Genomic DNA, 55,463 nt, shown 5'->3' with positions numbered 1-55,463 from the left:
GGCGTCTACCGGCCCGACCTGCTGGAGCTGGCGTTCGGCCGGGAGCCGCGGGTGCCGACCGTGCTCGCACCGACCGGCATCGCCGGCCGGCTGCCAAGCGGCGCCGCGCTCGGCCCGGGCACCGGCGACAACGCGGCGGCCGCGCTCGGGGTCGGAGCCCGGCCCGGCGACGTGATCGTCTCGATCGGCACCTCCGGCACCGTGTTCAGCGTGGCCGACCTGCCCGCGGCCGACGCCAGCGGCATCGTCGCGGGCTTCGCCGACGCGACGGGCCGGTTCCTGCCGCTGGTCTGCACGCTCAACGCCGCTCGGGTGCTCGACGCGGCGGCCGCGCTGCTCGGCGTCAGCCACAGCCGGCTTGCCGAGCTGGCGGCCGAGGCACCCTCCGGCTCCGACGGCCTGGTGATGGTCCCCTACCTGGAGGGGGAGCGGACCCCCAACCGCCCACTGTCGACCGGCGCGGTGCACGGCCTGACCCTGCGCAATTCGACCCCGGCACACTTCGCCCGGGCCGCGGTCGAGGGCATGCTCTGCGCGCTCGCCGACGGCCTCGACGCGCTGATCGCCGAGGGCGCCGCGGTCAACCGGGTGATCCTGATCGGTGGCGGGGCACGCAGCGAGGCGGTCCGGCGGATCGCGCCGGAGATCTTCGGCTGCGGCGTCGTGGTCCCCGAGCCCGGCGAATATGTCGCCGACGGCGCCGCCCGCCAGGCCGCGTGGGTCGTCTCCGACCAGCCGGCGCCGCCCGCGTGGGCGACCGGCCGCGTCGAGACCTACGACGCCCGTCCGGTGCCGGCCATCCGCGACCAATACGCCGCCGTCCGCGAACTGGTGCACGACCGACCGGCGTGAAACTCGTGTGACTGGCCCGACCGCGTTACCGTCGGACAGCGATGGAGCAGCAGGACGGCGCCGACACGCCACATGAGATCCGCGAGCGCGCCGGAGCGCTCGCGGAATACCTGCTCGCCGTGCGCGCGCTGCTCGACAAACCGGTCCGCACGATCCCGCCGGGCGACGCCTACTGGCACGACGACCTGCCCATCCACCCGGCCGTCGAGCTCGGCCCGCGGCAACCCGGCGCCGGCTGGCTGCGGGTCGGCCGCCCGGGCGCGCCGGAACCGCCGTCGATCCCGACCCCGCTGCTGCGCCACCTCGTCTGGGACCTGACGGCAGAAAACCCGCCAACCCTTCAAAATCAGGATGAGATACGCGCGGCCGAGTTCAGCCGGTGGATGGAGGAGGAGTGGCGACCGTGGGCGACCGCCCACCGCCGCACCGCCGCCGTCCGGGCGCTGCACGACCGCCTCTACGACCTGCGCTACCGGGTCGACGTCGACTCCGCGCGGGTCGAACTCGTCTGGGGCCACGCGATCCTCGACGCGCCGGTCGGCGGTGAGCCGGTCCGCTACCCGCTGCTGGCGACCCCGGTCGCGATCGACTACGACCCGGAGACCAGCACCGTCACCGTCCACCCGCAGGGCCCGGCCCGGCTACAGGTCGACGCGCTCGGCGGGCTCGACAACCGCCGGGTCGGCGACCTGCTCGACCTGGCCGGCCCGGGCGGCCTCGTCGACGTCGACCCCTGGGACGCCGCCGAGCGCCAGGAGTTCGCCGGCCGCGCGCTGCGCCGTCTCGGCTACGAACCGCTTCTGCGGTTCGGCCTCGACCCGGTCGCCGACCCGCACGTGCACGACACCGGCGTGCTCTTCCTGCGCCCGCGGCAGCGGATGGTGCGCCGGTTCCTGGAGGCCGAACGCGACCGGCTGGCCGCGCCCGGCGACAGCGGGGTCGGCGCCCTGGCCGGCATCCTCGCGCACGAACCGAGCGCACTGCGGATGCCCGACGACGACCCCGACGCCTGGGTACGCACCGCCGAGCGGCTGCTGATGCCGATGGCGACCAACGACGCCCAGGAGTCGATCGCCGCCCGCCTGGCCGCACACCGCACGGTCGCGGTGCAGGGCCCACCCGGCACCGGCAAGACGCACACGATCCGCAACCTGATCTGTCACCTGGTCGCACACGGCAAGCGCGTGTTGGTGCTGGCCCAGAAGGAAGACCCGCTGCGGGTGCTCCGCGACGGCCTGCCCGCCGAGATCCAACCGCTCTGCCTGGCCGTGCTCGGCCGCTCGGCCGACCAACTCGTGCAACTCCAGATCGCCGCCCGCGAGCTGTCCGACCGGGCCGCCACCCTCGACCGCACGGCCGCGGCCGACGAGGTCGACCGGATCACCGCCGACATCGACGCCGCACACGACCGCTTCGCCCGGGCCCGCGACGAGTTGCTCGCAGTGGCCGAACGCGAGGCGACGACCTACCCGGTAGGCGGGGTGGCCTCCTCGCCGGCCGAGGTCGGCGAGTGGCTGCGCCGCACCGAGGCCGACGGCATCGTGCCCGACCCGGTGCCGCCGGGCACGCCGGCGCCGCTGACCGCGGGCGAGTTCGGGCTGCTCGGCGACCTGGCGCGGGCGATCCCAGCGGCCGACCGGGCCAGCGCCCTCGCCACCCTGCCGGCCGAGGGCGAGCTGCCGACCGGCGAGGCGGTCGCCGCACAGCGGGCCACGCTGGCCGACGCGGCCAAGGTGGCCGAGCAGGCCCGCGACCGCGGTGTCGACGCCGACGGCGCGCGCCGGCTCGGCCCCGAAGCGGTCGACGAGCTGGCCGGCGCGCTGCGCACAGCGGCCGACGCGCTGGCCCGCCGGGCCGGAAGCTGGACCGACCGGCTGGGCTCGCTCATCCGCGAGCCGAGCTGGCAGGCGGTCTGGGACGAGCAGGTGGCGGCCAGCCAGCGGATGCTCGGCGAACTGGGTCGGCGCACGGCGGCCCTGTCCGGCCACCGGGTGGAGATCGCCGAGGAACACGCCGCCCAGCCCCGCCGGCTGCTCACCCAGCTCGGCCAGATCCGCGAGCGGTTCGCCGCCGGCAAGCCGGTCCGCCGGCTGACCCACGGTGACCTGGCCAAGGTGGTCGCCGACTGCCGCGTCGACGGCGAGCAGCCCCGCACGGCCGCCGACATCGACCTGCTGGTGGCGACCGTGGAGCGGCTCCAGCTCCGGGCCCAGCTCGCCGCACGCTGGGCGGAATGGGCCGACCGCCTGGGCGCGCCGCTACCCACCGGCGCCGCGCCACCGCGCACTGACGAGCCGTCGGGCGCCGACCCGGCCAGGCGGGTGTCGCCCGGCGCCGGCGGCGCTTCCGGTGAGCCTGAGATCTGGGCCGGCCGCTTGCTTGCCGAGGCGCTCGATGCGCTCGACTGGGAGAGCCGGCGCTGGCCTTCCCTCCGGGAGAACCTCGCCGTGCTGGTCCCGGCCTGCCCCCGTGTGGTCGACGCGGCCGCTCTGGCCGACCTCGCCGACCTGACCGAGGCGACGCTGGCGGTGTTCACCGTCGACCGGATCGAGGCCGAGCAGCGGGCGATGGGTGCCTGGCTGGCCCGGGTCACCGCCGGGCCGGGTGCGCCGCCGGTGTTGCGCGGGCTGGCCGCCGCCTGGTCCACCGACGACGCGGTCGGGTGGAACGCCGCCCTCGCCGAGATCCGTCGGTTGTGGAGCATCAAGCCCGACGCGACCCGGTTCGCCGCGCTGCATGCCCGGCTCGCCGCGGTCGCGCCGCAGTGGGCCGCGGGCTACGACCGGGGTGTGGCGCCGGCCGGCGGCGATGCGGCGCTGCGGGCCTGGGCCTGGCGGCAGGCGCAGACCTGGTTCGACGAGGTGGCCGGCACCCACGGGGTCGGCGACGACGAGCTGGGCCGGAGGCTGGAGCGGGCCCGAGACCAGGAGCGGCGGCTCACCGGCGAGCTCGTCGTGGGGTCGGCGTGGCTGGAGGTCGCGCGTACCCTCGACGACCGCCGCAAGGCCGCCCTCGCCGACTGGACGGCCGCGCTGCGCAAGATCGGCAAGGGCACCGGCAAGACCGCGGCGCACTGGCAGGCGGCCGCGCAACGGGCGATGGCTGAGGCGGCGACTGCCGTACCCGTGTGGATCATGTCGGTTGACCGTGCTCTTGAGCAGTTTCCCGGAGCCGGCCCGATCTTCGACGTCGTGGTGATCGACGAGGCGTCCCAGGCCGACATCTTCGCGCTGCCGGTGCTCGGGCTGGCGCACCGCGCCGTCGTGGTCGGCGATGACCAGCAGATCGGCCCGCAGCTCGTCGGCCTGCCCGCCGAGCGGGTCAACGGGCTGATCGCCACCCACCTGGCGCCGGCCGGTGTGCCCTCGGCGGTGCATTTCGACACCGAGAGCAGCCTCTACGACCACGCCGTGCGCCGCTCGCCGCAACGGATCCTGCTCACCGAACACTTCCGCAGCGTGCCGGCGATCATCGGTTTCTCCAGCGACACCTACTACGACGGCAAGATCCAGCCGCTGCGCGCCGACCGGCCGGCCGGGCTTGGCGTCGCCGTGACCGCCGTGCACGTGCCCGACGGGCGCCGGGTCAGCGTCCCCGAGTATGGCGAGGTCAACGTCGCGGAGGCCGAGGCGCTGGTGGCGCGGGTGACCGCGATCGTGGCCGACCCGGCCTACCGCGGAAAGACGATCGGCGTGGTCAGCCTGCTGTCGACCAGCGGGCAGGCCGACTATCTGCAACACCGGCTCCGGGAAGAGTTGGGCACCGACGAGCTCGAACGGCGCGCGCTGCGGGTCGGCGACGCCTACACGTTCCAGGGCGACGAGCGCGACGTGGTGCTGCTGTCCACGGTGGTGGCCAGCGCCGACGGCACGATCGGCGCGTTCACCAAGCGCGACTATCACCGCCGGGTCAACGTCGCCGCGTCCCGGGCCCGCGACCAGCTCTTCGTCTTCCACTCGGTGAGCGCCGGCGAGCTCAACCCGGACGACGCCCGGGCGCTGCTGCTCAGGTATGCGACCCGCCCGGCCGGCGCGGTGGCCGACACCCCTTACGACCCGGCGCTGGAGAGCGGGTTCACCCGCGAGGTCTGGCGGCGGCTGACGGCGGCTGGGCTGCGGCCGGTGCCGCGGTTCCGGCTCGGCAACTATCGGATCGACTTCGTGGTCAACGCGCCCGACGGCCGGCGGCTGGCGATCGCCTGCGACGACCGCTACCGGGGGGCGGCCGCCTTCGCGGCGGAGCTACGCCGCCAGGCGGTGCTGGAGCGGGTCGGCAACTGCGTCTTCGTCAGGTTGCGGGCCAGCCTCTTCCACCGCGACCCGGACCAGGCCATGGAGCCGGTCTGGACCCGCGCCGAGGAACTCGGCCTGGCACCAGTCCGGCCGGTTTAGGCCGCGTCCTACCGGTCCTCGCGAGCCGGGCCGCGCCTGCGGCGACCATTGCTTGCCTGGCGCGAAGCCGCGGGCCACGGGCTGGGCCGCGGGCCGGGCCCGGGCCACGGGCCGGGCTGCGGGCCACAGGCTGGGCGGGCCGGGCTGCGGGCCACCGGCTGGGCTGCGGGCCACAGGCTGGGCTGCGGGCCACAGGCTGGGCTGCGGGCCACGGGCTGGGCTGCGGGCCACGGGCTGGGCTGCGGGCCACGGGCCGGTCTGCGGGCCACGGGCCGGTCTGCGGGCCACGGGCTGGGCTGCGGGCCACGGGCTGGGCCGCGGGCCACGGGCTGGGCCGCGGACCACGGGCCGGTCTGCGGGCCACAGGCTGGGCCTCGGGCCACAGGCTGGGCCGCGGGCCACAGGCCCGGCGCGGTGCCGCGGGCTACGGCTGGGCCCAGCCGACGTGGGCCGGTAGGGCATGGTCTAAACGGCGCCCTGCCGGTCGACGGCGCGGGTGTTCGTGAGTCGGGCGGTGAGCAGGGCGGCCTCTTCGCGGGTGCCGGTGATCTCGGTGTGGATGAGGCGGCGGAAAGCCGGATCGAGGGCCTCGCCGTGGCTGATCGCCTCGTCCAGGGCGAGCAGGGCGTTGCGCATCGCGACCCGGGCCGCGTGTACCTCCGACGCGGCGCTGTCGAGGTGGGCGGCGGGCGCCAACGTTCGACGTACCCGATGTGCGTCGGCCTGGTCGGTCTTGTGTGAGGCTCCGGAGGAGGGAGCGCCGAGAGCGCGGCGCCAGCGTCGGAGAAGAGGTGGATATTTTCGAACGCTTTCGCGCACCGTCTGTCGATAGGACATGTCTGCTCCTCAGCGGTCGGACATGTGGCGGCTGCCCCGAAGCCAGCGGAGCAGCCGCCTTGCCTTTCTACTCCTCTTCGGACGGTCGGAAGGTGAGGCCGACCGGCAGGTGTCCGGGCAACCGCAAACCGCGTTTGCGGGAGGCTCGCTCTGGGTGACGTTCGACAGAACGTAACGTGGGGGCCCGGGCAGTAAATGACGATAAATCGGTGCCAGTCGTTTCCGCGCCAGTGACGCGGATCACAGTTTAGCGGAGAGCGATTTCTCAGCGTCACCGCCGACCCGCCGCGCCCGGCCCAGTCGGTATCGTCAATGTGACACTTTTGGTGCTTAGCCGGCCACGTTACGTTGAACGCGTGACAAAACAGCGCCCGAAACCACTGGACGAGTGGGACTTCCGGGCGTTCATCGCGCTCGCCGAAGAGCGTTCCTATGAGGACGCGGCGCGCCGCATGGCCGGGCTGCACGGCGGTTACAGCCGCCAATCCGTGCAACACCGGATCGGCAAGATCGAAAACTATGTCGGCGAGCCGCTGGTCCGGCGCAACGTCGACCGCCGCTACCTGCTGACCCCGGCCGGCGAGCGGGTACTCCAGATCGCCCGCCAGGTCGTCGCCCTGCACGAGCGGATCGGCTCCGCCGCGGCCCAACCGACCGTCTGGACGCTGGCCTGCGGCCCACACCACACCCAGTTCGTCGCGCTCGCCGAAGACCGGCTGCGCACCGCCGAGGGCGACAAGCTCCGGGTCGAATACCTCTCCCAGCCCAACCGGGCCGAGCACCAGTTCTTCGGCGACCCGGTCGACCGGCTGCTGCGCAACGAGTTCCACCTGATCATCGGCCCGGCGGTGCGCCGGCCCGGCCTGCGCTCGACCCCGCTCTACGAGGCCCGCCTCGAGGCGATGATCGACCGCGACTACCCGGGCGACCGGCTGGCCCTCGCCGACCTGGTCCGCGACTACGAGGCGTTCCTCCAGCCGCGCGACGTGCGGGCCCGGCGGGTGCTCGAAGACGCGATCGCCGCCGCCGGCATCCCCGACCCCGATCCGGCGGGCCGGGTGGCGATGGAGACCTACGAGACCGCGACGAGCGTGATCCGGCTCCAGAGCGAACGCCGCCGCCCGGGCCACGGCCGGGGCCGGATCCTGGTCGTCCCGTCCGACGTGGCGCTGCCCTACAAGGTCGGCATGGTCTTCGGCGGCCGCGAAGCCGACCGGTTCAAGTGGGTGCCGATCCACGACGGCGGCGCGACGCTGCGGATGGAGACCTGCGTGACGATCCGCGACGCACACCAGACCGCGCTGCGCCCGGTGATCGACGCCCTCCGGGCCGGTGTCCACCACCTCGACCTGGGCCCGCAGGGGATATCCGGCGCGCCGCTCACTTTCGCCACACCCATCCCGTCGCAACGCACCTAGATCTCCAGGGGGTCCCGCCCGATGTAGCCTCCCGGAATGACCACGACCGGGGGCCGCACGCACCGGATCTACAGCGTCGTGGTGTTCATCGTGCTGGCGTCCCTCGACAACGTCGCGGTAGGCCTGATCCCGCCGCTCTACGGCTCGATCGCTGACTCGTTCGACGTGCCGCAGGGCCTGGTCGGCACCGTCACCGCGGTGTCGTTCCTGGTGAGCGCCGTAGCCTCGGTCGCCTGGGCCTATTACGGCGACCGGGGCAACCGCAAGCCGCTGCTGATGATCGGCACGGTGCTGTGGGCGGCCGGCATGACCGGCAGCGGCCTGGCCGGCACCTACCTGCTGTTCTTCGTCTCCCAGGTAGCCGCCGCGGTCGGCCTCGGCGCGGTCAGCTCCGTCGGCTTCTCGGTCGTCAGCGACCTGATCAAACCGAAGCGGCGCGGTCTGGTGATGAGCTTCTGGGGACTCTCCCAGGGCGCCGGCACGTTCTTCGGCACGCTGATCGGCGGGGTACTCGGCGCCTCCGACTGGCGCCGCCCCTTCTTCGTGCTGAGCGTCGTCGGCCTGGTAGCCACGGTCGCCTATTTCTTCACCTACGACATCCGCCGAGGCCAGAGCGACACAGAACTCGCCGGCGCGATCGCCGAGGGACACGACTACGACTACCGGATCAGCCGCAAGAGCCTGCCCTCGATCGTCCAACGGCGTACCAACGTCTGGTTGATCCTGCAGGGCCTACCCGCCCAGATCGCGTTCGGCTCGCTGGTCTGGCTGCCGGTCCTCTTCCGCGAAAGAGCGATCGACCAGGGCTATCCGGAACACACGGCGATCGTCGTCGGCAGCATCTTCGCCACCATGTTCCAGCTAGGCGGCGCCCTGTCGATCGTCGGCGGCCTGGTGGGCGACAAACTACAACGGCGCACACTGCGCGGCCGCGCACTGGTGTCGGCAGTCGGCATTCTGGCCGCCGTACCCCTCTATCTGGTCCTGTTCTTCCTGCCCTTCAAAATCGAAGTCCCGGCCGACGCCGGCTCCGGCGCGATCGTGGTGGCCGCCCTGAAGAGCGTCGTCACCGTGCCGTCGGTCGGCATCACGTTCCTGATCGCGATCGTCGCGCTGGCGCTGACCTCGGCAAACTCGCCGAACTGGTTCGCGTTGATCGCCGACATCAACCCACCGGAATACCGGGGCACGGTCTACAGCCTGGGCAACCTGACCAACGGCGTTGGCCGCGCAATCGGCAACGGCCTGATCCCGGTGGCGTTCGCGGTGCTCGCGTCGCATTACGCGTCGCCGCTGAACTATTCGGTCGGCCTCGCCGCGTTCCAACTCTTCTTCATCCCGACCGGCATCATGTATTGGCTCGCCTCCCGCAGTTCGCCCCGCGACATCAAGGGCCTGCACCGGCTGCTGGAAGAGCGCGCCGAGGTCACGGCCCACACTCCGATCGACGACGACGCGCAGCATCACACGCCTCGCTGATCAATCATTGGTCCGGAACAAGGCTGACTCGGGTCCGCGGTGGGCGCGACCGTTCCTCCCGCGAGGGCCCGCTCGCTGACGCTTCGCTTGCCAGGTCCGCACCCGGTCGCCCCCAAACCTCGATCAAGCCCCGCGCCGGACACTGGTGGGGGCCCGTTGGCCCGGCTCTTGCCCGGCCTGGCCGGCGTGGTCGTGCAACACGCACCAAGCGCCGGTCCTGGACCCGATCTGGGTGGGGGATCTGTTGAGTGGGCGATCGAACTTACAGGTCCGCCGCCCCGGTTCGGCCATGCGCGGGAGAGGGGAAGTCCGCTGCTGTGTTCGGTGCTGCGGACTCGTTGGGGTGAGCTGCGGCAGGTCCGCGCCCGAGTTGGGTTCCCGGATCCGATCTGGGGCGGGGGATCTGTTGAATGGGTGATCGGATTTACATATCCGCCGCCCTAGTTCGGCCGTGCGGGGGCGGAGGTCCACGGCTGCGGTTGTTGCCGCGGACTGGTTGGCGGGGGCCGCGGGGGTCCGCGCCCGGGTTGGGTTCCCGGATCCGATCTGGGGTGGGGATCTGTTGAGTCGGAGATCGAACTTACAGATCCGCCGCCCCGGTTCGGCCGTGCCCGGGAAAGCGGAGATCAACGCACGCCGAGGCCGCTGCCGCAGATCGGTTGGTGCCGGAGATCGAGGGCAACGCCCGCCGAGGCCGCAGTCGCAGAATCGGTTGATGCCGGAGAGCGGAGATCAACGCCCGTGTCCGGTGCCGCTGACGGGCTGGCGCGGGACCACGGAGATCAACGCCCGGCGTCGTCGGTTCCCGGATCGATCTGGGGTGGCGGATGTGGGCAATCGGAGATCAAACTCCCACATCCGCCGCCCCAGATCGGTCACGTTCGCGAGAACGGAGGTCAAGGCCCGGGTCCGCTGGCACTGGTCGCCTGGGTGCGGGGAGAGCGACGGTCCAGGCCTGGGTCCGCTGTCACCGGTCGGGTGGATGCGGGGAGAGCGACGGTCCAGGCCTGGGTCCGCTGTCACCGGTCGGGTGGATGCGGGGAGAGCGACGGTCCAGGCCCGGGTCCGCTGCGACCGGTCGGGTGGGTGGGGGGAGAGCGACGGTCAAGGCCGGGTTCGCTGCCACTGGTCGGGTGGGTGGGGGGAGAGCGACGGTCAAGGCCCGGGTTCGCTGCGACCGGTCGGCTGGTGGGGGGAGACCGACGGTCAAGGCCCGGGTCCGCTGCCACCGGTCGGCTGGGTGTGGAGAGCGACGGTCAACGGGCGGATTCCGATGTCGGCGCCGCCCTCGGGAACTGTGCACGCGCCCTTGGTCCAGCGTCGCGGGCGGCGGTGCCGCCGTCGCGGGCGGGGGTGCCGCCGTCGCGAAGGATGGGCGAGCGCCCCGGGTCTGGCGCCGCGGAAAGGGCGTTGCCCGAACGGGGTCAGCGCCGGGGGTTTCGCTACCGCGGGCCGAGGGTCCCGGGGCAAGCGGAGATTGACGCCCGGTGTCGTTGCGGCTGAGCCGAGTGTTACCCGCGAAGCGGAGGCCAATAGGTGCGCTGGCCTCCGCTTGGCTACGGCGGCGACGGGCTAGGTGTGCTGTCCAGGGAGGTTGGTCAAGGTTGTGTGACGAGACGATCTAGGTCTTGAAAGGGTGAGGCCTCCGGTCGTGAAGTGGAGCTGTCGAAGAACCGCTTCACCTGACCTGGAGGCCTCGTGGCACACGCTAACGCAGCCCTGACCCCGAAAGCACGCCTCAAACTCGCCCGCCTGGTCGTCGATGAGCGCTGGACGGTCTCCGCGGCCTCCCGCCGATTCGATGTCTCCTACCGCACCGCGAAACGGTGGGTCGACCGGTATCTCGCGATGGGAGCCGCGGGTATGCAGGACCGGTCCAGCCGCCCACTCCACACCCCGACCCGCACCCGCCGCGACCTGGTCCGCAAGATCGTGTACTTGCGGTGGCGGCACCGACTCGGCCCTGTCGCGATCGCCGCCCGTCTCGGGATGGCCGCCTCCACCGTGCACGCGGTCCTGGTCCGTGCCCGGATCAACCGGCTCTCCCACATCGATCGACGCACCGGTGAACCGATCCGCCGCTACGAACACGACACCGCGGGCGCCCTGATCCACGTCGACGTCAAGAAACTCGGCAACATCCCCGACGGCGGCGGCTGGCGATACGTCGGCCGCGTCCAAGGCAAGCGACACCGCGCCGCGACCACCGGCAAGCCCCGCAGCGCCTACCGCAACCCGAAGATGGGCACCGCCCACGTCCACACCGTCATCGACGACCACTCCCGCGTCGCCTACGCCGAAATCCACAACGACGAGACCGCCATAACCGCAGCTGCAGTCTTGACCCGCGCAGTGGCTTGGTTCGCCGCCCGCGGCGTCCGAGTGCAAAGGGTGCTGTCCGACAACGGCTCGGCCTACCGCTCCCGCCTCTGGCGCGAGACCTGCACCCAGCTCGGCATCACCGTCAAGAAGACCCGCCCCTACCGGCCCCAGACCAACGGCAAGATCGAACGGTTCCACCGCACCCTTAACGCCTGGGCGATCGATCGGTTCTACCCCACCGAACACCACCGCCGCGCGGCCCTACCCCGATGGCTGCACTTCTACAATCACCACCGACCCCACACCGCGATCGGCGGCCAGCCACCCATCACCCGCCTTACCAACCTGGCTGGACAGCACAGCTAGGCCAGCTTGGCCCAGACGGTGACGTCGGTCGGGACCTCGCGGCCGGCCAACGGCTCGCTGGACAGCAGGACCTCAGCCCCCTCCGGCAGGGGTGCCGGTGCTGAGCCGAAGTTGGTCAGGACCAGCACGGTGCCGTTGTGGAAGGCGACCACCTCGTCCGCCCCGGCCACCCACGTCAGTGCGCCGTCCCCGAGTTCGTGTGCGCGGCGCAACCGGAGCGCTGCCACATACATCTCGTACGTCGAACCCGGCACCCCCTGCTGCCGGTCCAGGGCGAGCTCGCCGAACACCGCCGGCTGTGGCAGCCAGGTCTTGTCGGTCGGGCCAAAGCCGAATGACGGCGCAGAACCCGACCACGGGATCGGCACCCGGCAGCCGTCGCGCCCGACCGACGAGCCCCCGGTGCGGAAGAACGTCGGGTCTTGGCGGACCTCGTCGGGCAGCGTGGTGTGCTCCGGGAGACCGAGCTCCTCGCCCTGGTAGAGGTAGGCCGACCCCGGCAGCCCGAGCATCAGCAGCGTCGCCGCACGGGCGCGGCGCAGGCCAAGGGCGGCATCGGGCTGCGGGTCGCCCGCCCCGATGCCGTTGGGGCGGACCTCGCCCACCGGCAGCCCGAGCCGGGAGGCGTGCCGGAGCACGTCGTGGTTGGAGAGGACCCAGGTGGTCGGCGCACCGACCGCGGCGCTCGCGGCCAGCGAACGCGTGATCACCGAGCGCTGGGCGGCCGCCGTCCAGGAAGCCTCCAGGTATTCGAAGTTGAACGCCTGGTGCATCTCGTCGGGGCGGACGTAGGCCGCGAGCCGCTCGGCCGGCTGCACCCACGCCTCGGCGACCAGGATGCGGTCGCCCGGGTAGCTGTCGAGGATTTTGCGCCAGCGGCGGTAGATCTCGTGTACGCCGTCCTGGTCCCACATCGGCGGCCGGGCGCCGCCCTCGGTGCCCTCGCCGGTCAGCGGGACCATCGGCAGGTGCCAGTCGGCCAGGTCGGCCTGCTTGACCAGGCCGTGCGCGACGTCGACCCGGAAGCCGTCGACGCCGCGGTCGAGCCAGAAGCGCAGGATGTCTTCGAACTCGGCGCGGACCTCCGGGTTGTCCCAGTTGAGGTCGGGCTGCGCCACGTCGAAGAGGTGCAGATACCACTGGCCGTCGGGGACCCGGGTCCAGGCGCCGCCGCCGAAGACGCTCTGCCAGCTGTTCGGCGGCTCGTCACCGGAAGGGCCGCGGCCGTCGCGGAAGACGTAGCGGTCGCGTTCGGGGCTGCCGGGTGCGGCCGCGAGGGCCGCCTGGAACCAGACGTGTCGCGACGAGGTGTGGTTGGGCACCAGGTCGACGATCACCCGGATCCGCCGGGCGTGTGCCTCGGTGATCAGCTTGTCGGCGTCGTCGAGGCGGCCGAAGATCGGGTCGACGTCGCGGTAGTCGGCCACGTCGTAGCCCGCGTCGGCCTGCGGCGACGGGTAGAACGGCGACAGCCACACGGCGTCGACGCCGAGGTCGGCCAGGTGGTCGAGCCGGCTGATGATGCCGGGCAGGTCGCCGATGCCGTCGCCGTCGGAGTCGGCGAACGAGCGCGGGTAAACCTGGTAGATGACGGCGTCGCGCCACCACTTCACGGTGTACTCCAAGCAATAGATTTCTAGGATTCCCGCGGCGGCGCCGTCGAGTCGCGGACGACCAGTTGGGTGGGCAGCACCACGGACCGGTCACCGTACTCGTCGACGTTGCCGCGCAGCGGGCCGAGCAGGGTTTCTGCCGCGATCCGGCCCTGCGCGGCGGCCGGTTGGGCGACCGTCGTGAGCCCGACCACACCGGCGACGTCGTGGTCGTCGACGCCGATCACGCTGACATCGTCGGGGACCCGCAGGCCGGCCGAGCGCAGCGTGGCGATCGCGCCCATCGCCATCTCGTCGGAGGCGGCGAAGATCGCGGTCGGCGGGTCGCCCCGGCGGAGCAGTTCCGCGGTGGCCTTGCTGCCGCCGGCGATGGTGAACGTGGCCTCGACGTCGAGCGCCGGGTCGGGCTCGATGCCCCGGGAGCGCATCCGTTGCTGGAAGCCGTGCCGGCGGTCGAGGTGGGTGGAGATGGCGAGTTCGTCGGTCGAGTCACCGGAGATGTGCGCGATCCGCCGGTGGCCGAGCGAGAGGAGATGGTCGGTGGCCGTGCGCGCGGTCGCGATGTCGTCGATCCGCACGCTCGGCCAGCCCGGCACCGGCGTGCCGGCACTGACCGTCACGCCGGGCAGCGCGAGGCCGGTGACCGCGGCGAAGTCGTTTTCGGCCAGTGGTGTCGCCACCAGCATCAGCGCGTCGACCCGTTTGTGCAGCGTGCTGGTGTAGAGCAGGCGCTGCCGGGCGTGCTCGCTGCCGCCGAGGTTGAAGAGCAACAGGTCGTAGCCGGCCCGGTGCAGCCGCTCTTCGGCGGCCTCGACGACGGTGCTGAAGAACCATGGCGTGATCCGTGGGACGACCACCGCGACCGCCCGGGTCTTGCCCCCGGCGAGCCGGGAGGCGCTGGGCGAGGCGATGTAGCCCAGCTGGGAGGCCGCCTCCAGCACCCGCTCCCGGGTCGATTGCGAGACCGTTGGCAGGCCGCGCAATGCCCGGGACACGGTGGCGGTGGAGACGCCCGCCAGCCGGGCTACGTCGTCGATCCTCGTCATGGTCCGTCACCTCACGTGCGGAAGGACGGTCACTGGCGGGAATCAGCCCTTGACGCTGCCGGTCAACAGTCCCCGTACGAAATAACGCTGTAGGGACAGGAAGACGATCAGCGGTATGACGATCGACACGAACGCGCCAGCCGTCAGGCGTTGCCACTCGCCGCCTCTCGTGCCGGCGAGGTCGGCCAGTCGCACGGTCAGCGGAGCCGTTTGTCGACCGCCACCCGAGAAGATCAACGCGACCAGCAGGTCGTTCCAGACCCAGAGGAACTGGAAGATCGCCAGCGACGCGAGTGCGGGGGTGATCAGCGGCAGCACGATGCTCCGGAAGATCTTCGAGTGCCCCGCGCCGTCGACCCGGGCCGCCTCCATCAGCTCGCCTGGTAGCTGCGAGATGAAGTTGTGCAGCAGGAAGATCGCGAACGGCAGCGCGAAACAGGTGTGCGCGAACCAGACCTGGATGAACTTCTGCTCCTGGTCGAGATCCCACGCCGGCATCAGCGTGACGCCACCGAGGGAGACACCACGGGAGAAGAAGCTCAGCAGGGGTACGAGCGCCATCTGCAACGGCACGATCTGGAGCGCGAAGACGACGATGTAGAGCCAGTCGCGACCGCGGAAGTTGATCCACGACAGCGCGTAGGCGGCCAGGGCGGCGAACGCGATCGGGAACAGCACCGACGGGATCGTGATGACCAGCGAGTTGATGAAGTAGAGGGCCAGCTGGCCGGAGGACGACGACCGTCCGAAGAGGACATCGTCGTAGTTCTGCAAGGTCAGGTGCGGGCTGGTGAAGAACGTCCACCAGCCGGTCGTCTTGATCTCGTCTTCGGGCCGGAACGACGACAGCAGCAGGCCGAACGTCGGCACCGTCCAGAGCAGCGCGATGACGATCGACACGGTCGTCGCGGTGCGGCTGGTGAGCTTCTTGCGCACCCGGCCGACCGCGGTGCGCGGTGGTGCTTCGTCGACGGTCTCGCCGGCGAGGACGGGGGTCGTGGTAGTCATTCTCAAACCTCCCGCTGGCGGCGCAGGTTGCGGATCTGGAAGATGACGATCGGGATGACCAGGATGAACAGGAAGACGGCGAGCGCGGAGCCCTGGCCGTTCTCCTGGTAACGGAAGGCCTGGTTATACATCTCGAGCGCGACGACGTTGGTGTCGTAGTTGCCGTTGGTCATCGTCCGGACGATGTCGAAGACCTTGAGCGTGGCGATCGTGATGGTGACGACCACGACGATCAGCGAGGGCCGGATGCTCGGCAGCGTGACCCGCCAGAACATCTGCCAGGGCGTGACGCCGTCGAGCCGGGCGGCTTCGACGATGTCGGCCGGGATCGCCTTGATGGCCGCCGACAGGATGACCATCGAGAAGCCGGCCTGGATCCACACCATGACGACGATCAGCAGCAGCGTGTTGAGCGGCGGGTCGAGCAGCCACTGCTGCGGCGTGCCGCCCACGGTCACCCAGAGCCAGTTGAGCAGGCCGATCTGGTCGCCCTCGCCGCGGTAGGCGTAGACGAACTTCCAGATGATGCCGGCGCCGACGAACGAGATGGCCATCGGCAGGAAGATCAGCGATTTGGCCACCGACTCGAACCGGGCCCGGTCGATCATCACCGCGTAGAGCAGGCCGACCGACGTGGCCAGCAGCGGCACCAGGATGACCCAGGCCAGGGTGTTGATCAGGACCCGGATGATGTCGTTCTCTTGGAAGATCCATCCGTAGTTGCGCAGGCCGACGAACTTCTCACCGTTGCCGTTGAAGAGCGACAGGATGATGGTCCGGATCGCCGGGATGACCAGGCCGATCAGCAGCAGCAACAGGGCGGGGATCATGAATGCGAGGCCCAGCAGGCCTTCGCGCTTCCTACGCAGCCCGCGCCGGGGCGGCGCACCGGGGGCGGCTCCGTCGGCCGGCGCCTCGGCGGCGGCGATGAGGGCGGCCTCGCGGCGCCGGGCGAAGAAGTTGGGCACGACGTCGAGCAGGAGCAGCAGTCCACCGACCACCACCACGAACGCGATTACGCCGTACAGCAACATCGTCAGCTTCGGCGCGAAGTCTTGGAACTCCATCCGCCCTCCAGGGATGTGAGCTTGTGACAAGGTGGTTTGAGTGAAACGGTGGCCGGCCCCGCGGGGCCGGCCACCGTTTCAAGGCCTTACTTGGGCCAGGAGTTCTCGATCTGGTTGAGCACCTCAGTGGTGCTCTTGCCGTTGATCCAGTCGACCATGCCCTTCCAGAACGTCCCGGCGCCGACGGCGGCGGGCATCAGGTCGGAACCGTCGAACCGGAAGACGGCGCTCTTGTCCTGGAGGATCTCGACGGCCAGCTTGTCGATCGGGTTGCCGACGTTGGCGATCTCCAGCTTGTTGTTGGCCGACACCCAGTTGCCGAGCTTGGCGCGGGTGTTGGCGGCCTCGCCGGAAGCCAGGTAGGTCTGCACCTTCTGGACCTCGGGACGGTCGGCGAACGCGACGGTGAACTCGCCACCGCCGAGGACCGGCTTGCCCTTGGCCGGGTCGACGGCCGGCAGGTAGAAGGCGAACACGTCGCCGTCTTCGGCGACCTTGGTGCCCTCGGGCCACTGGTTGGCGTAGAACGACGCCATCCGGTACATCGTGCACTTGTTCTCGAGGATCGGCGTGCCACCCTCCTGGAAGGAGGTGGTCGCGATGCTCTTGACGTCACCGAAGCCGCCGTTGACGTACTTCGGGTCCTTCAGGATCTTGCCCACCCGGTCGACCGCCGAGGCGACCTTGGGGTCGTTGAACGGGATGGTGTGGTTGACCCACTGGTCGTAGACGTCGGCGCCGGCGTCGCGGAGCATGACGTCTTCGATCCAGTCGGTGGCCGGCCAACCGGTCGCGTCACCGGACTCGATGCCCGCGCACCACGGCTTGATGCCGGCGGCAGCGATGGTGTCGCTGAGCGCGGTCATCTCGTCCCAGGTGGTCGGGACCTTCCAGCCCTTCTCGGCGAACAGCTTCGGCGAGTACCAGACGAAGGACTTGACGTTGGAGCCGAACGGCGCGCCGTAGAACTTGCCGCCGACGGTCGCGTAGTCGAGCCATTCCTTCGGGTAGTTGGCCTCGGCCATCGCCTTGGTGTCGGCCGAGGCCTCCTTGAGCTTGCCGGCATCGGCGAAGCGCTTGAGCAGGCCCGGCTGCGGGACAAAGGCGATGTCGGGGGCGTTGCCGCCGTCGACCTTCACCGGCAGCTGCGCCTCGAACTCGCCGCTGCCCTCATATTCGATGGTGATGCCGGTGCAGTCCTCGAACGACTTCCAGGACTCCTCGAGGAGGTCAGCCTCGGCGTCACGAATGGACGAGTAGATCGAAACGGTGGTGCCGTCACTGCCACTGTATTTGTCGAAGGCAGCGCACTCGGGTGAGCTGCCTGCGGTGCTGTCGCCGTCACCACTGTCGCCGCTGCAAGCGGCGGCGCTGAGGGCCAGCGCCAGAGTGGTGGCCAGCACGAGGGCTTGGCGAGGTCTGGTGGAGACCGCCATGCCGTCCTCCTTCCTTGCCGACGATCACGGGCGCGCTTGCCCGGTGCCGGTGTCGAATGTGGGCGTGTTCACATGCAAGCGCTTGCACGGAGGTCCGTCCAGATCGTGGAAGGCACGACGATGTAACAATCGAGAAACTTACAGAAAGAAATGCACCGTTGTCACCTAGACAAATATGGAAATGCCCGTCTGGAAACGCTCCAGGCGGGCATTTCGCCGTTCGACGGCACTACCGGACGCCTCGGGTCCGTCCGGCGGGACCGGTCAGAACGTCTCGCTGCCGGGTCGCAGCGCGACCGTGAACGGTGTCTCGGAGTGCCGACCGCCGGTGCTCGGCGGCGCCGGTGGGGCGGCGAACTCCTCCTCGGTCATCGCCTTGAGACCGCTGAACGCCATGCCGATCAGCGCCGCGGAGGAGATCAGGACGATGGGCACGAGCAGTTGCATGGGCGAAACGCCCTGGACGTGATGGATGCCGGACTCGTGCAGCCGGACGTGCAGCGCGGCCATGCCGGTGTAGTGCATGCCGCACACCGCAAGCGCCATCACCGCCGCGGCCATCGTGATGCGCGGCCAACTGCCGACCGTGACGGTGAACCACAGGGCCACCGTCGCCGCGACCACCGCGACGCCGATCGACGCGAGGACCAGCCGCGGGTCGTAGCTGATGTTGCCGTAGACCCGCATCGCGAGCATGCCGGTGTAGTGCATCGCGACCACGCCGATCCCGGTGACGAAGCCGCCGCCGATGATCCGCAGCCAGCGCCGCCGGCCGAAGCCGACGATGAACAACCCGGCGCCAACGGTGAGCACCGAGAGCGCGAGGCTCGACATGGTCAGGTAGGGGTCGTAGCGCAGCGGGCTGGCCGGCACGGAGAAGCCGAGCATCGCCATGAAGTGCATCAGCCAGATCCCGGCGCCGCCGATCGCGATCGAGGCGAGCACGAGCCAGCGGGTGCGCCGGGACCGTTGACGGGTCGCGCGTGCCCGCGCGGTGCACACCAGGCCGAGCAACGATCCGATGAAGGCCAGCAGGTAGGCCGCTATCGGGTTGAAGGCGCCATGTGCAAAGTGATGAATCTCTGCCACCTGGCAATCCCCGCACGCACGCCCGAAAAATCGACGCACAGAGTGTCCGGCTAATCACGCGCAGGCAAACAACCCGACGGATCGGGCTAACGCGACCGGGGTCGTCGACCGGTCCACCAGGGGTGGTCCGTGCCGACGACCCCGGACGGGTCGAGGGGATGGGGGGTGGGTGGGCCGGTGGTCACCGGCCCGGTAGGTCCGGCGTCAACTGAAGATGCTGACGCCGCCGGGGCCCACGAGCAGGCCGACGATGATGAGCACGACACCCCACAGGATCTGCCGCCGGAACAGCGCGAAGATGCCGGCGACGACGAGGATCACTGCGAGGATCCAAAGAAGTAGGTCCATGCAGATCAAATACCCGAGGGCGCCGGCCGAGAAACGTGTTCCGGAGCGAGGTTGAACACGCTGTACGCCTGTTTGATGACGGGGTGGGCCACATTGCGGACCCGGACCCCGCCGGGGGTGCGCCCGCGCTCGCTGCCGTGGTGCGCGTGCCCGTGCACGGCCAGCGCCGTCGGCGCCGAGTCGATCGCCTGCCCGAGCAGGTAGGACCCGAGGAACGGGTAGATCTCCAGCGGCTCGCCGGCGAGCGTGTCGGGCACGGGGGCGTAGTGGGTCAGCGCCACCCGCACGTCGCAGTCGAGGTCGCGCAGCGCCGTGCCGAGCCGTTCGGCGACGACGCCGGTGGTGCGCACGAACGCCTTCATCTCCGGCTCGCCGAACTCGCTTGCGCACCGGCCGGCGAACCCGCCACCGAAGCCCTTCACGCCCGCGACGCCGAGCCGGACGCCGTCGATGTCGACCACGGTGCTGTCGCCTTCGAGCACCGTGATGCCGGCGTCGGTCAGCGCGGCGAGCACGCCCGGCACCTCGTCGCAATGATGATCGTGGTTACCGAGCACCGCGATCACGGGTACGCCGAGCCCGCCGAACTCGGTGGCCACGCACTTGGCCTCGGCCTCGGTGCCGTGCCGGGTCAGGTCGCCGGCGAGCAGCAGCACGTCGGCCTGGCCGGGCAGCTCCTCCAGCGCGGGCCGGAACCGGCCGAGCACGTCGCGGTCGATGTGCACGTCGCCGACGGCAGCGATTCTGATCACGCGAGCTCCTCCGCCTCGGTCGGTGCGCCCGCCCGGGTCACCCCGATGTCGACCGCGAACGCGACGCCCGGAAACCGCTCGTGCACCAGCCGGACGATCTCGTCGCGCCGGTGCGGGCTCTCCACCTCGCCGCCCAGCACCAGCCCGGTGTCGGCGCGGACCACCGTGATGCCCTGCTCGGCGACGCCGAGATCCTCGGCCAGGGCGCGTTGCACCTCGGCCTCCGTGTAGTCGTTCATTCAGTCCCTCCGGTAACCGGGGTAGGGCACGACATCGAGCCGATCGAGCAAAACCAGAAACGCTTCGGCGTACGGCGACTGCGCGGTCTCCTTGCGTACCCGGTCCCAGTCGATCTGCTCGCGCAGCGAGCGGGCCAGCGGGAGGCCCCGGGCGAAGTCGCAGTAGTGCTGGGAGAAGCTGAGCAGCTTGTGCACCATCAGCCCGGTCGCGGAGAGCACCGGCATCTGGATCGCGTCGACCGTGCGGGTCACGGTGTCGCCGAATGTCTCGTCGGTCACCGGGCTCTCGATCGGGCGATGGATCAGGTCGACCAGGTGGCCGTCTTCGTCGTAGACCTTGACCAGCCAGTCCTCCGGCGGGCGCTCGGCGGTGAAGCCGGCCTCGACCAGCGCGGCCAGCGACCGCTCGGCGTCCTCCTCCTTGATCAGGAAGTCGACGTCGTGGTCGCTGGAGTGCCCACCGTGCGCATACACGGCGAAGCTGCCGGCGAGCGCGAACGGAATCTCCTCCTGCTTGAGGACGGCCGCGACCCGCTTGAGGGTCAGCAGCAGCGAATCGTCCCCGTGCGATGCCATGTGGCCTCTCCCGTCATGTCAGGAACCATCCCCGTACCCGTGGGTCCAGGGCCTCACACCTGTAACGAGGGTGATTGCTGCGGGTTCATCCCATTAGTGACTCGGCGTGCCCCGGCCCGCTACCGTTGTCCGGCATGGCGGGTAACAGGCGGCTGCGAACGGTCGCGCTGGTTGGCATCGACGGGTCCGGCAAGACGACCCAGGCCAACCGGGTGGCGGTGGTGCTCGCCGACGCGGGGGTGCCGGCGCGCTACCGGCAGAACGCCGGCGGGCGGGCCTGGTTCGGCCATTTCGCCCGGCGGGTCGGCCGGCCCGACGGGCCCGGTCTGTTCGGCCGCCGCGGGATGCTGCTGGTCGAGTCGGTGCTGCGCTGGCTCGCGATCGCCCGCACCTCGGTGCGCTCGGCGTTCGGCGGCGACCTCGCGGTGATGGACCGCCACGCCGTCTGCCAATACGTGAGCATCCGGGCACACGCGGGCGGCCGGGGCGAGCGGTTCGCCCGGCTGGCCTACGGGCTGTTCCCGGCGCCCGACGTCACCGTGCTGCTGGCGATCGACCCGCGCGACGCCTACGCCCGGATCGAGGCGCGCGGCACCGACCACGAGAGCCTGAGCTACCTGACCGCCGCCGACGCGGCTTACCGGTCGCTGCCCGAAGCCGCCGGGTTCCTGGTCGTCGACGCCGGCGGCGCGCCGGACGAGGTCACCACCGCGGTGCTGGCCGCGCTGCGGCCCTGGCTGCCGCCGCTCACGCTGCCGCCCGACCTCGACCCGACCGGCCCGGTCACGCCCGTCCGTACACCGGAATAGCGGCGCCGCTGGTCGGCGCCGACTCGTCGCTGGCCAGGAACCTGATCACCGCGGCGATCTCGGCCGGCGGGACCCATTTGCCGAAGTCGGCATCGGGTTGTTCGCGGCGGTTCTGCGGCGTGTCGATCACGCTCGGCAGCACCGTGTTGCAGCGCACACCGCGCTGCTTGTAGTCGGCCGCGACCCCGTTGGAGAACGCCAGCACCGCCGCCTTGGACAGCGCGTAGGCGCTGCCGGTGGCGAACGGCGCGAGGGCCGCGCGGGCACCCATGCAGACCACCGCGCCGCCGTTGCGGAGCAGGTGCGGCAGGGCCAGCGAGGTGGCCAGGAAGGTGGGCCGGACGTTGATCGCCAGCAGCCGTTCGACCTCGTCGACCGAGGTCTCGTGCACGAGGGTGCCGCCGCCGTAGCCGCCGACCAGGTTGACCACCGCACGCAACGGCGCGGCCGGATCGGCGGCGGCCGCCTCGACCGCCGCACCGACCGCGGCCGGGTCGGTGAGGTCGGCGGCGACCTCGACCACCTCGGGGCGACCGGTGTCGCGGGGGCGGCGGACCGGGGCGAGGACCCGCCAGCCGGCGCCGACGAACTCGTCGACGACGGCACTGCCGAGCCCGCCGTGCGTGCCGGTCACCAGCACGGTTCGACCGTTCATGGCCCCACCGTAACCGTTGCGCTGTCAGTGAACGGCCCTGTTCAGGCGCGCCACACCCGCCGGATGATCGGGCGATGCGACTTCTCGTACTCGGTGGAACGGTCTTTCTCGGTCGGGCGGTGGCCCGCCTGGCGCGGGCCGGTGGGCACGACGTGACCTGCCTGGCCCGCGGCACGACCGGCGGCGCGGTCGACGGGGTGCGGTTCGTGACCGGCGACCGCGACCGGCCGGACGGTCTGTCCGCAGTAGACGGTGAGACGTTCGACGCGGTGGTCGACGTCACGACCCGGCCGAGCCACGCCCGGCACGCCGCCGCGGCGCTCGCGGGCCGGGTCGGCCACTACTCGTTCGTGTCGACCTGCAACGTCTACCCCGACGACGCGACGCCCGGGCAGCGCGCCGACACCGCCAAGCTGCACGACCCGGCCCCGCCGGAGATCGACAACCCGCGCGACGGGCAGATGGACATGTACGGCCCGTGCAAGGTGGCGTGCGAGAACGCGATCCGCGACGGGATCGGTGCCGACCGGGTGTTCCTGCTCCGGGCCGGGCTGATCGTCGGTCCGGAGGACCGCTCCGACCGGTTCCCCTACTGGGTCGCGCGGATGCGCCGGGGCGGCGAGGTGCTCGCGCCGGGCGCGCCCGACGAGCTCGTGCAGTTCGTCGACGTCGACGACCTCGCCGGGTGGCTGCTGCTGGCGGGCACGACCGGGCTTGCCGGCGCGTACGACGGGATGGGTCTGCCGATGCCGCGCGTGCGGTTCCTGACCGAGCTGCGCGACGCGCTGGCCCCGGCCGGCCCCACCCTCACCTGGGTCGACCAGGACTTCCTGGTCGAGCACGACGTGCGGCCGTGGTCGGGGGAGCGGGCCCTGCCGCTCTGGCTGCCGTTGCCCGAATACGGCGGCTTCCAGAGCCGCGACACGACCCGCTCGGTGGAGGCCGGTCTACCGGCGCGCCCGATAGCCGAGACGGCCCTGCGTACCGCCCACTGGATGGACACGGCGCCGCAGGACGTGAAGCCGGGCGGTTTGGCCCCGGAAGACGAGGCGATCGTCCTGCGCGAGTGGCACGCGCGGTCGGCTTGACCACCCCGCTGCGGGTAGTTGACGGCGCTCGGCGCGTGAAAGTAAGTTTCATGCGTGGCGAAGACAGCGAAGGTTTCTGCGATGCCCGAGCCGGGCCTGATCGTCCAGATCAGCGGCCTGCTCCCGGCGCTGTCGCCAGCCGAACAGCGGGTTGCCCGGCTCGTCGTCGCCGATCCGGCCGACGCGGCCCGGCGCACGATCACCGACCTGGCGACGGCGGCCGAGACCTCGGAGGCCACGGTCATCCGGTTCTGCCGCTCCGTTGGGCTCGAAGGCTACCCGCAGCTACGGATCCGGCTGGCCGCCGAGGCCGCCCGCCGGATCGAGCCGCCGGACGCCCGGGTGGTCGGCGGTGACATCCCGCCCGGTGCCGACCTGACCCAGATCATCGCCACGATCGCCTTCAACGACGCCCGCGCCGTCGAGGAGACCGCCCAGCAACTCGACCCCGAGGTCTGCGAGGCGGTCGTCGAGGCGCTCAACGGCGCCAGCCGGATCGAGATCTACGGCGCCGGCGCGAGCGGCTTCGTCGCCTCCGACTTCCAGCAGAAGCTGCACCGGATCGGCCGCACCGCCTACTACTGGCCAGACGTGCACACCGCGCTGACCTCGGCGGCGCTGCTCGGCAAGGGCGACGTCGCGATGGGCATCTCGCACACCGGCACCACCGCCGACGTGCTCGACGTGCTCGACGTGGCCCGGTCGCGGGGCGCCATCACGGTCGCGCTGACCAACTTCCCGCGGTCGCCGATCGCCGACGTGGCCGACCACGTGCTGACCACCGCGGCGCGCGAGACCACCTACCGGTCCGGCGCCACCGCCAGCCGGCTCGCCCAACTCACCGTCGTCGACTGCCTGTTCGTCGGCGTCGCAGCCCGCAACCGGGCCAAGGCCAGAAAGGCGTTGGAGGTCACCGCGGAAGCGGTGCGGTCCCGCCGGGTGACGCGGCGGCGCGGGTGAGCGGTCCCGAGGTGGTTCGCGTCGCGGCACCGACCGAACGCCGCAACCCGTCCTCCTACGACCTCGACCTGCTGCCGACCCGCGACGTGCTCCAGGTCATCAACGACGCCGACCAGACCGTGCCCGGCGCGGTGGCGGCCGTCCTCGACGCCGTCGGCGCGTGCGTCGACCTGGCCGTCGACGCGCTGCGCGCCGGGGGCCGCGTGCACTACTTCGGCGCCGGCACCTCCGGCCGGGTCGGCGTGGTCGACGCCGCCGAGTTGCCGCCGACGTTCGGCTCGCCCGCAGACTGGTTCTGCCCGCACCTGGCCGGTGGACGCGACGCCATGTGGGGCGCGATCGAAGACGCCGAAGACGATGTCGCCGGCGGTGCGCTGGAGGCGCAGACCTGCGTGCGGCCGGCGGATCTGGTGGTCGGCCTGGCCGCCTCCGGGCGTACCCCCTATGTGTTGGGCGCTTTGCGTGCGGCCCGTGCGCTCGGCGCCCGCACGGCGCTGATCGCGGCCGACCCGCACGCGGCCGCCCGCGACGAGGTCGACCTGTTCATCGGCCTTGACACCGGCCCCGAAGTGGTCACCGGATCAACCCGGATGAAGGCCGCGAGTGCGCAGAAACTGGTGCTGCACGCCTTTTCCACGACCGTGATGGTCCGGCTCGGCCGGGTCTACTCCAACCTGATGATCGACCTCTCGGCGACCAACGCGAAGTTGCGCGGCCGGCTGATCTCGATCCTGATGGAAGCGACCGGTTGTCCGGAACCCGACTGCACGCGTGCGTTGACCGCCGCCGACGGCGATCTGAAGACCGCGTTGGTGTCTCTGGTCTCAGGTGCCGCGGTCACGGAAGCCCGCGCGGCTCTCGCGCGTTCTCACCAACAGGTTCGGGAAGCGATCGCCCTGCTCGCCTGACACCGACTTTTGACTGGTGTCGGAGTGAACCGTGGCGCTCTGTGGTGCGTGTCACTACGCAGTGACGCGAATCGCATCCGCGCAGTGGCCTACGTCGCTGCGAGGACACCGCCGGAAATGGTGTGATAAATAGGGCGCGCGGTAGGCCAACGGCGACCGGTCCGCGACCCGATCCTCAGAGCCTGAGAGATAGCAGGGTGAATATGACACTCACTCTCAGGAAGCACTCAGGCATTCGTGACAGTTTCGACTCGCAAGACGGAATCCCCGGAGCGTTTCGACTGTTGTGTAGGTGTCAGCACCGATGGGGCACCTCACGAGTTACCTCGGGGAGGGGCAGGTCGGTGTGAAACACGAGAACGTTGGGGTAACCGAGGGGACAGTGGGCAACGTGGAGAACAACATCGTGATGCGCACGGACCAGGTCGCTGAAGAGCGCGATTTGGTCGGCGTCTACCTGCACGAGATCTCCCGGACGCCGTTGCTCGACGCGGCCAGGGAGGTGGAACTCTCCAAGGCGATCGAGGGTGGCCTCTACGCGCAGCACCTCCTCGACGAGGACACGATTCCTGAGGGGATCGACCGGGAAGAGCTCAAGTCGGTGGTCGTCGACGGTGACCGGGCCAAGGACCTGTTCATCCGCGCCAACCTGCGGCTTGTCGTGTCGATCGCGCGGCGCTACGTGCGGTCCGGCATGCCGATGCTCGACCTGATCCAGGAGGGCAACACCGGCCTGGTCCGCGCGGTCGAGAAGTTCGACTACGAGCGCGGCTTCAAGTTCTCCACCTACGCAACGTGGTGGATCCGGCAGGCGATCAGCCGGGCCATCGCGCAGCAGGAGCGCACCGTGCGCCTGCCCGTGCACCTGGTGGAAGACGTCAACCGGATGCGCAACGTGGCCCGCCAGCTCACCCGCGAGCTCGGTTCCGACCCGGAGCCCGAGCAGATCGCGACGGCGCTCGGCGTGCCGGTGGAGCGGGTGCACGAGCTGGTCCGCTGGTCGCAGGACACGGTCTCGCTGGACACCCCGGTCGGCGACGACGGCGACACCAACCTCGGCGACCTGGTCGCCGACCAGGACGCGCCGTCACCGGAAGACGTGGTGCTCAGCACGCTCGAGCGGCAGCGCATCGAGAGCCTGCTCAACCATCTCGACGACCGTTCGGCCGGCATCATGCGGGCGCGCTACGGGCTCGAGGACGGTCGCGAGCACTCGCTCACCGAGGTCGCGTCGCGGTTCTCGCTCTCCCGGGAGCGGATCCGCCAGCTCGAGATCCAGGCCCTCGGCCGGCTCCGCGAGCTGGCCCGGGCAGAGGGTCTACAGGCGGCATAGGTTCGGGTTCAACGAAACGGCTGGCGTCCTTTGGACGCCGGCCGTTTTTGTCGTACCCGTGCGGGAGCGTTGCCGCATGACACCTTCCGTTGTTCACCGGGCGGTCCTGACGGCCGCCCCTCCCTACGACTTCGCCCTGAGCGTTCGCGCGCTCGAGGGCTTCGGGCCGATGGCCGGCGAGCACCGGGTCGCCGACGGCTGTGTGCGCCGGGCGTTCGCCCATCCCGACCCCGCCAAGGCCGCCGCGGGGGCGGCCGTGGTGGCGCAGGTCGACGCCGGTCCGACCGGCGGTGTGCGGCTCGCGGTGCTCGCCGCGGCGCCGTTGACCGCAGCCGAGGCCGCGGCCGTCGAGCAGGCCGTCGCCGGCTGGCTCGGCCTCGCCGACGACCTTCGCGGCTTCCATGCGATCGCCGACGCCGACCCGGCGATGGCGCCCGTGCTGCGGGTCGCGCGCGGCCTCCATCAGGTCCGCTTCCCGTCGCTGTCCGAGGCGACCATCTACTTCACGCTGACCCAGCGCAGCACCCAGTGGTTCGCCGGCGCGCGTCGCCGGCGGATGGCGGCCGAGCTGGGGCCGTCCCTGGTCGTCGACGACGTGGTCTACCGGTCGTTCCCCTCGCTCGAGGTGGTGGCCGGGCTCGACGACGAGACGCTGCGCGGCTACGCCGGCAACGCACAGCGGGCCGCCCGGGTCCGCGAGGTGGCCGCGGGAGTGGCCGGGCTGGGCGAGACCTGGCTGCGCGTCGCGCCCTACTGCGACGCCCGCACCGCGCTGCTCGCCCTGCCCGGCGTCGGGCCGTTCACCGCCAACGCGCTGCTGCTGCGTGGGCTGGGTCGCCCTGACGAGGTGCCGCTGGAGATGCGGCAGTTCCGGCTGACGGCCGAGCAGGTCTACGGCACGCCGCCGCCGACGCCCGCCGAGCTGCGCGCCCGCTACGGCCCGCACATCGGCTGGTGGTCCTACATCACCCGCACGGCCGCAGCCTGGCGGGAGGGTCCCGAGGAGGTTCAGGCCGTCCGCGAGATGGTCAGGTCCAGCCCCTCACCGGGGTCATAGGTCCACGAGGCGGTGAAGCCCGGCCAACTGCTCTCCTGGCGGCCATCGGCGGGCCGGGTGGAGAACATCTCCTCCTTGACCGACTCGGGCACCCGGGCCTCGTCGAGCACGCATTCGAGGCCGGTCAGGCTCAGGCCGCTCTTGTCGGCGGTGCCCGTGCTGTCCACCAGCAGCCGGGCGCCGTCGCCCTCCAGGCGGGTGCCGTTGGCCGGTGCGTCACAGACCTGCTGTGTCTGCTGAAGGAGGTTTGCCGTTGGCGCCGCGGAGTCGTCGCCGCCGGGCGTGAGCGCGACCGCTGCCGCGCCGATGACGGCGAGGAGGAAGGCCGCTCCACCGCCGATGACCAGGGTCGTGCGTCGCGTCCGCCGTGTCGTGTCGTGGTCCGGGCTCTCGGCCAGGTAGTGGTCCACGGTGGTCTCCTCGGGATCGGAGCCGCCGGGCTTTCCCCGATCGTGCACAACCCGGCCGGCTGCTCCCGCAACGACCGTCGACCACCGCTGGTTACGCGCCGCCGTTACCCCGGCGCGGCGGGGCCAGAGGCCCTGCCGCGCCGGGATCGGGATCAGCTAGCGCACGCGGCCATACCCGTATGGGCTCATCATGTCGACGGACGACAGCTTGACCGACTCGCCGAAGGTCGGCGCGTGGATCACCTGGCCTCCACCGACATACAGCGCGACGTGCCCCAGATCCTCGTAGAAGACCAGGTCACCGGCCTTCAACTCGCTCCGCGAGATGTGTGCGACCGTGTCCCACTGCATCGCGGCGTTGTGTGGCAGCGACTTTCCGGCCGCTCGCCACGCGGCGAGGGTCAGGCCGGAGCAGTCATAGCCGTCGGGACCGTCCGCGGCCCAGACATAGGGGGTGCCGATCGCGTTGTAGGCGAACGTGACCGCGACACCGGCCTTGCCCGACACCGACGGGATCTTGCCGCTGTAGGACGACCCGCTCGAGGTCGACGAGCCATAGGCCTGCTTGCGCAGGTCATACAGCTTGTCCAGGTCCGCCTCGATCTTCTTCTTGCGGGCGTTCAGCTCCTTGGCCTGCGCGTCCTGCTGGGCGCGCACGGTGGCCAGCCGTTCCTGGTCGGCACTGAGCTGGTCGCGGGTCGACCGGAACGTGTCGATCGTGGTCTGGCGTTCGCGGGCCAGGGAGTCCAGCGCCGACATGCGGGACAGCAGCGTGTCGCTGTCACCCAGCAGGGCGGTGGCGGTGCTGAGCCGACCCGACGTGTAGGCGGCGACGGCGATGTCACCGACATCGGCCTGCGCGTCGTCGAGCTTCTTCTCGAGCGGGGCCAGCCGGAAGGCCACGCTGCCCGCTTCCTTCTTGGTGGCTTTCGTCTGCTCGTTGAGCTTGTTGTAGGCCTCGACGACCTTCTCCAACTCGGCAGACGACTTGTTGATTTTCTTGGTGAGCTCGCTGGCCGACGGTGCGGCCGACGCGGCGCCCGCGGGCACGGCTATCGCGACCGCTAGGGCGACCAGCACGAGCGCACGCAGCGACATCCGTGCTGACGACAAAGGCAGACCCTTCTTCCGCAGCCGCCTACCGGGTTAGCTGTCGGGTTCGGGCGGGAAGGACGCCCTACCGCGCGCGAAACAGAGCGCGGATTCACCCCAGTGCTCGGTTGGGTCCCCGATTCGCCGTCATGGCCCGGGTCGTCAGAGCGCCCGGGGGACGGGCGCGGCGCGGGCCGGCGATTCGGCGGCACCGGCGCGGTGCCATCCGGGGGGATGGCGGAGGACCACACCGGCGCCTCACCGTAACCCCGCGCCCCACCTGCACAAAGCGCCGCAGGGGCGAAGTGCGCCCTATCGGCTGAATGATCCTCGCCGAAAGCGGGACACCTCACGCTGACGGGCAAAGAAACTTCATTGGCAGTGCAAACATCGCGCGCTCGACCCTAGCGACGCACGGTGACGACGTAGTTAAATGTCTGCACCTTGTGACCTACGCCACACCAACGCATGAGCGGGGCGCCGGTGCTGCAAGTCCGAAATCTCGAGGTCGTCTACGACGACGTGATGCTGGTGTTACGCGGTGTCTCGCTCGACCTCCCGAGCGGCGCCGTCGTCGCCCTGCTCGGCGCCAACGGAGCGGGCAAGACGACACTGCTGCGGGCCCTGACCGGGCTGCTCGACGTGCACGACGGTGCGGTGACCAAGGGCTCGGTCACCCTCGACGGCCAGCCCATCCACGGGCTGCGCCCGGCCGCGATCGTGCGCCGCGGTATCAGCCAGGTGATGGAGGGCCGGCGGATCTTCGGCGAGCTGAGCGTCGACGACAACCTGCGGGTCGGCGGCCACACCAACGCCGGCGCGATCGGCGAGCGGCTCGACCACGTCTACGGCCTCTTTCCGGTGCTCAAGGAGCGCCGGCGGAAGCTGGCCGGCTACTTGTCCGGTGGCGAGCAGCAGATGCTCGCGATGGGTCGCGCGCTGATGGCCCGGCCCCGCTACCTGCTGCTCGACGAGCCGAGCCTGGGCCTCGCGCCGCGCCTGGTCGACCAGGTCCGGGAGATCATCGTCGAGATCAACAAACTGGGCACGGCGGTGCTGCTGGTCGAGCAGAACGCGGCGATGGCCCTGTCGATCGCCAGCCACGGCTATGTGCTGGAGACCGGCAAGGTGGTCCTCGACAAGCCCGCCGACCGGCTGCTCGCCGACGACGACGTGCGCGAGTTCTATCTCGGCCTCGGCGCCGCCGACACGTCCGCCCGCCGCTCGTTCCGCGACGTCAAGCACTACAAGCGGCGCAAGCGGTGGTTGTCATGAGCGAAGACATTTTGGTCTTCGACGACGTGCGGCTCAGCTTCGCCGGCGTACGCGCGATCGACGGGATCAGCTTCACCGTCGGCGCGCGCGAGCTGTTCGCCATCATCGGGCCCAACGGCGCCGGCAAGACCTCGATCTTCAACGTGCTCTCCGGCGTCTACCGCCCGCAGAGCGGCCGGGTCCTTTTCGACGGCGCCGACCTGGTCGGCCGCCGCCCGCACCAGATCGCCGCCCGGGGCATGGCCCGCACCTTCCAGAACGTCGAGCTGTTCGCCAACCTCACCGTTCTCGACAACCTGATGCTCGGACGACACCACCACATCGGGTACGGGACGCTCGCCGCCCTGGCCTGGCTCGGTAGGGCCCGCCGGGCCGAGGTCGCGGCGCGCGAGCGGGTCGAGGACATCATCGACTTCCTCGAGCTCGAGCAGTGGCGCCGGCTGCCGGTCGGCCTGCTGCCCTTCGGGGTGCAGAAGCGGGTCGAGCTCGGCCGGGCCCTGGCCATGGAGCCCAAGCTGCTCCTGCTCGACGAGCCGGTCGGCGGCATGAACGTCGAGGAGACCGAAGACATGGCCCGCTACATCCTCGACATCCGCGACGAGCTCGACATCCCGATCGTCCTGGTCGAGCACGACATGGGCCTGGTGATGGACCTGGCCGACCGGGTGATGGTGGTCGACTTCGGCCGACCGGTCGCGACCGGCGTCCCGGCCGAGATCCAGCACGACCCCGACGTGATCCGCGCCTACCTGGGGGAGGTGGAACGGGCATGACGCTGGCGCCGGCCCGCACCGACACCGTGACCACGATCGCGTCGCGGATCCGTGACCGGGCCGCGCGGGAGCCCGGCGGCGTGGCGATGCGCGAGAAGCACCACGGCATCTGGCGGCAGTTCACCTGGTCCGACTATTGGGAGCAGGCGCTGACCGTGGCGCACGGGTTGCTCGCCCTCGGCGTCGAGCCCGGCGACCGGGTCGCGGTGCACGCCGACAACCGGCCCGAGTGGCTCTTCACCGACGTCGCCACCGTCGCGGTCCGGGCGATGACCGTCGGCCTCTACCCGACCAACCCGGCGCCCGAGGTCGGCTACCTGCTCGCCCACTCCGGCGCCCGGGTGCTGATCGCCGAAGACCAGGAGCAGGTCGACAAGGCGCTCGAGGTGATCGGCGGCACGAGCCTGCAACGGGTGATCTACCTGGAGCCGCGCGGCATCCGGCACCGCTACGACCACCCGGCGCTGCTGAGTTGGGACGACCTGCTGACGCTCGGCCGGGAGCACCGCGCGGCTCATCCCGACGCGGTCGCCGACGTGATGGCCACCGCGACGCCCGACGACATCGCGACGCTGATCTACACCTCGGGAACGACCGGGCCGCCCAAGGGCGCGATGCTCTCGGTCGCCAACGTCGACTTCGCGGTCCGCACGATCAGCCGCGGCCGGGGCTTCTCCGGCGCCCCGCCGGGCCCGCGCGACCTGCTGGTGTCCTACCTGCCGCTGTGCCACGTCGCCGAGCGGATCTTCACGATCTGGTTCAACGCCGGCGCCGGAATCCAGGTCAACTTCGCCGAGTCGATCGCCACGGTGCAGGCCAACCTGCGCGAGGTGCAGCCGACGATCCTGTTCGGCGTGCCGCGGATCTGGGAGAAGATCCTCGCCACGGTGACCATCCGGCTGGCCAACGCCTCGCCGGTCAAACGGCTCAACGCGCGCCTCTGGCTGAAGGTCGCCGACCGGATCGGCGCGACGCTGGTCCGCACCGGCGGCACGCACACCGTCGGCACCCGGCTCGCGTACGCCATCGGTTGGCTCTTCTGTTTCCGCGCCCTGCGCGAACGGGTCGGCATCGGCCGGGTCCGCTTCGCCGCCTCCGGTGCCGCCCCGATCGCGCCCGACGTGCTGCGCTTCTTCATGGGCATCGGCGTCCCGATGTACGAGGTCTACGGGATGACCGAGAGCTCGGCGATCGCGACCGGCAACCGGCCGCACCGGGTCAAGCTCGGCACGGTCGGCGAGCCGGAAGACGACGTCGAGATCCGCCTCGACCCGGCCACCGGCGAGATCGAGCTCCGGCACGTCGGTGTGTTCGTCGGCTACTACCGGGATCCCGCGGCCACGGCGAAGGCGAAGACCGCCGACGGCTGGCTGCGCACCGGCGACGTGGGCGAGTGGGAGACCGAGCGGCACCTGCGGATCACTGACCGGGCCAAGGACATCATGATCACGTCGGGCGGCAAGAACATCGCGCCGAGCGAGATCGAGAACGCGCTGAAGGCGTCGCCCTACATCAAAGAGGCGATCCTGCTCGGCGACCGCAGGCCGTTCCTGGCGGCGCTGATCGGCATCGAGTGGGACACCGTCGGTGAGTGGGCGCAGCGCCGCGGCCTCGGCTACACCACCTACCGCGACCTGTCCCACAAGGACGAGGTCCGCGCGCTGGTCCAGTCGGTCGTCGACGGGGTCAACGCGCGGCACGCGCCGGTCGAGCAGGTGCGGGTGTTCCGGATGCTGCCCAAGGAACTCGACCACGAAGACGGCGAGCTGACCGCGACCCAGAAGGTCCGCCGCTCCGCGGTCGCCGACCTGTTCGCCGACCTGGTCGACGACATCTACGCCCGGACCAACGCATGATCCTTTTTCTGGAGGGCGTGCTGCGGGGGCTCGGCGTCGGCAGCGTGTACGCGCTACTCGCGCTCGGCTTCGTGATCATCTACAAGGCGACCCGGGTGATCAGCTTCGCCCAGCCGGCCCTGATGCTCGCCGGTGTCGTGCTGGTCAGCCACCTGGCCGGCCCGCTCGGCTTCTGGGTCGCACTGCCGCTCGCCGCGCTGCTGACGGCATTGCTCGGGCTCGGCATCGAGCGCGGCGCGGTCCGCCCGATGGTCGGCCGCCCGGCGTTCGTCGTCGCGATCATCACGCTCGGCGTCGACGTCGCGATCCGGGTCGTCGTCAACATCTTCATCGGCCTCGACGTGCGCACGGTGCACGACCCGTGGGGCCTGCGGAGCTGGCAGCTCGGCGCGCTGCGGGTCGAGCAGCGGCACGTCGCCGCGTTCCTGGCCACCGCCGTGCTGGTGGCCGCGCTGTTCGCATTCTTCCGGTTCACCCGGATGGGCCTGGCGATGCGGGCCGCCGCCGACGACCAGGAAGCGGCGCTCGCGCAGGGCATCTCGGTCGGCGCGGTGTTCGCGCTGAGCTGGGCGCTGGCCGGCGCGCTGGCCGCGGTCGGCGGCACGTTCGCCACCGCCGGCGCCAGCTTCGACGGCACCCTCTGGCTCACCGCGCTGGTCGCCCTCCCGGTGATCATCCTGGGCGGCCTCGACTCGCTGCCGGGCGCCGTGCTCGGCGGGCTCGGCGTCGGCGTCGCGCAGGAACTGGTCGCCACCTACCAGAACCACGCGCCGTGGCTGGGCGGCAACGTCTCGGTGATCACGCCGTACGTGCTGATGCTGCTCGTCCTGCTCGTGCGCCCCTACGGGCTGTTCGGCACCCGGGAGGTGGAACGGGTATGACGGTCCTGCGCGGGAGGCCGCTGCTGTTCACCTCGTACCCACAGGAAATGGGTCTGTTCCCGACCACGACCCGCAAGGTGGCGTTCGGGGTGCTGCTCGCGGTGACCGCGGTCCTGCCGTTCCTGCTGGCCGATGCCGAGCTCCAGCTTCTCGCGACCTGCTGCATCGCGGCGATCGGGGCGATCGGGCTCGGTCTGGTCACCGGGTACGCCGGTCAGGTCTCCCTCGGGCACGCCTTCTTCCTCGGCATCGGCGCCTACACCGCGTCGGTGATCAGCGGCGACCCGGACGGCCGCACCCTCGGGCTGGGCGTCACCAACATCCTGGTCTGGCTGCCGGCCGCGGGCCTGGTCGCCGGGCTGGCCGGGGTCGTCGTCGCGCCGCTGGCCACCCGGCTGCGCGGCCTCTACCTGGCGATCGTCACGCTCGGTCTGGTCTTCATCGGCCAGCACATCTTCAACGAGTGGTCCACCGTGACCGGTGGCGTCGGCGTCGGGCGGCCCGCACCGACGCTGGAGCTGTTCGGCTACCCGCTCGGCACCACGACCGCCTCGGCGACCCGCGACCAGAAGCTCTACTGGGTGATGGCCGGGCTGCTCGTGCTGTTCGCGCTGGCGGCCCGCAACCTGGCCCGGTCGAAGGTCGGCCGGGCGTTCACGGCGATCCGCGACCGGGACATCGCGGCCGGCGTGATCGGCGTCAACCTGGCCCGCTACAAGACGATCGCGTTCGCGGTCTCGTCCTTCTACGCCGGCTGCGCGGGCGCGCTGCTGTTCACCGTGAGCGGGTTCATCGACCCGAGCTCGTTCAGCCTGCTGCTGTCGGTGCAATACATCGCGATGGTGCTGATCGGCGGTGCCGGCACCATCTCCGGTGCGATCGCGGGAGCGTTCTTCATCACCCTGCTGCCCCGGCTCATCCGGGAGCTGCAGACGTTCCTCCCGTTCATCAGCACCGACGCCAACGAGGTGCCCAATGTGCTCCAGGTCGAGTCGATCCTCTACGGCGTCCTGATCATCGTGTTCCTGATCTTCGAACCGCGCGGCCTCTTCGGCCTGTGGGTCCGTGCGCGCAACTACTGGAAGTCCTGGCCCTTCTCCTACTAAGAGGTGCGCATGAAGCGACTGGCATCCGGTGCCGTTGTCGTTCTCCTCGCCGTCGCCCTCAGCGGCTGCCGCGGTGGCGACACGGAGACCGGGGAGTCCGGCGTCAAGACCGACGTCGGGGTGACCGCCGAACCCTGCCCGCAGGCGGTCAGCCAAGACAAGGGCTGCATCTATCTCGGCATCATCTCCGACCTCACCGAGGGCCCGTTCCGGGCGCTGGCGGTGCCGATCACCGACGCCCAGAAGGCGTTCTGGAAGCGCGTCAACGAGAGCGGCGGGATCGGTGACTACGAGGTCGACGTCACCAAATACATCCGCGACAACAAATACAACCCGCAGGTGCAGAACCAGGTCTACCAGGAGATCAAGCCCAACGTCCTGGCCTTGGCGCAGACCCTCGGCTCGCCGACCACCGCGGCGATCCTGCCCGACATGAAGTCGTCCAACGTGGTCGGCGCACCGGCGGCGTGGACCTCGGCGTACGCGTTCGAGGACGTGATCATCGAGTCCGGCGCCAACTACTGCATCGAGTCGATGAACGCGCTCGACTACGCCAACGAGGTCTACCAGCCGAAGAAGGTCATGGCGGTGCACCTGGCCGGCGACTACGGCGACGACGCCGCGGCCGGTGCGAAGCTCGCCTCGGAGAAGCTGGGCTTCCAGTTCAGCGACGTGAAGACCGACTCCGGCACCGACAAGCAGGCCGGCGCGATCGGGGCGATCCTCAGTGGGCAGCCCGACGTGGTCATCCTGACCACCGGCCCGGCCGACGCGGCCGCGGTGATCGGTGGCTCGGCGGCGCGCGGCTTCAAGGGCCGGTTCATCGGCACCAGCCCGACCTGGAACCCGGCGCTGCTGCAGAGCCCGGCCGGCCCGGCGCTGACCGCCCTCTACGAGCAGAGCGGGCCGTGGGGCTCCTGGGGCACGGACTCCCCGGGGCACAAGGCGATGCGCGACGCGCTGCCCGGCAAGACCCCGTCCGACGGTTACACGTCCGGCTGGGTCTGGTCCTACCCGATGAAGGCCGCGCTGGAGAAGGCGGCCGCCAACAACGACCTGACCCGGGCCGGGCTGGTGGCCGCGGTCAAGCAGCTCACCTCGGTCGACTACGAGGGCATGCTGCCGACCGGTGCCGGCAACTACGCCGGCGGACCCAACGAGAGCACGTTCCGGCAGACGCAGATCTCCAAGGTGGACGCCGCGGCGCCGACCGGTGTCACCCGGGTGAAGGAGCTCTTCGAGGGCCCGACCGCGAAGAGCTTCACGCTCGACAAGCCGTGCTTCGACCAGCTCTGACGGCTCGACCCAGGCGGCCGTCGCGTCCCCCGGACGCGGCGGCCGCTTTGTCGCAATTTCCGGGTCCCGCCCACGGGAGTGAGGGGTCATACCGCCCTCAACCTGGGTAAACACCCGGCTACACCGCCGCCGGCCGCATCCCGATGTGCCAGGTGGCCGATTGCGGCACTTCCCTCAACTAGCTTGCGTTTCGCACAATGGCGGTAGAGCTTTCCGCCGCTCATAGCAGGGGCTCTCCGCGGATCAACGCGACCTGCCTTCGTCTTCGCTTGAAGGCCGATCGGGAACGGCACGTCACACAGCCCGGCACCACGGAGCTGCTGGAGGCACCCCGTGAACGCAACCCGCCCGCAACCCATCACCTCGGCCAGCCCACCGCCGACACCGCTCTACCGGCAGCCCGGCATCCTCGTCACCAGCGAGGCGTTCGTGGTGGCTGGGCGGCGCTTCCCGGTTCGCGACCTGTCCAACCTGCGCACCGCGCGGGGCCCGCACGACCGCCTGACCATGCGCTCGGTGCTGGTCACCGGCGCGGTCCTGGGCAGCGTCGGCGTCGCGCTGAGCTTCAGCGGCGCCCTGCTCAGCCCGACGGTGTTCCTGCTGCTGGGCGCGGCGGCGTTCGTGCCGATCGCGCTGGTCTCCTTCGGCCACCGGTTGCGCCCCCGCGCCTACGAGCTCTGGGGCGACTATCGCGGCATGACGGTGCTGCTCTTCAGCTCCGACGAAGAACGTGAATATGGCCAGGTGACCCGGGCACTGCTGCGGGCCCAGGAGGCCGACCGGATGGGTGGCATGAGCTCACCGGTGTCCAACGTGTTCTCCGCCAACCTCTACCCCTGGTAGGCAGGCAGACTTTCCGGATAGAGCGCTCGCACGGCGGGCGGGCGCGGGTCGCCGGCGAATTTCCCTAGAAGTTCGCCGGCGACCCTCTTTATGCCCGGGGCTTAGAGCTCGCCGGCCACCTTCTCGATGAACGAGAGCGAGTCGTTGGGGGAGAGCGCGATCGAGCTGAGCCACTTGAACTCGGAGTGGTAGGGCGCGGTCTCCATCGGACGCTCGATGAAGTTTTCCAGCAGCGCGCTCTCCAGGTAGACCACGTCGCCGTCGGCCTCGTCGGTGAACTGGAGGATGACGAACGAGCCGGCCGCGGTCATCGCGCCGGCCGAGAACGGGACCACCTGGATCGTGATCGTCGGGGCCGCGGCCAGCGAGACGAGATGCTCGAGCTGCTCGCGGTGGACGTCGGCGCCGCCGATCGCGCGGCGCAGGACGGCCTCGTCGAGGATGATGTCGAACTCGGGTGGCTCGTCGCGGCCGAGGATCTCGTTCTTGCGGCGCATCCGGACGTCGACCCGGGTCTCGAGCTCCTCGGGGCGGATCTGGCCGGGGGTGCGGTTGGTGACCACGGCGCGCGCGTAGGCCCGGGTCTGCGCGAGGCCGGGGACCACACTGGACTGGAAGCAGCGCATCGCGGAGGCCTCGGCCTCGAGGCCGATGTATTGGGCGTAGTGCGCCGGGATAGCGGCGCGGGAGTCTTGCCACCACGGTTTCTGGCGGGCCACCCGGGCGAGCACGATCAGCTCTTCGGCCTCGGGGGTGCCGTCGATGCGGTAGAGGTGCAGCAACGCGCGCACGTCGTTTGTGGACACGCTGACCCGGCCCGTTTCGATGCGGATCAGCTTGCTCAGCGACCAGTCCATCGCCTCAGCGACGAATTCCTGGGTCAGTTCGGCTTTTTCCCGGGCCGCCCGCAATGCCGTGCGCAGTCGGCGCCGGCTGGCGGTGGGCCCCTGGACCGTCGTCACGCCCGCCTCCGGGTCGAGGAGATGTCATCTCAAACTGGCCATGTGGCACATTGCGATTAGCCAGGTTGCACGTTGCCTAAGAGTACACCTATCGATCGACCTTCGGCCATCTACGTATATATGTGCGGCACGCCGGCTTGAGTGGCCGGCGTGCCGATTTAGTGGAGTACGTCAGCGCGGAAGGTCGAATTCGCCGGCGGCCACACCGGCGATGAAGCCGCGCCAGGCGGCGGCGTCGAAGGACAGCCGCTGGTCCGGCACGGTGGAGTTGCGCAGGATCGCGCCGTTACCGACCGTAGCGACTTCGGCGCAGTTGACCGCTTCGCAGCGTGAGCTACGCCGGAAAACGGGCATGGTTGTCTTGCTGTCGGACATCAGGATCTCCGCAGGCTCGGGGCTTGTTTAACGCACCAAAAGAGCGCGGCATGTGGGGTTGCCACAGAGGGCCGCGCCAGGATAGGAACTTAGCGTTCGAGCGTCCACTATGGAAGCCGAAGCGCCCAGATGCCGCGAATTCTTTGCCCATTGGAATGAAGGTCACTTGAGATGAAAGGTGAATCACCGTGAGTGATCGCGCTCATGGTGACGGTCACTCTTCGCAGCGTGACCTTCGTATGCGAGATTCTATTGATGGGCTTGACTCTCGCCTGGCATCGCAGCAGTCACTGCGAATCAAACCAGTGTGTCGACGTAGCGGTTACGGCCGATGCCGTGCTCGTTCGGGCGAACCTGGGCGGCCCGGTCTTGCGATTTCCCCCGGAAGCGTGGCGCGCCCTGTGCACCGCCCTGAAAGGGGACGCGGTCAGGAGGTGACGGCGACCGGCTCGGGGGATTCGGCCCGGGCCCGCGCCCACTGGCTGACCTTGCGCTCGGCGTAGAACGAGACGAACGGGATCGTGCCCGCCAGCATCACCAGCAGCATGCGCCCGAGCGGCCAGCGCGCCCGGCGGCCGACGTCGAAGACCGCCACCAGGTAGACCATGTAGAGGAAGCCGTGTGCCGGGCCGACGGTCTCGACCACCGTCGAGTTGTCGCCGAGGTATTTGAGCGGCATGCCGACCGCCACGAGGACGACGAGCACGACACCGACGACGTACGCGATGATCCGGTATCGGGTGAGGGCTGCGCGCATGGTGCGGGGGGATCCTTCCTGATCAACCGGGACCGCGGCGGCGGCCAGGGTATTGAGCGGCCTTCGCGCCCGGGTTGGCGTTGAGCCAGGCGAGATAGTCGTTGTATTCGTCGAGCACCGGGTCGGCGGCGGCCGGCCCAACCGGGGCGGGCTGCCGGCGCGGCACCAGCACCGGGCGGCGGAAGCCGGAACCCAGCTTGGGGGCGCGGGTGCCCAGCACCGGGGGCAGCGGGGCGACCGGCTCGGCGGAGGCTTCGGCGGCCGGGTCCTGGACGACGGCGGGAGTCCCGAGCGCCTCACGGATCTCGCGGTACCAGAGGAACCCCACGAATCCCGCGAACAGCGGCCATTCGAACGCGTACCCCCAGCTCAGCGCGTTGCCCCCGGAAGCCCGGGCGACCTGCCACCAGCCCAGCGCGAGGAAACCGCCGATCAGGACGACGGCCAGCACATGCTTCGCGAGCATCGGTGGGGTGACCAGACGCCTCATGTCCAACGAGGGTACCGGCGCTTGCTGAGGACTCCGACGCGGCGTCGTAGTAGGGACGAATCTTGGTTACCTCGCGCCGGAAATGGGCAGTATCGAACCATGACCGAATCTGAGTCCGTGGACGTCGAGGTCTCGATCGTCGGCGAGGATGTCGGGGTCGACCCGAGCGAGCTCTCCGACGACGACCTGATCCGCGAGCTGCACAGCCTGCACCGCACCCGGCTCGACACGCTCCGGCACGGTTCCGACCCTTCGCTGGCCAACCACCTGCGGCGGACGGCCGAGTTGGAGACCGAATACCTGGCCCGGCACCCGGGTCGCGAGGTCGACCCCCACCGCCTGCGCGACGGGGCGGGAGTGGAGTGACGTGACAACGGGCGGGCGCGAGGCGCTCGGGCGGGCGGCCGGCGACGGCACCGACCCGGATTCGGGCGCCGCGGACGACTTCGCCGTCGAGCACCAGGACACCGCGGTCGACAAGGCGATCACCAGCGGCACCGACCGGCACCGGCGCGAGTCGGAGAGCCCACACGGGTGGGCCGGCCTCGAAGCGCGCGACTGGTCCGGAAATTGATCCGTGCGGGCCGGGAATGATCCGGCCGGGACCGCGGTTCCAATGACTGTCGGTGTGTCCAGTGTCCCCGGGCCTCACCTAATTGCCTTCGCGGAATACCGTCCGGCTGGAGCCGCGTCGTGCCACTCGCCGAGAGGCGACCTGCACACCGACGCCAAAGCGCCGCCCCTGGCTTTCGAGCCGGGGGCGGTGTTTTCGGTATGACCCCGAACCATCGAGGCGCGTTCTAGCCTGACCTGGTGCTCACCATGCCAGCGCTGGATGGAGCCACCGAGTGGCTCAACTCCCCGCCGCTTAGCCCAGACGACCTGCGCGGCCGCGTCGTCGTCGTCGACTTCTGGACGCTGACCTGCATCAACTGGCTGCGCACCGAGCCCTATGTGCGGGCCTGGTCGCAGGCCTACCGCGACGACGGGGTGGTCGTCATCGGCGTGCACACGCCCGAGTTCGGGTTCGAGCACGGCACCGAGGGCATCCGCCAGGCGATCAAAGATCGCGACATCGACTATCCGGTCGTGGTCGACAACCGCTACGACGTCTGGACCGCCTTCGACAACCACTACTGGCCGGCGCTCTACTTCGTCGACGAGGGTGGCGTGATCCGCGACTACCACTTCGGCGAGGGCCGTTACGAGGAGTCGGAGCGCACCATCCAGCAACTGCTCGGCATCAAGCGCGATCTGGTCGACGTGGTCGGGCAGGGCGTGGAGGCCGAGGCCGACTGGAACAACCTGCGTACGCCGGAGACCTACCTCGGCTACGCCCGCGGCGGCGGGATCGCGGCCGACGGTGCCGCGCACGGCTCCTACGCGTTCCCGTCGTTCCTGGGCTTCAACCAGTGGGCGCTCGACGGCGACTGGACGATCGGCCGGGAGGCGGTGCGGCTCGACAGCGCCGGCGGGCGGATCGCGATCCGGTTCCAGGCCCGCGACGCGCACCTTGTGCTCTCGCGCGGCCAGGAGCCACCGGTGCCGTTCCAGATCTTCCTCGACGGTGAGCCGCCCGGTGCGGCGGCCGGTGCCGACGTCGACGCCGACGGGCACGGCCGGCTCCGCGACGGGCGGCTCTACCAACTGGTGCGCCAGCCCGGCGAGGTCCGCGAACGAATCCTGGAGATCACCTTCACCGAACCCGGCGCCGAGGCCTACGCCTTCACGTTCGGCTAGGCCCGCGCCCGGCCACCGATGGCGGCCCGGCTTGCGCCGGGCTCGCCCGGCCTGGCTTGCGCCGGGTTCGCCCGGCCAAGGCCGCCGGACCCGCCCTAGTTGCCCGGGAAGATGTGATTCAGCAGGTCCCCGGTCGGGCCTGTGCCGTTGGGCCGGTCGTTGGTGCCCGGCGGGTTGGGCTCCTTCGTCGGCTTGTTGCGCGGCGGGCCGCCGCTGATCTTCAGGGTGATCGTGGCGCCCTCGACGCTGCGGCGGCTCGGCTCGCTGTAGGCGACCGTGCCCTCGGCGCAGTTGGACGGGACCGGGACCGAGTCGACCTTGACCTCGAAGCCGGCCTCCTGGAGCCGGTTGCGCGCCGCGTCCACCGAGTCGCAGGACACGTCCGGGATCGTCTTCTGGTTGCCGTAGGCGGTGTCGTGGGACGGCGCCGGGAAGTCGACCTTGGGTTTGCCCTTCATCGCGTCGGCCAGCGTCTCGTACACCGCCGGGTTGATCTTGTTGTGGTCCATGCTCTCCGGCGTTTCCGGGAAGTCCGGGTCGGCCATGATCCCGGCGACCGCGAGCGAGGTCGTGGTGACCACCAGCGACGCGGTGCGGTTGCTGTCGGTGGTGCCGGTCTTGCCGGCCACCGGATGATCGACCACGTCGTGCACGCCCCGCGCCGTCGCGCCCTTGCACTCGTCGAACGCCGACTGGTCGCCGACCGGGCAGCGGGCCATGTCGATCGCGGCCCGGGCCACCTCGGTGCTCACCGCGCGGTTGCAGTTGGGCGCGCCGACGTCGAGCTTCTCGCCGGAGGAGTCGACGATCTGCTCGACCGGCGTCGGCTCGCAGTGGGATCCGTCGGCCGCCAGCGTCGCGTAGGCGTTGGCCAGGTCGAGCGGCGTCGTCGCCGAGACGCCGAGGGTGAACGAGCCCCAGGTGTCGGCCTGTGCCTTGTCGGCCGCGTGCGCGGCCTCCGACGGGGCCAGGAACCGGATGCCGAGCGCCTTCGCCGCCTGGATCGTGTTGTAGGCGCCGGCCTGCTCTTCCAGCGGCACGAAGTAGGTGTTGACCGAGGCCCCGAACGCGCTCCACATGTCGTGCAGCCCAGCCATGCTCGAGTTGTCGTTGGTCGGGCAGTAGCGCGGGATGTCGGAGCAGCTACCCGGCTCGCCCTGCGGCGCGTAGTAGCCCGACCGGTAGACCTGCTGTGCCTGGATCTCGGTGGCCAGCGGCATGCCCTTCTGGAGGGCCGCCACCGCCGCGAACATCTTGAACGTCGAGCCGGCCTGGTAGCCGTTGACCCCGCCGCCGCCGGTGATCAGCGGGTTGGTGGTGATCGGGTAGGTGCCGCGCACGCCGCGCTCGGCCTCGGCCGGGTTGCTGTGTGGCTTGTTCTTCGGCTTCGACGCGCTGTCGATGCCGAAGATCCGGTTGGTCGCCAGCGCCCGCACCCGCCCGGTGCCCGGCTCGACCGCGGCCACCATCAGCGCTTCCTTGTGGTTGACGCTGAGCTGGTCGGTCACGTTCTTCTGGGCCGCCTTCTGCACGACCGGGTCGAGCGAGGTGACCACCCGGTAGCCGCCGCCGCGCAGGCGCCGCTCCCGGTCGTAGGTGGTGCTGCCGAACGCCTCCTGGTCGAGCCACCAGCGCTGGAAGTAGTCGCAGAAGAAGCCGTAGTCGTTGGGCCGGGTCGCGGTGCAGCCGTTGTTGGGCGACTTGCCGACGAACTTCAGCTCGACCTTCTTGGCCTCGGCGGCCTGCGCGGGCTTGATCGCACCGGTCTTGACCATCTGGTCGAGCACCCAGTCGCGCCGCTCCAGGGTCTGCTTGCGCTGGCCTTCGTCCATCGGGTCATACACGCTGGGCGCCCGGATCACGCCGGCCAGCAGCGCCGACTCCGACAGGTTGAGCTTGTCGGGGGTCTTGCCGAAGTAGTAGGTGGACGCCGCGTAGATGCCGTAGGTGCTGTGCCCGTAGGGCGCGAGGTTGAGGTAGCGCTCCAGGACGCCGGGCTTGCCCAGCTCCTTGTCGAGCGCGAGCGCCTGCCGGCTCTCCTTGATCTTGCGGCTGGTGCTCTTCTCGGTAGCCTCGACCACCTGCTGCGGGTCGGTCGCCGAGTAGGTGGCGAGCATCCGGACGAGCTGCATGGTCAGGGTCGAGCCACCCTGCTGCGCGCCGGTCGCCTTGTTGACCACCACGGCCCGGGCCAGGCCCCGCACGTCGACCCCGTTGTGCCGGTAGAACGCCTGGTCCTCGGCCGCGACCAGGGCCTGCGGCACCGTGGGGGCGATCGCCGAGAGCGGAACGTCCTTGCGGTTCTCGTCGTAGAAGGTGGCCAGCGGGGTCTTGCCGTCGCGGGCGAACACCTGGGTGGCCTGGGGGGCCTGCTTGACGGTGAAGCTGGCCGGCAACTCGTCGAACGAGACCGCTCCGGCTTTCGCGATCAGACCCGACGCCGCCGCCAGGGGGAAGGCGGCGGCCGCAACGATCACTCCGGAAAGCACACCGACCGCGGCCAGCGTGGCGATGTTGCGAAACCGGCTGTTTTCGTGCGCGTGCATGCGACCCCCGGGGTGTTTGGCGTGTATTGGACCAGACGCGCCAAACGCCCGCGCGGTTGCGGGTCGGGATGCGTGAATCCGGTCACCGTCGGTCCGACACGCGGCCTAACCTCCATAAGAAAGGGGCAAATGCCAGATATGGAGCGGGGATGGATCTGGACCAGATCAACAAGCTGGCCGAGAACGATGTCGTACGCCGGCTCCTGCAGAGCGTGCTCGCGCGCGCCGGTGACGGGCTCGACCTGAACCGGCTGCTCGACCAGCTCCAGCAGGGCGGACTTCAGCAACAGGTCCAGTCGTGGATCCATATCGCACCCAACCGGGAGGTCACCGGGCCGCAGGTCCGGGACGCGCTCGGCGCGGCCAACCTCGACGCGGCGGCCAAGGACGCCGGCATCACGCCGGAGCAGGCCGCCGAGAAGCTCTCCGAGGTGCTGCCCGAACTGGTCGATCGGGCCAGCCCGTCCGGCGTGCTGCCGGACGCCACCACGCTCCAGGACGCGATGAGCCAGGTTCTGGGGGGCGAACAGAGGGAGGACCACCCGTCATGATCAGCATCCTGCTCTGGGCACTCATCGGTGGCGCGGTCATCGGGGTGCTGGCCCGGCTGATCCTGCCCGGCCGCCAGAACATCTCGACCCTGGCCACGATCACCATCGGCGTCGTCGCCGCCCTGGTCGGGGGCGTGATCGCCGACTTCCTCGGCGTCGGCGAGACCCGCGGCATCGACTGGATCCGGCACGGCATCCAGATCGGCCTGGCGATCCTGTTCATCTGGATCTTCACCCGGCTGGCCACCCGCGACGCCGCGAAACGCGACTCGATCGGGCACTAGGTCAGAGCGGTAGTTCGTCGAAGAGCACGACCGGCCCGTCGGGCTCGCGCGTGTCGAACCGGTAGGAGCGGACCACCGCGGCCGCCGAGTCGAGCACCGAGAACACGGTGACGTCGTCGTCGGCCACGTAGGCGATCGGCCGGCCCGCGGCGTCGCGCAGCGGCGCGACCGTGGGCAGCACCGCCGTCAACCCGCCCGGGTCGCCGCGCTCCGGGAACGCGCCGTAGGAGTTGCCCACGTTGGAGGTCTCCAGCCAGTTGACCCCGGCCGGGTCGCGGAACCGGTTCCACAGGTGCGAGTGCCCGTTGAGGACCAGGTCGACGCCGGCGGCCGCGAACAGCGGGGCAAGATCACGAAAGACAACATCATCTTCGATCGGGTACGCGTAGCGGACCCCGCCGTCGAACACCGTTTTCACCGGATCGGTGTACGCCGGGACGCAGTGCGCACCCAGCCCGTGGCTGCCGTGGTGGAACAGCACGACCCGGAACCGGGCGGCGCGGGCGGCGGGCGAGGCCAGTTCGCCGGCCAGCCAGGTGTGCTGCGGTGAGCCCGCGTCGACCCGCTCGTAGAGGAACTGCCCGCCCTGCGGGTCGCTCAGCCGTTCGGGTGGCTCGGCGTAGGTGCCGGCCTCGTCGCGCCACGCCCGGGTGACGAACAGCGCGACCACGAACACGTCGCCGACGGTCCGCGACCACCAACGTGGGCCGGCCGGGCCGCGGGGGACCGGGAACAGCTCCTCGTAGGTGGCGGTGTCCCAGGCGTCCGGGGCCGGGTCGTCGAACCGGGCCTTCAGCGTGCGGTGCCGGGTCCGATGGCCCATCACCTCGTGGTTGCCGATCGCCGGGAACAGCGGGGCGTGTTGCAGCAGCGGCGCGCCCCGGTAGCGCCGCCCGGCGATCTCCGTGTCGGCCCATCCGGTCATCCCGGCGAAGAAGCCGCGCCCGGTCGGGTGGTCGAACCAGTCGCCGGCCCGCTCCGGCACGCCGACCATGTCGCCGGCGAAGAGCACCCCGTCGAGCTCGACGCCGACGGTCTCGGCGACCTTGGCCAGGTTGGCCGGCGTGTTTTGCCACATCTGGTGGTCGCTCGAGAGCAGCAGGCGCACCGGCTCACCGGCCGGCACCGCGGGCGCCAAAGTGTAGGTGGGTGACTCCGTTGTCGAGCCGTCATCGAAGACGGAGACGATCCGGTAGGGGGTGCGGCTCGCCCCGAGACCGCGCACCTCCGACCAGTGTCGCCACACGGTCGCGCGTATCCCATCATCGTCATGCAGGGTGACCAGCGCGGAGCTGGTCGCTTCGACGCGCCGTTCGCCGATCAGCACCGCGCCGGTCGCCGGCGCCGCGGTGTGCCAGATGACGTGCACCCCGTCATCGAAAGGGTCGAGGAGGTAAGGCTCGCTGTGCACCGCGCAAGTATCCCCGTCCGCTGATCCGATAACGTCGTTCCATGTCCGAGACGGGTTATCCCTGGCCGATCGAGACCACCCGGCTCGCCAACGGCATGCGCGTGGTGGTCAGCGAAGACCGCAGCGCCCCGGTCGTGGCGGTCAACCTCTGGTATGACGTCGGGTCGCGGCACGAGCCCGACGGTGAGACCGGCTTCGCCCACCTGTTCGAGCACCTGATGTTCGAGGGCTCGGTCAACGTGCCGAAGACCGAGCACATGCGGCTCGTGCAGGGCAACGGCGGCTCGCTCAACGCGACCACCAACCCCGACCGGACCAACTATTTCGAGACGATGCCGGCCGAGCATCTGGAGCTGGCGCTCTGGCTCGAAGCCGACCGGATGGGCGGCCTGGTGCCGGCCCTGGTCCAGGAGACCCTCGACAACCAGCGCGACGTGGTCAAGAACGAGCGCCGGCAGCGCTACGAGAACGTCCCCTACGGCGACGCCTGGCTGCGGCTGCTCCCGTTGCTCTATCCAGCGGGCCACCCCTACCACCACCCGACGATCGGGTCGATGGAAGACCTCAACGCCGCCGAGCTGGCGACCTTCCAGGCGTTTCACCGCACCTACTACGTGCCCGACAACGCGGTGCTGACAGTGGCCGGCGACGCCACGCCGTCCGAGGTCTTCGCGCTGGCGGCCAAATACTTCGGCGGCCTGCCGTCCGGTGCGGCGCGGCCGCCGGCACCGACCGGTTCGCTCGACGGGTGGGCCGGGCCGGTCTCGTCGGTCGTCGCGGGCGACGTGCCGGCACCGCGGGTCTACCTGGCGCACCGCACGTTCCCCTACGGCACGCCCGAATACGACGCGGTGACCGTGCTGGCCACCGTGCTCGGCCAGGGCCGGGGCAGCCGGCTCTACCGGTTGCTCGCCGACGGCGCCCGGCTGGCCCAGCCCGACACGGTCTCCGCCTACGGCGTCGACCTCGCCCACGCGCCGGCGCCTCTGATCATCTCGGCGACCGCGCGCCCGGGCGTGACGGCTGCCCGGCTCGGCGCCGCGCTGGCCGAGGTGGTCGACTCGCTGGCGTCCGGGGTCGACGAGTCAGAGCTGGCCCGTGCGCAGGCGCTGCTGGAGACCGACTGGTGGACGGCCGTGGCCAGCGTGGACGGTCGGGCCGACCTGCTGAGTCGGTATACGACGCAGTTCGGCGACCCTGCGTTGGTGGGGTCGCGATTGCCCGGCTGGCAGTCGGTGACCACTTCGACCTTGGCCGCGGTGGCCCGCGAGGTGCTTCGACCCGAAGACCGGGTGACGCTGGTGTACGAGCCTCTGGAGGAAGTGGCATGACGCAGCTCATCGCACAGCGCCCGGAGCCCGGCACGCCGCGCCCCTACCGCTTCCCGCCGGTCGTGCGCCGCTCGGTCGCCGGCGGTTCGGTGGTGGCGGCCGACCTGCCCGGCCACAACCTGGCGGTGGCGAAACTGCTGCTCGACGCCGGCGGCGGCCGCGAGTCGCTCGGCGCCGAGGGCGTCGCCGAGGTGCTGGCCAAGGCGCTCGAAGAGGGCACCGCGGTGCGGTCCGGCACGGAATACGCGATCGCCCTGGAGTCGCTCGGCACCGACCTGTCGGTCGGGGTCGACTGGGACTCGTTCGCCGCGACCGTGCAGGTCCCGGTGGCGGCCCTGCCGGCTGCGGTGGAGTTGCTCGCCGAGGCTCTTCGCCGGCCTTTGCTTTCCCCCGACGACGTGTCGCGGGTGCGGGATGACGAGGCCGAGTCGCTGCGGCAGTACTGGGCCAACCCGGGCCCGCGGGCCGACGCCGTGCTGCGGCAGGACCTCTTCGGTGCCGACGTGCGACACGGACGCCCGCTGTCGGGTGACCCGCGCTCGGTGGCGGCGCTGTCGGTCGACGACGTGGTGTCGTTCCATCAGTCGTGGTTCTCGGCACCCGGCACGCTGCTCGTGGTGGGTGACCTGTCCCGGATCGACCTCGACGCCCTGGGTCGCGCCGCCTTTGCCGGTGCCTCTTCGTCTTCTCCCGTTGTGGGGGACCCGTTCCCGGTCGGCGCGCGCGGTTCACGGCGCATCGTGCTGGTCGACCGGCCGGGGTCGGTGCAGTCGACGCTGCGGCTCGGGCACACGGCGCCGCACCGGTCGCACCCTGACTACGTGCCGATGACGCTGGGCGCGATCGTGCTGGGCGGTGCGTTCACGTCGCGGCTCAACCACCTGCTGCGCGAGGTGCGCGGTTACACCTACGGCATCCGCTCCGAATACGGCCTGTCCCGGCGCTTCGGCCGGTTCGTGGTCAGCGCCGGGGTGCAAACGGCCGTCACGGCGCCGGCGCTGGTCGACGCGGTGGGCGAGATCGCTCGGACCCAGGCCGAGGGCGTCACCGAGCCGGAGCTGGCGGTGGCGCGCGACTGGCGGGCCGGCCAGTTGTCGGTCGGGTTGCAGACGCCACGCGCGTATGCGAGCGCCCTGACCACGCTGGTCGTGCACGACCTGCCGGACGATTACCACGCCCGGCTGCGCGAGTCCCTGCTGACCGCAACGGTCGACGAGGTCTCGGCGGCCACCGCCGCACACCTGAACGCTTCCGGGATCACGTTGGTCATCGAGGGCGACGCGGAAGCCATCCGCACCGAACTGGAGGCGACCGGCCTCGGCGACGTGGTGGCGGGCGGCGTCTAGCCGGATCCAGCGTCTGGCCTCAGCGGCCTGGCCGCCTGGCCTCCGCGGGCTGGCCTCCGCGGGCTGGTCTCCGCGGGCTGGCCTCCGCGGGCTGGCCTCAGCGGGGCTGGCCTCCGCGGGCTGGCCTCAGCGGGCTGGCCTCCGCGGGCTGGTCTCCGCGGGCTGGCCTCCGCGGGCTGGTCTCCGCGGGCTGGCCTCCGCGGGCTGGCCTCAGCGGGGCTGGCCTCCGCGGGCTGGCCTCAGCGGGGCTGGCCTCCGCGGGCTGGCCTCAGCGGGGCTGGCCTCCGCGGGCTGGCCTCAGCGGGGCTGGCCTCCGCGGCCTGGCCTCCGCGGCGTGGCCTCGGCGGGTTGGCGGCCGCGGGCTGGTCTCCGCGGCCTGGCGGCTGGTCTCAGCGGCGAGGCCAGCCGTAGACGCGTTCGACGTGCAAGGTCAGTGCGATCCGCTGCTCCGCGACCATCGCGGTGCGGAACTCGGCCCAGTCGGGGTGTTCGCCCGCGATGCGGCGGTAGATGTCGACCAGGTCGTCGACCGCCGCGTCGTTGGGGTCGGCGGCCACCGCGGACAAGGACGCGCGGACCTCGGCGACCGCGAACCGGCCCAGGTCCGGCGTGGTGACCTCGAAGCTGGCCCGTGGGTCGCGGCGCAGGTTGACTGTCTTCTGGCGGCGGTCGGTGATGGAGACCCGGATCGTGGCCGCCGCCCGGTCGTAGATGTAGGTGACGTTGGACAGGTGCGGTCGCCCGTCCCGCTTGATCGTCGCCAGGATGCCGGTGTCATGGGCTTCGAGAAGCTCGTGGAAGACGTCTGTCACCCGACCATCATCACCCGCTGGTGGCAGACTCGGGTTCATGTCGCGCATGGTCACGCTGGCGCCTTCGCCCCGGTTGGCGCCGTTCGTCGCGAGCCTGGGCTGGTATGAAGCCGACCTGCCCGACGGGCGCGAGATGGCCATCCCGACCGGGACCGCCCAGCTCGTCGTCAACCTCGACCGCGACGAGCTGAGCTGGCACGACACCGCCGGCCGGCGGCACACCCGGGCCGGTGCCGGGTTCTGCCCACCGCGATCGGCGGCACTGGAGATCGACACCGCCCAGCAGCGGCGCTCCATCTGCGTGGTGTTCCGGCCGGCCGGCGCCTATCCCTTCGTCGGCAACGTCGACGCCCTCGACGAGCCCGTGGTCGCCCTCGACGACCTCTGGGGACCGACCGATCTGCGGGAGCGGCTGTGCTCCGCACCCACGCCGCGCGCGGCCCTCGAAGTCCTCAAGGCCCACCTCGAAAGCCGGGCCGCGACCACGAAACCCGATCAACGGATCGCCGCCGCGGCCAACGCACTGAGCCGCGGGCAGGGCGTCGCCGGGGCGAGCGACCGCCTCGGCATGACCACCGGCACCCTGCGGCGGCGCTTCGCCGCACAGGTCGGGCTCACACCCAAGCGGTTCGCGCGCGTCCGCCGCCTCCAGCGGTTGCTCGACGCGGGCGGCGACTGGGCCGAAAAGGCGGCGGCCGTCGGCTATTTCGACCAGACCCACATGATCAGTGACTTCCGCGCGCTGACCGGGATGACGCCCACGGCGTATCGGCCCCGGTCAGCGGGGGAGCGCAACCACGTCAGCCTGCCGCGACCAGCAGCTCGGCGATCTGCACCGCGTTGAGGGCCGCGCCCTTGCGGAGGTTGTCGTTGGAGACGAAGAACGCCAGGGCGTTGTCGGCCGTCTCGTCGACCCGGAAGCGGCCGACGTAGGCCGGGTCCTGCCCCGCCGCCTTCAGCGGGGTCGGCACGTCGTCGAGCGCGACGCCGGGAGCATCGGCCAGGATCCGCTTCGCCTGCGCGGGGGTCAACGGCTCCGCGAACCGGGCGTTGACCTGCAGCGAGTGGCCGGTGAAGACCGGCACCCGGACGCACGTGCCAGAAACGCGGAGCCCGGGGATCTCGAGGATCTTGCGGCTCTCGTTGCGGAGCTTCTGCTCCTCGTCGGTCTCGGCGGAGCCGTCGTCGACGATCGAACCGGCCAGCGGCAGGACGTTGAACGCGATCGGCTGGGAGAACTGGTGCGGCTCGGGGAACTCGACCGCGGCGCCGTCGTGGGTCAGCTCGGTGGCGCGCTCGGCGACCTTGCGGACCTGCTCGTCGAGCTCGGCCACGCCGGACAGGCCGGCGCCGGAGACCGCCTGGTAGGTCGCGACCACCATGGCGACCAGGCCGGCCTCGCGGTGCAGCGGCTTGAGCACCGGCATGATCGCCATCGTGGTGCAGTTGGGGTTGGCGATGATGCCCCTGGGGCGGTCGGTGATCGCGTGCGGGTTGACCTCGGCGACCACCAGTGGGACCGCCGGGTCCATCCGCCAGGCCGACGAGTTGTCGATCACCACGGCGCCGGCCTCGGCGACCTTCGGCGCGAGCGTCTTCGAGGCGCCCTTGCCGGCCGAGAACAGCACCACGTCGAGACCGCGGTAGTCAGCGGTGTCGGCGTCTTCGACGGTGATCTCCGTGCCCTGCCACGGCAGCGTGCGCCCGGCCGAGCGCGCGCTGGCGAACAGCCGCAGCTCGGTGACCGGGAAGGCGCGCTCCGCCAGGATCCGCCGCATCACGCCGCCCACCTGGCCGGTGGCACCCACAATTCCGATCCTCATGACCGCGAGGCTACCGAGATCCGCGCCGGCGACCGAGCCGGTTTCCCACCTTCTGGTGGTGATGTTCACCGCCGCCCGAGGATCACCGTGGCGTCCAGGTCGTCGTCGGCGACCACCTCGGGGGCCAGGCCGGCATGGCTCAGCGCCGCCTTGGCCGCGTCGATCTGACCGACGCCGATCTCGCTGAGCAGCGTCCCGCCCTCGCGCAGCCAGCCCGCGGCACCGTCGGCGACCCGGCGCAGCACGTCGAGCCCGTCGGCGCCGCCGTCGAGCGCCCGCAGCGGCTCGTGGTCGCGCGCCTCCGGCGGGAGAAGATCAACCGCATCGGTGGGTACGTAGGGCACGTTGGCCACCAGCACGTCGACCCGCCCGCGCAGCTCGGCCGGCAGCGCGTCGAACAGATCACCTTCGAAGACCTGCCCGGCGTACGGGGCCAGGTTGCGCGACGCGACGGCGACGGCGGCCGGTTCGATGTCGGCCGCGTACACGGACAGGTCGCCGACCCGGCTCGCGACGACCGCGGCGATCGCACCCGAGCCGCAGGCCAGGTCGACCAGCACCGGCCGGTGCTCCGACCCGGGCAGCTCGCCGATGGCGGCGACGGCGAGGCGGACCAGCAGTTCGGTGCGGTGCCGGGGCACGAACACGCCGGGCCGCACCAGGATGCGCTCGCCGCAGAACTCGGCCCAGCCGAGCACGTGTTCCAGGGGCACGCCGCCGGCCCGCTCGGCCACCATCTCGTCGAGCCGCGCCGGGGTGGGCGCCGATTCGATCAGCAGCCGGGCCTCCTCCTCGGCGAACACGCAGCCGGCCGCGCGCAGCGTGGCGACGATCGTCTCCTCGTCAGCCACCGGCATTGCTCCGGCGCAGCATCTCGGCCAGGTCGATGGGCGGGTGGCCGGCGACCCGCTCGACCGTGTCGGTCACCTCGGCCAGGTCGCCGTGCGCGATCGCCGTGTAGGTGCTGACCCAGCCGTCGACCTGCCAGTTCGGTGCGCCGTAGCCGGCCCGCGACGCGTACGCCTCCTCGACGGTCTCCTCCTCGTAGCGGTAGGCGCGGTTGAACACCGCGGTCATGGTGGCCGCGGCCTCCTCCAGGGTGATCGCGAACGGCCCGGTCAGCTCGTAGACCTGCCCGGCGTGCCGCCCCGGCTCGCCCAGCACCGCGACGGCCACGTCGGCGACGTCGTCGCGGGCCACCGCGGCCACCCGGCCCTCGCCGGCCGGCCCGCGGATCACCCGGTCGACCGCCAGGTTGGGCAGGAAGTCGAGGTAGAGGTTGTCGCGCAGGATCGTGTGCGAGATGCCGGTCGACTTGATGTGCTGCTCGGTCGCGTAGTGGTGGCGGCCGAGGGTGAACGTCGAGTCCGGCGCGGCGCCGAAGAACGAGGTGTAGACCAGGTGCCGCACGCCGGCCGCGACGGCCGCGTCGATGAACGCGAGATGCTTGCTGACCCGGTCGGCCTCCTCCGCCGCGGAGACCATGAACAGGGTGTCCACACCAGACAGTGCGGCCCGGGCGGCGGGCTCGTCGTGGTAGGCGGCCACGGCGACCCGGGCGCCCGGCAGCTCCGGTGCGCGGGCGGCGTCGCGCACGACCAGGAGCTGCTCCTGCCCGGCGGCGGCCAGCCGGCGCGCGACCCGGCCGCCGAGCTCGCCGGTCGACCCGGTCACGGCCAGCACGCCGGTGCCGCCGCCCTGGCTCCGGCCGGCCTCGCGGGCCGGGGTCGTGCTCATTTGGCCGGGAGCGTGTGCGCGTACGCGACGCCCCGCTCGACCCAGGTCTCCAGGTCTTTCTCGTTGGCCAGCCCCTCGGGGCCGACGACGACCCAGCCGGCCGGGCGCCGGCCGCCGCCCATCACGAACGCGCTCACGTGCGGCTCGGCCAGGGCCGCCTCGGTGGCCTCCTTGCCGATCCGCACCAGGAGGCCGTCGTCGCGGACGCCGCAGGCCATGTTGCCGCCCACCATGAAGATCAGACTGCCGAACATCCGGCGCTCGTCGACGTCGGGTGCGCCACCGATCAGCTCCCGGACCTGATCCACCAGGTGATCATCAACAACCATTATCCGATCGTGCCACGCACAACCGCGAAGGCAGGCCGGAACGGAACCGCGTGCTGGATCGTCAGATGGGTTATGGGACGTTCGTCGTGGGCGGTCGCCACCGCCCTGCCGCTGCTGATGCTGGCTTCCGCGTGTGCACAACCGGCGGCTGACGCCGCGCCGGCCGCCCCGCCACCCGCCGCCGAGGCGCTCGGCGCCGACGAGGTGGCGCTGCGGGTCACCCACGCCGGCGGCTTCGTGACACCGCAGTCGATCCCGTCGCGGGTGCCGGCGCTGTCGATCTACGGTGACGGCCGGGTGATCAGCGAAGGGCCGGTCGCGGCCATCTATCCCGGCCCGGCGTTGCCCAACCTGCAACAGTCGCGCATCTCGACGGCCGATGTCGACGCGCTGGTCCGCCGGGCGGTCAAGGCCGGCGTCGGTGCCGGCACCGACCTGGGTCAGCCCGGCGTCGCCGACGCGGCCACCACCCGGTTCGTGGTGACGACCGAGGCCGGGCTGCGCCGCACCGACGCCTACGCGCTGGAGATGCCCGACGACGGCGGCCTGCTGACCGCCGACCAGAAGGCCGCCCGCAAGAAGCTGTCCGACCTGCTCGCCGACCTGCAAGACCTGCCGAAGACGCTCGGCTCGGGCGCGGTGACCGAAGAGGGTGGCTACCAGGCCAAGGTGGTCGCCGGAATCGCGACTCCTTATACCCAGCAGCCGGAAAACGTCGCCGAGCTCGCGCCGCCCACCGCGGTCGTCTGGCCCGGCCCGGTGCTGCCCGGTGGGCGGTTGAACCCCAACGTCGACGTCGGCTGCGTGGCCGCGTCCGGCGACCAGGCCCGCGCGGTGCTCACCGCCGCCGGGAAGGCCAACGCGATGACGCCGTGGACCTCCGCGGGCAAGCGGTGGTCGGTGCTGTTGCGCCCGCTGCTGCCCGACGAGTCCGGCTGTGCCGACCTGGCCAAACAGGAATGACGCGGTCGGCTCGTACGCGGGCGCTTATATAAGTTGTTGGTAAAGTGTCGCCCATGGACTTCCTCGATGCGATCAAGACCGCGTCCCGCGAGGTGGGCCGGCAGAACCTGCCCGAAGGCCCGGCCCGCTCGGTGGTCCTGCGGCGCAGTTTCCCGGCGCCGGCCGACGACGTGTGGGCCGCGATCACCGACCCCGACCGGCTCAGCCGCTGGTTCCTGCCGGTCAGCGGCGACCTGACGGTGGGCGGGCTCTACCAGATCGAGGGCAACGCCGGTGGCCGCATCCTGCGCTGCCAGCGGCCGACCGAGCTGGTGGTCACCTGGATCTTCGGCGCCGACATCGCGACGACGACCGGCAGCGAGGTGCACCTGACCCTCTCGCCCGAGCCCGACGGCGGCACCGAGTTGCTGTTGCGGCACGTGGCGGTGGTCGACGAGGAGCTGTGGAAGCAATACGGCCCGGGTGCCACCGGTGTCGGCTGGGACCTTTCGTTCCTCGGGCTCGGTCTGCACCTCGCGGGCGGTGGGCTCGACGACGACGAGGGCTGGGAAGAGTCGGCCGAGGCCCGCGCGTTCATGGTGGCCAGCGCCGAGAGTTGGGGTGCGGCGCAGCTCGCCGACGGCGCCACACCCGACGCGGTCACCGCCGCGGTCGCCAACACGATCGGGTTCTACGCGCCCGAAGACTAAGGGCGGGGGATCCTCTGGGCGACGACCGGTGCCAGCCGGGCCGCGGCGGCGCAGACCCGCTCGCCCCGCGGCAGCCGCTCGACGGTGAAACCGACCTGCACCGCCCGGTCCGGGCGGGCGGCGAACAACCGCTCGC

General features: G+C 71.0%; 55 protein-coding genes and 1 riboswitch (2 of these 56 running past the window's edge). Of the genes, 29 read left to right on the top strand and 26 right to left on the bottom strand.

All coding sequences use genetic code 11. The features are described from left to right. Together xylB and DFJ67_RS02200 are read left to right on the top strand one after the other, a co-directional pair. A protein-coding gene (gene xylB / locus DFJ67_RS02205; protein ID WP_116066314.1) for a xylulokinase crosses the window boundary here: on the top strand, positions 1-852 show its 3' portion. Its footprint begins 549 nt before the window's first position; only the last 852 of its 1,401 coding nucleotides appear in the window; its start codon lies off the left edge, out of view; it ends in the stop codon at positions 850-852. A gap of 41 nt (positions 853-893) precedes the next feature. Next, on the top strand, positions 894-5,243 hold the full coding sequence (locus tag DFJ67_RS02200; RefSeq protein WP_116066313.1) for an AAA domain-containing protein: 4,350 nt from the start codon (positions 894-896) through the stop codon (positions 5,241-5,243). A 465-nt stretch (positions 5,244-5,708) separates the two neighbouring features. Here DFJ67_RS02200 and DFJ67_RS02195 read toward each other — a convergent pair whose 3' ends face one another. Then, a complete protein-coding gene (locus tag DFJ67_RS02195) occupies positions 5,709-5,939 on the bottom strand; it encodes a hypothetical protein (RefSeq protein WP_116066312.1) in 231 nt (76 codons plus the stop codon). Between the two features lie 497 nt (positions 5,940-6,436). Here DFJ67_RS02195 and DFJ67_RS02190 point away from each other — a divergent pair, with 497 nt between their 5' ends. The 3 genes from DFJ67_RS02190 (at position 6,437) to DFJ67_RS02180 (ending at position 11,665) form a co-directional block, all read left to right on the top strand. Further along, positions 6,437-7,498 carry a LysR family transcriptional regulator gene (locus DFJ67_RS02190; protein WP_147315393.1) on the top strand — a complete coding sequence of 354 codons (1,062 nt, stop codon included), beginning with the start codon at positions 6,437-6,439 and terminating at the stop codon, positions 7,496-7,498. Between the two features lie 36 nt (positions 7,499-7,534). Continuing rightward, a complete protein-coding gene (locus DFJ67_RS02185) occupies positions 7,535-8,977 on the top strand; it encodes an MFS transporter (protein WP_116066310.1) in 1,443 nt (480 codons plus the stop codon). Between the two features lie 1,698 nt (positions 8,978-10,675). Next, entirely contained in the window at positions 10,676-11,665 is a 990-nt protein-coding gene (locus DFJ67_RS02180; RefSeq protein WP_116066309.1) for an IS481 family transposase, read from the top strand. Here DFJ67_RS02180 and DFJ67_RS02175 read toward each other — a convergent pair. The 10 genes from DFJ67_RS02175 to DFJ67_RS02135 all read right to left on the bottom strand — a co-directional run bounded on the left by DFJ67_RS02175 (position 11,662) and on the right by DFJ67_RS02135 (position 20,839). Further along, positions 11,662-13,290: a glycoside hydrolase family 13 protein gene (locus DFJ67_RS02175; protein ID WP_203784299.1), complete on the bottom strand. Its 1,629-nt coding sequence runs from the start codon at positions 13,288-13,290 to the stop codon at positions 11,662-11,664. The genes DFJ67_RS02180 and DFJ67_RS02175 overlap by 4 nt on opposite strands. 11 nt (positions 13,291-13,301) lie before the next feature. Further along, positions 13,302-14,324, bottom strand: a complete 1,023-nt coding sequence (locus tag DFJ67_RS02170; protein WP_116066307.1) for a LacI family DNA-binding transcriptional regulator — start codon at positions 14,322-14,324, stop codon at positions 13,302-13,304. A gap of 42 nt (positions 14,325-14,366) precedes the next feature. After that, positions 14,367-15,332: a carbohydrate ABC transporter permease gene (locus DFJ67_RS02165; protein ID WP_116066306.1), complete on the bottom strand. Its 966-nt coding sequence runs from the start codon at positions 15,330-15,332 to the stop codon at positions 14,367-14,369. 2 nt (positions 15,333-15,334) lie between these two features. Then, positions 15,335-16,399, bottom strand: a complete 1,065-nt coding sequence (locus DFJ67_RS02160; protein WP_116066305.1) for a carbohydrate ABC transporter permease — start codon at positions 16,397-16,399, stop codon at positions 15,335-15,337. A gap of 86 nt (positions 16,400-16,485) precedes the next feature. Then, entirely contained in the window at positions 16,486-17,835 is a 1,350-nt protein-coding gene (locus tag DFJ67_RS02155; RefSeq protein WP_116066304.1) for an ABC transporter substrate-binding protein, read from the bottom strand. Positions 17,836-18,099: 264 nt separating this feature from the next. Then, a complete protein-coding gene (locus DFJ67_RS02150; RefSeq protein ID WP_116066303.1) occupies positions 18,100-18,924 on the bottom strand; it encodes an MHYT domain-containing protein in 825 nt (274 codons plus the stop codon). 204 nt (positions 18,925-19,128) lie between these two features. Continuing rightward, positions 19,129-19,272 carry a GPGG-motif small membrane protein gene (locus DFJ67_RS42500; RefSeq protein ID WP_170215717.1) on the bottom strand — a complete coding sequence of 48 codons (144 nt, stop codon included), beginning with the start codon at positions 19,270-19,272 and terminating at the stop codon, positions 19,129-19,131. Between the two features lie 5 nt (positions 19,273-19,277). Continuing rightward, complete coding sequence (locus DFJ67_RS02145) at positions 19,278-20,024, bottom strand: metallophosphoesterase family protein (protein WP_116066302.1); 747 nt, start codon at positions 20,022-20,024, stop codon at positions 19,278-19,280. Further along, positions 20,021-20,263, bottom strand: coding sequence for a hypothetical protein (locus DFJ67_RS02140; RefSeq protein WP_116066301.1), 243 nt, complete (start codon positions 20,261-20,263; stop codon positions 20,021-20,023). The genes DFJ67_RS02145 and DFJ67_RS02140 overlap by 4 nt, the downstream gene beginning before the upstream one ends. Continuing rightward, positions 20,264-20,839 carry a nucleotidyltransferase family protein gene (locus tag DFJ67_RS02135; protein WP_116066300.1) on the bottom strand — a complete coding sequence of 192 codons (576 nt, stop codon included), beginning with the start codon at positions 20,837-20,839 and terminating at the stop codon, positions 20,264-20,266. It abuts the gene before it with no gap. A 134-nt stretch (positions 20,840-20,973) separates the two neighbouring features. Between DFJ67_RS02135 and DFJ67_RS02130 the strand changes: the two genes are divergently transcribed. Next, a complete protein-coding gene (locus tag DFJ67_RS02130) occupies positions 20,974-21,648 on the top strand; it encodes a dTMP kinase (RefSeq protein WP_116066299.1) in 675 nt (224 codons plus the stop codon). On the opposite strand, the gene DFJ67_RS02125 is transcribed toward DFJ67_RS02130, so the two are convergent. Then, entirely contained in the window at positions 21,623-22,303 is a 681-nt protein-coding gene (locus tag DFJ67_RS02125; RefSeq protein ID WP_116066298.1) for an SDR family NAD(P)-dependent oxidoreductase, read from the bottom strand. The genes DFJ67_RS02130 and DFJ67_RS02125 overlap by 26 nt on opposite strands. A gap of 74 nt (positions 22,304-22,377) precedes the next feature. Here DFJ67_RS02125 and DFJ67_RS02120 point away from each other — a divergent pair, with 74 nt between their 5' ends. From DFJ67_RS02120 to DFJ67_RS02100, 5 genes are all read left to right on the top strand, one after another. Continuing rightward, a complete protein-coding gene (locus DFJ67_RS02120) occupies positions 22,378-23,391 on the top strand; it encodes an NAD-dependent epimerase/dehydratase family protein (protein WP_116066297.1) in 1,014 nt (337 codons plus the stop codon). A gap of 81 nt (positions 23,392-23,472) precedes the next feature. Continuing rightward, on the top strand, positions 23,473-24,351 hold the full coding sequence (locus tag DFJ67_RS02115) for a MurR/RpiR family transcriptional regulator (protein ID WP_409362977.1): 879 nt from the start codon (positions 23,473-23,475) through the stop codon (positions 24,349-24,351). After that, on the top strand, positions 24,348-25,259 hold the full coding sequence (locus tag DFJ67_RS02110) for an N-acetylmuramic acid 6-phosphate etherase (RefSeq protein ID WP_239097554.1): 912 nt from the start codon (positions 24,348-24,350) through the stop codon (positions 25,257-25,259). Before DFJ67_RS02115 ends, DFJ67_RS02110 begins: the two co-directional genes overlap by 4 nt. Positions 25,260-25,668: 409 nt before the next feature. Further along, a complete protein-coding gene (locus DFJ67_RS02105) occupies positions 25,669-26,592 on the top strand; it encodes a sigma-70 family RNA polymerase sigma factor (RefSeq protein ID WP_409362978.1) in 924 nt (307 codons plus the stop codon). Positions 26,593-26,668: 76 nt separating this feature from the next. Beyond that, positions 26,669-27,649: a DNA-3-methyladenine glycosylase family protein gene (locus DFJ67_RS02100; protein WP_116066294.1), complete on the top strand. Its 981-nt coding sequence runs from the start codon at positions 26,669-26,671 to the stop codon at positions 27,647-27,649. Here DFJ67_RS02100 and DFJ67_RS02095 read toward each other — a convergent pair. Then, positions 27,601-28,059, bottom strand: coding sequence for a hypothetical protein (locus DFJ67_RS02095; RefSeq protein WP_147315392.1), 459 nt, complete (start codon positions 28,057-28,059; stop codon positions 27,601-27,603). The genes DFJ67_RS02100 and DFJ67_RS02095 overlap by 49 nt on opposite strands. Positions 28,060-28,215: 156 nt before the next feature. Further along, positions 28,216-29,172 (bottom strand): C40 family peptidase, encoded by a 957-nt coding sequence (locus DFJ67_RS02090; protein WP_116066292.1) that lies wholly within the window; start codon positions 29,170-29,172, stop codon positions 28,216-28,218. Positions 29,173-29,179: 7 nt separating this feature from the next. Continuing rightward, a riboswitch (cyclic di-AMP (ydaO/yuaA leader) is annotated at positions 29,180-29,316 on the bottom strand. A 303-nt stretch (positions 29,317-29,619) separates the two neighbouring features. On the opposite strand from DFJ67_RS02090, the gene DFJ67_RS02085 reads away from it, so the two are divergent. From DFJ67_RS02085 to DFJ67_RS02055, 7 genes are all read left to right on the top strand, one after another. Beyond that, positions 29,620-30,426: an ABC transporter ATP-binding protein gene (locus DFJ67_RS02085; protein ID WP_203784300.1), complete on the top strand. Its 807-nt coding sequence runs from the start codon at positions 29,620-29,622 to the stop codon at positions 30,424-30,426. Beyond that, a complete protein-coding gene (locus DFJ67_RS02080) occupies positions 30,423-31,199 on the top strand; it encodes an ABC transporter ATP-binding protein (RefSeq protein ID WP_116066291.1) in 777 nt (258 codons plus the stop codon). The genes DFJ67_RS02085 and DFJ67_RS02080 overlap by 4 nt, the downstream gene beginning before the upstream one ends. Beyond that, positions 31,196-33,055 (top strand): AMP-dependent synthetase/ligase, encoded by a 1,860-nt coding sequence (locus DFJ67_RS02075; RefSeq protein ID WP_116066290.1) that lies wholly within the window; start codon positions 31,196-31,198, stop codon positions 33,053-33,055. The genes DFJ67_RS02080 and DFJ67_RS02075 overlap by 4 nt, the downstream gene beginning before the upstream one ends. Further along, positions 33,052-33,936, top strand: a complete 885-nt coding sequence (locus DFJ67_RS02070) for a branched-chain amino acid ABC transporter permease (protein ID WP_116066289.1) — start codon at positions 33,052-33,054, stop codon at positions 33,934-33,936. Before DFJ67_RS02075 ends, DFJ67_RS02070 begins: the two co-directional genes overlap by 4 nt. Beyond that, positions 33,933-35,042, top strand: a complete 1,110-nt coding sequence (locus DFJ67_RS02065) for a branched-chain amino acid ABC transporter permease (RefSeq protein ID WP_239097555.1) — start codon at positions 33,933-33,935, stop codon at positions 35,040-35,042. Before DFJ67_RS02070 ends, DFJ67_RS02065 begins: the two co-directional genes overlap by 4 nt. A 9-nt stretch (positions 35,043-35,051) precedes the next feature. Then, positions 35,052-36,338 carry an ABC transporter substrate-binding protein gene (locus DFJ67_RS02060; RefSeq protein WP_116066288.1) on the top strand — a complete coding sequence of 429 codons (1,287 nt, stop codon included), beginning with the start codon at positions 35,052-35,054 and terminating at the stop codon, positions 36,336-36,338. Between the two features lie 333 nt (positions 36,339-36,671). Then, on the top strand, positions 36,672-37,181 hold the full coding sequence (locus tag DFJ67_RS02055) for a DUF6232 family protein (RefSeq protein ID WP_116066287.1): 510 nt from the start codon (positions 36,672-36,674) through the stop codon (positions 37,179-37,181). Between the two features lie 101 nt (positions 37,182-37,282). On the opposite strand, the gene DFJ67_RS02050 is transcribed toward DFJ67_RS02055, so the two are convergent. Next, entirely contained in the window at positions 37,283-38,143 is an 861-nt protein-coding gene (locus DFJ67_RS02050) for a helix-turn-helix domain-containing protein (protein ID WP_116066286.1), read from the bottom strand. Positions 38,144-38,314: 171 nt separating this feature from the next. Beyond that, on the bottom strand, positions 38,315-38,518 hold the full coding sequence (locus DFJ67_RS02045) for a DUF397 domain-containing protein (RefSeq protein WP_116066285.1): 204 nt from the start codon (positions 38,516-38,518) through the stop codon (positions 38,315-38,317). Between the two features lie 204 nt (positions 38,519-38,722). Here DFJ67_RS02045 and DFJ67_RS02040 point away from each other — a divergent pair, with 204 nt between their 5' ends. Further along, a complete protein-coding gene (locus DFJ67_RS02040; protein WP_342353852.1) occupies positions 38,723-38,956 on the top strand; it encodes a DUF397 domain-containing protein in 234 nt (77 codons plus the stop codon). On the opposite strand, the gene DFJ67_RS02035 is transcribed toward DFJ67_RS02040, so the two are convergent. Next, positions 38,946-39,275 (bottom strand): DUF3817 domain-containing protein, encoded by a 330-nt coding sequence (locus tag DFJ67_RS02035; RefSeq protein WP_116066284.1) that lies wholly within the window; start codon positions 39,273-39,275, stop codon positions 38,946-38,948. The two genes, DFJ67_RS02040 and DFJ67_RS02035, sit on opposite strands and share 11 nt — an antisense overlap. A 22-nt stretch (positions 39,276-39,297) precedes the next feature. Further along, positions 39,298-39,765 carry a hypothetical protein gene (locus tag DFJ67_RS02030; RefSeq protein ID WP_116066283.1) on the bottom strand — a complete coding sequence of 156 codons (468 nt, stop codon included), beginning with the start codon at positions 39,763-39,765 and terminating at the stop codon, positions 39,298-39,300. 99 nt (positions 39,766-39,864) lie between these two features. Between DFJ67_RS02030 and DFJ67_RS02025 the strand changes: the two genes are divergently transcribed. The 3 genes from DFJ67_RS02025 to DFJ67_RS02015 all read left to right on the top strand — a co-directional run bounded on the left by DFJ67_RS02025 (position 39,865) and on the right by DFJ67_RS02015 (position 41,505). Further along, positions 39,865-40,131, top strand: coding sequence for a DUF6158 family protein (locus tag DFJ67_RS02025; RefSeq protein ID WP_116066282.1), 267 nt, complete (start codon positions 39,865-39,867; stop codon positions 40,129-40,131). A gap of 1 nt (position 40,132) precedes the next feature. Then, the gene (locus DFJ67_RS02020) at positions 40,133-40,339 is read left to right on the top strand and encodes a hypothetical protein (protein ID WP_116066281.1); all 207 of its coding nucleotides are present in this window, start codon (positions 40,133-40,135) and stop codon (positions 40,337-40,339) included. 248 nt (positions 40,340-40,587) lie between these two features. After that, positions 40,588-41,505 (top strand): redoxin domain-containing protein, encoded by a 918-nt coding sequence (locus DFJ67_RS02015; RefSeq protein ID WP_116075504.1) that lies wholly within the window; start codon positions 40,588-40,590, stop codon positions 41,503-41,505. Positions 41,506-41,600: 95 nt separating this feature from the next. Here DFJ67_RS02015 and DFJ67_RS02010 read toward each other — a convergent pair whose 3' ends face one another. Next, complete coding sequence (locus tag DFJ67_RS02010) at positions 41,601-44,051, bottom strand: penicillin-binding protein (RefSeq protein ID WP_116066280.1); 2,451 nt, start codon at positions 44,049-44,051, stop codon at positions 41,601-41,603. Between the two features lie 149 nt (positions 44,052-44,200). Here DFJ67_RS02010 and DFJ67_RS02005 point away from each other — a divergent pair, with 149 nt between their 5' ends. Together DFJ67_RS02005 and DFJ67_RS02000 are read left to right on the top strand one after the other, a co-directional pair. Beyond that, positions 44,201-44,602 (top strand): YidB family protein, encoded by a 402-nt coding sequence (locus DFJ67_RS02005; protein ID WP_170215716.1) that lies wholly within the window; start codon positions 44,201-44,203, stop codon positions 44,600-44,602. Continuing rightward, positions 44,599-44,886, top strand: a complete 288-nt coding sequence (locus DFJ67_RS02000) for a GlsB/YeaQ/YmgE family stress response membrane protein (protein WP_116066278.1) — start codon at positions 44,599-44,601, stop codon at positions 44,884-44,886. The genes DFJ67_RS02005 and DFJ67_RS02000 overlap by 4 nt, the downstream gene beginning before the upstream one ends. 1 nt (position 44,887) lies before the next feature. Here the strand turns inward: DFJ67_RS02000 and DFJ67_RS01995 are convergent, their stop codons facing one another. Next, complete coding sequence (locus DFJ67_RS01995) at positions 44,888-46,297, bottom strand: metallophosphoesterase family protein (RefSeq protein WP_116066277.1); 1,410 nt, start codon at positions 46,295-46,297, stop codon at positions 44,888-44,890. A gap of 41 nt (positions 46,298-46,338) precedes the next feature. Here DFJ67_RS01995 and DFJ67_RS01990 point away from each other — a divergent pair, with 41 nt between their 5' ends. Together DFJ67_RS01990 and DFJ67_RS01985 are read left to right on the top strand one after the other, a co-directional pair. Then, a complete protein-coding gene (locus tag DFJ67_RS01990; protein ID WP_116066276.1) occupies positions 46,339-47,628 on the top strand; it encodes a M16 family metallopeptidase in 1,290 nt (429 codons plus the stop codon). Next, positions 47,625-48,974: a M16 family metallopeptidase gene (locus DFJ67_RS01985; protein ID WP_116066275.1), complete on the top strand. Its 1,350-nt coding sequence runs from the start codon at positions 47,625-47,627 to the stop codon at positions 48,972-48,974. Before DFJ67_RS01990 ends, DFJ67_RS01985 begins: the two co-directional genes overlap by 4 nt. Before the next feature lie 389 nt (positions 48,975-49,363). Here the strand turns inward: DFJ67_RS01985 and DFJ67_RS01980 are convergent, their stop codons facing one another. Further along, positions 49,364-49,786, bottom strand: coding sequence for a PPOX class F420-dependent oxidoreductase (locus DFJ67_RS01980; RefSeq protein WP_239097523.1), 423 nt, complete (start codon positions 49,784-49,786; stop codon positions 49,364-49,366). A gap of 37 nt (positions 49,787-49,823) precedes the next feature. Between DFJ67_RS01980 and DFJ67_RS01975 the strand changes: the two genes are divergently transcribed. Then, entirely contained in the window at positions 49,824-50,630 is an 807-nt protein-coding gene (locus DFJ67_RS01975; RefSeq protein ID WP_170215715.1) for a helix-turn-helix domain-containing protein, read from the top strand. Here the strand turns inward: DFJ67_RS01975 and DFJ67_RS01970 are convergent. From DFJ67_RS01970 to DFJ67_RS01955, 4 genes are all read right to left on the bottom strand, one after another. Beyond that, complete coding sequence (locus DFJ67_RS01970; RefSeq protein ID WP_116075500.1) at positions 50,587-51,609, bottom strand: aspartate-semialdehyde dehydrogenase; 1,023 nt, start codon at positions 51,607-51,609, stop codon at positions 50,587-50,589. The genes DFJ67_RS01975 and DFJ67_RS01970 overlap by 44 nt on opposite strands. A gap of 65 nt (positions 51,610-51,674) precedes the next feature. After that, positions 51,675-52,466, bottom strand: a complete 792-nt coding sequence (locus DFJ67_RS01965; protein ID WP_116066273.1) for a putative protein N(5)-glutamine methyltransferase — start codon at positions 52,464-52,466, stop codon at positions 51,675-51,677. Continuing rightward, positions 52,453-53,346: an SDR family oxidoreductase gene (locus DFJ67_RS01960; RefSeq protein WP_116066272.1), complete on the bottom strand. Its 894-nt coding sequence runs from the start codon at positions 53,344-53,346 to the stop codon at positions 52,453-52,455. Before DFJ67_RS01960 ends, DFJ67_RS01965 begins: the two co-directional genes overlap by 14 nt. Continuing rightward, on the bottom strand, positions 53,343-53,675 hold the full coding sequence (locus DFJ67_RS01955; RefSeq protein ID WP_116066271.1) for a TfoX/Sxy family protein: 333 nt from the start codon (positions 53,673-53,675) through the stop codon (positions 53,343-53,345). Before DFJ67_RS01955 ends, DFJ67_RS01960 begins: the two co-directional genes overlap by 4 nt. Positions 53,676-53,747: 72 nt before the next feature. On the opposite strand from DFJ67_RS01955, the gene DFJ67_RS01950 reads away from it, so the two are divergent. Further along, a complete protein-coding gene (locus tag DFJ67_RS01950) occupies positions 53,748-54,638 on the top strand; it encodes a hypothetical protein (RefSeq protein ID WP_116066270.1) in 891 nt (296 codons plus the stop codon). Positions 54,639-54,691: 53 nt separating this feature from the next. Further along, entirely contained in the window at positions 54,692-55,327 is a 636-nt protein-coding gene (locus DFJ67_RS01945; protein ID WP_116066269.1) for an SRPBCC domain-containing protein, read from the top strand. Here DFJ67_RS01945 and DFJ67_RS01940 read toward each other — a convergent pair. After that, positions 55,324-55,463: the end of a hypothetical protein gene (locus DFJ67_RS01940; RefSeq protein WP_147315390.1), read on the bottom strand. Its footprint extends 394 nt past the window's final position; only the last 140 of its 534 coding nucleotides appear in the window; its start codon lies off the right edge, out of view; its stop codon occupies positions 55,324-55,326. The two genes, DFJ67_RS01945 and DFJ67_RS01940, sit on opposite strands and share 4 nt — an antisense overlap.

This window comes from Asanoa ferruginea (assembly GCF_003387075.1).
GTDB lineage: Bacteria > Actinomycetota > Actinomycetes > Mycobacteriales > Micromonosporaceae > Asanoa > Asanoa ferruginea.
This window is presented reverse-complemented; position numbering and strand designations above follow the sequence as displayed.

Coding starts and splice junctions, on each gene's coding strand:
- DFJ67_RS02200 (WP_116066313.1), top strand. CDS start 894: ATGGAGCAGCAGGACGGCGCCGACACGCCACATGAGATCCGCGAGCGC.
- DFJ67_RS02185 (WP_116066310.1), top strand. CDS start 7,535: ATGACCACGACCGGGGGCCGCACGCACCGGATCTACAGCGTCGTGGTG.
- DFJ67_RS02170 (WP_116066307.1), bottom strand. CDS start 14,324: ATGACGAGGATCGACGACGTAGCCCGGCTGGCGGGCGTCTCCACCGCC.
- DFJ67_RS02165 (WP_116066306.1), bottom strand. CDS start 15,332: ATGACTACCACGACCCCCGTCCTCGCCGGCGAGACCGTCGACGAAGCA.
- DFJ67_RS02160 (WP_116066305.1), bottom strand. CDS start 16,399: ATGGAGTTCCAAGACTTCGCGCCGAAGCTGACGATGTTGCTGTACGGC.
- DFJ67_RS02155 (WP_116066304.1), bottom strand. CDS start 17,835: ATGGCGGTCTCCACCAGACCTCGCCAAGCCCTCGTGCTGGCCACCACT.
- DFJ67_RS42500 (WP_170215717.1), bottom strand. CDS start 19,272: ATGGACCTACTTCTTTGGATCCTCGCAGTGATCCTCGTCGTCGCCGGC.
- DFJ67_RS02140 (WP_116066301.1), bottom strand. CDS start 20,263: ATGAACGACTACACGGAGGCCGAGGTGCAACGCGCCCTGGCCGAGGAT.
- DFJ67_RS02135 (WP_116066300.1), bottom strand. CDS start 20,839: ATGGCATCGCACGGGGACGATTCGCTGCTGCTGACCCTCAAGCGGGTC.
- DFJ67_RS02130 (WP_116066299.1), top strand. CDS start 20,974: ATGGCGGGTAACAGGCGGCTGCGAACGGTCGCGCTGGTTGGCATCGAC.
- DFJ67_RS02125 (WP_116066298.1), bottom strand. CDS start 22,303: ATGAACGGTCGAACCGTGCTGGTGACCGGCACGCACGGCGGGCTCGGC.
- DFJ67_RS02120 (WP_116066297.1), top strand. CDS start 22,378: ATGCGACTTCTCGTACTCGGTGGAACGGTCTTTCTCGGTCGGGCGGTG.
- DFJ67_RS02115 (WP_409362977.1), top strand. CDS start 23,473: ATGCCCGAGCCGGGCCTGATCGTCCAGATCAGCGGCCTGCTCCCGGCG.
- DFJ67_RS02105 (WP_409362978.1), top strand. CDS start 25,669: ATGCGCACGGACCAGGTCGCTGAAGAGCGCGATTTGGTCGGCGTCTAC.
- DFJ67_RS02100 (WP_116066294.1), top strand. CDS start 26,669: ATGACACCTTCCGTTGTTCACCGGGCGGTCCTGACGGCCGCCCCTCCC.
- DFJ67_RS02085 (WP_203784300.1), top strand. CDS start 29,620: ATGAGCGGGGCGCCGGTGCTGCAAGTCCGAAATCTCGAGGTCGTCTAC.
- DFJ67_RS02080 (WP_116066291.1), top strand. CDS start 30,423: ATGAGCGAAGACATTTTGGTCTTCGACGACGTGCGGCTCAGCTTCGCC.
- DFJ67_RS02075 (WP_116066290.1), top strand. CDS start 31,196: ATGACGCTGGCGCCGGCCCGCACCGACACCGTGACCACGATCGCGTCG.
- DFJ67_RS02070 (WP_116066289.1), top strand. CDS start 33,052: ATGATCCTTTTTCTGGAGGGCGTGCTGCGGGGGCTCGGCGTCGGCAGC.
- DFJ67_RS02065 (WP_239097555.1), top strand. CDS start 33,933: ATGACGGTCCTGCGCGGGAGGCCGCTGCTGTTCACCTCGTACCCACAG.
- DFJ67_RS02060 (WP_116066288.1), top strand. CDS start 35,052: ATGAAGCGACTGGCATCCGGTGCCGTTGTCGTTCTCCTCGCCGTCGCC.
- DFJ67_RS02045 (WP_116066285.1), bottom strand. CDS start 38,518: ATGTCCGACAGCAAGACAACCATGCCCGTTTTCCGGCGTAGCTCACGC.
- DFJ67_RS02040 (WP_342353852.1), top strand. CDS start 38,723: ATGGTGACGGTCACTCTTCGCAGCGTGACCTTCGTATGCGAGATTCTA.
- DFJ67_RS02035 (WP_116066284.1), bottom strand. CDS start 39,275: ATGCGCGCAGCCCTCACCCGATACCGGATCATCGCGTACGTCGTCGGT.
- DFJ67_RS02030 (WP_116066283.1), bottom strand. CDS start 39,765: ATGAGGCGTCTGGTCACCCCACCGATGCTCGCGAAGCATGTGCTGGCC.
- DFJ67_RS02025 (WP_116066282.1), top strand. CDS start 39,865: ATGACCGAATCTGAGTCCGTGGACGTCGAGGTCTCGATCGTCGGCGAG.
- DFJ67_RS02015 (WP_116075504.1), top strand. CDS start 40,588: ATGCCAGCGCTGGATGGAGCCACCGAGTGGCTCAACTCCCCGCCGCTT.
- DFJ67_RS02010 (WP_116066280.1), bottom strand. CDS start 44,051: ATGCACGCGCACGAAAACAGCCGGTTTCGCAACATCGCCACGCTGGCC.
- DFJ67_RS02005 (WP_170215716.1), top strand. CDS start 44,201: ATGGATCTGGACCAGATCAACAAGCTGGCCGAGAACGATGTCGTACGC.
- DFJ67_RS02000 (WP_116066278.1), top strand. CDS start 44,599: ATGATCAGCATCCTGCTCTGGGCACTCATCGGTGGCGCGGTCATCGGG.
- DFJ67_RS01990 (WP_116066276.1), top strand. CDS start 46,339: ATGTCCGAGACGGGTTATCCCTGGCCGATCGAGACCACCCGGCTCGCC.
- DFJ67_RS01985 (WP_116066275.1), top strand. CDS start 47,625: ATGACGCAGCTCATCGCACAGCGCCCGGAGCCCGGCACGCCGCGCCCC.
- DFJ67_RS01975 (WP_170215715.1), top strand. CDS start 49,824: ATGTCGCGCATGGTCACGCTGGCGCCTTCGCCCCGGTTGGCGCCGTTC.
- DFJ67_RS01970 (WP_116075500.1), bottom strand. CDS start 51,609: ATGAGGATCGGAATTGTGGGTGCCACCGGCCAGGTGGGCGGCGTGATG.
- DFJ67_RS01965 (WP_116066273.1), bottom strand. CDS start 52,466: ATGCCGGTGGCTGACGAGGAGACGATCGTCGCCACGCTGCGCGCGGCC.
- DFJ67_RS01960 (WP_116066272.1), bottom strand. CDS start 53,346: ATGAGCACGACCCCGGCCCGCGAGGCCGGCCGGAGCCAGGGCGGCGGC.
- DFJ67_RS01955 (WP_116066271.1), bottom strand. CDS start 53,675: ATGGTTGTTGATGATCACCTGGTGGATCAGGTCCGGGAGCTGATCGGT.
- DFJ67_RS01950 (WP_116066270.1), top strand. CDS start 53,748: ATGGGACGTTCGTCGTGGGCGGTCGCCACCGCCCTGCCGCTGCTGATG.
- DFJ67_RS01945 (WP_116066269.1), top strand. CDS start 54,692: ATGGACTTCCTCGATGCGATCAAGACCGCGTCCCGCGAGGTGGGCCGG.